Raw genomic sequence first — 57,671 nt, 5'->3', positions numbered from 1 at the left:
GCGGTAAAGCGTGCTTCTGCTGATGCCGAGGCGGCGCGCCGCGAGAGAAACGTTGCCGTTCGCCACGGAGATGGCGTCCCGCATGGCGTTGCGGGAGATCGCCTCCAGTGAATCAGGATCGCTCTTCTCTTCGGCAAGCGTGGAACAGCTGGCCACCGACCTGATGTCGGCGGGAAGGGCCTCGAGCCCCAGCGTCTCGCCCGGCTCTGCAAGAGCGATGAGAGCCCGAAGGCAACCGGCGAGCTGACGGAAGTTGCCGGGCCAGTCATGCTGCGCCAGACACTCCCGCGCCTGTGGTGAAAGAGAAACGCGCGCGGGGCCGCACAGTTGATCCCAAAGGCTGTCGATGAGCGCATGGCGGTTGGTTGAGGCGCGCAGGGGCTGAAGCTCGACGGTGTATTGCGCGATCCGAAAATAGAGGTCGGCGCGAAACGCGCCCTCTTTCACGAGCGCCGTGAGGTCGCGATTGGTTGCGCAGATGAGTGCGAAATCAACCGGGACAGGCTTTCCGTTTCCAAGCGGCAGAACCTCACGATCCTGCAGCACACGCAGGAGCCTCGCCTGGAGAGAGAGCGGCATGTCGCCGATTTCGTCGAGGAAGAGAACGCCGCCATCGGCCTCGCGCAACCGGCCCTTCGAGCCGCGGCTGCGCGCGCCGGTGAAGGCTCCTGGCTCATAACCGAAAAGCTCGGCCTCCATCAGCGTTTCAGGCAGCGCCGCGCAGTTGACGGCAATGAAAGGTTTCATGCTCCTGTTGCTGGCGGCGTGAACGGCACGTGAGAAGACTTCCTTACCGGAGCCCGTCTCGCCAAGCACGAGAACGGGAACATCGGCGTTCACGACGCGGATGGCGCGCGCCAATGCGGCCCGGGCGTTGTCCTCGAAAATGGGATCGAACCCCGCATGCCGCAGCGCGCCTGGCGCAATCGACTTGCGGGAATTGGGCTGTTCCAACTTTCCGCGCAACACGGTTCCCCGTGCATCGCGTAAGCTTCCCTTGTCCGCGAGGCTGGCGAGAGAATCCTGGAAAAGCTCCTGCCGCGTGACTGTTCCAAGCGCCTCCTTGGTGAGGCCGAGCATGCGCAAGCCGTGCCGGTTTGCGGCAACCAGGCGATCTTCTTCGAAGGCGAGGACGCCTTCGCGCGGGGTGCCGAGCATCACGGAATCCGTGTGAACGCGCATGACTTCACAATGTTCGAAACCCTGCTCGAACAGGCGATGCTCGATCTGCTCGGCGGCAAGCTTCACCAATCGCAAAGCGTAGGCCTGATGGATGGCCGCTGGCCCTGAAAGATCGAGAACGCCGAGGATCTCACCACGCGGGCCGATGATCGGCGCAGCCGAGCAACTGAGAATGCGGTTGCATTCGAGATAATGTTCTCCGCCGAGCACTTCGATGGCGCTCTGCTCGGTCAAGGCGGTGCCGATGGCGTTCGTGCCGGTCGTCTGCTCGCTCCACGGCACCCCGGGTCTCAAGGCGACGCGGGCGGCCCTGTCCGCGAAGCCGATGCTGCCGATCACGTCGAGCACGAGGCCTGCCGCATCGGTGAGAATGACGACGCTGTCGGTCGCCTCCGCATCCGCATGCAGGGACTCGATTTCGGGACGGCACAGGCGTCTGAACGCTTCGTTCCGCTCACTTGCGATGGCGAGTTCATAGCGTGTCAACGGTTCGATGCGTGGCAATGCCGCCCCTTCGAGCCCGAGAGCCGCGCATCTCGACCAGGATCGCAGGATGGGGGATGGAACGAGGCCGGGCGGAACGGTTCCGCCGGTAAAGAAATGCCGACGCGCAGTCAGAATCGCTTGGGATGACGCCACGGTGTTTCCTCCGGTGTCGCAATTTGCAACAGGGTGTCGCGGCTGTGTCTCATTGCTACGGATCTTTTGGCGGCACCCGCATTCAAGATAGTTCGTCCTGCCGTAAAATCATCCGATCCAATCGTCTCAGGCCTCGTTGCAAGACAGGCACTTACCGCGCTGCAGCGACGAATTTTGCTTTGCACACGTCTTTCCTGGCATGGGTGTTGCTCCTATGTGCGCGTGTTCAACACCCCGGGAGGAAAAGATGAACAAACCGGAATTCTTCAACGCCAACCTCACCTCACCCTTCAAGGCGCGCTACGGCAACTACATCGGCGGCGAATGGCGGGATCCGGTGAACGGCCGTTATTTCGAAAACACCTCGCCCATCACGGGCAAGGCGATTTGCGAGGTTCCCCGCTCCGACAAGGACGATATCGAGAAGGCTCTCGATGCAGCGCATGCCGCTAAGGACGCCTGGGGAAAGACCTCGGCAGCGGAGCGAGCGATCATCCTCAACGAGATCGCCAACCGCATGGAGCAGAATCTCGACAGGCTCGCCCTGGCGGAAACATGGGACAACGGCAAGCCGATCCGCGAGACGACGGCAGCCGATATCCCGCTCGCCATTGATCACTTCCGCTACTTCGCCGGATGCATCAGGTCGCAGGAAGGCGGGATTTCAGAGATCGATCACGACACCATCGCCTATCACTTCCACGAGCCGCTCGGCGTCGTCGGGCAGATCATTCCCTGGAACTTCCCGATCTTGATGGCGACCTGGAAGCTCGCGCCGGCTCTTGCCGCCGGCAATTGCGTCGTCATCAAGCCGGCCGAGCAAACTCCGGCCTCGCTTCTCGTGTGGGCGGAGCTGGTCGCCGATCTTCTGCCGCCGGGTGTCCTCAACATCGTCAACGGCTTTGGGCTCGAGGCAGGAAAGCCGCTCGCCTCGAGCACGCGTATTGCCAAGATCGCCTTTACCGGTGAGACGACGACGGGTCGCCTCATCATGCAATATGCCAGCCAGAACCTCATTCCGGTGACGTTGGAACTGGGCGGCAAATCGCCGAACATCTTCTTCTCCGATGTGACGGCCGAGGACGACGATTACCTCGACAAGGCCATCGAAGGCTTCGTGATGTTCGCCCTCAACCAGGGTGAGGTCTGCACTTGCCCCAGCCGCGCGCTGATCCAGGAATCGATCTACGACAAGTTCATGGATCGCGCGCTCAAGCGCGTTGCGGCGATCAAGCAGGGCAGCCCGTTGGACCCGGCGACGATGATCGGGGCTCAGGCCTCCAGCGAGCAGCTGGAAAAGATTCTGAGCTATATCGACATCGGCAAGCAGGAAGGCGCGGAGGTTCTGACAGGCGGCGAGCGTAATATCCTCTCCGGCGATCTCGAAGGAGGCTTCTATGTGAAGCCGACGGTCTTCCGCGGCCATAACCGGATGCGCATCTTCCAGGAGGAGATCTTCGGTCCGGTCGTTTCCGTGACGACGTTCAAGGACGAGGCCGAAGCTCTGTCTCTCGCCAACGATACCCTCTATGGCCTCGGCGCCGGTGTCTGGACGCGCAACGGCAATCGCGCCTACCGCTTTGGCCGTGCGATCCAGGCCGGACGCGTGTGGACCAACTGCTATCATGCCTACCCGGCACACGCGGCCTTCGGCGGGTACAAGCAATCGGGCATCGGGCGCGAAAACCACAGCATGATGCTCGATCACTACCAGCAGACCAAGAACCTCCTGGTAAGCTACAGCAACAAGCCGTTAGGCTTCTTCTGAGCTTGATCGATCTTCTGCCGGGGCGCTGCTCGCCCCGGCAGAAGTCAGCTAAGGGGAAGATTATGGCGGATGCCGATATCCTGCGCGTGACCGCGACGCCTGCTGCTCTGGAACTGATCGCGACCCTTCAGCGTGAGCATGGGCCCGTTCTCTTCCACCAGTCGGGCGGGTGCTGCGACGGCTCTTCCCCGATGTGTTATCCGCAAGGGGACTACCTGGTCGGAGAAAACGACGTCCTCCTCGGTGCGATCGGTGGCGCGCCATTCTACATGAGCGAATCCCAGTTCGAGTACTGGAAGCACACGCAGCTCATCATCGATCTCGTGCCGGGGCGTGGCGGCATGTTCTCTTTGGACAACGGGCGCGACGTTCGCTTCCTGACACGCTCGCGCCTGTTCTCGGACGAAGAATCGGAAATGTTGCAAAGACGGGAAAGCCAGCACTCCGAGAGCGCATCCTGATTCTTTAGCTCGCGCGGTTATGCGGCGCTCGATGCGTCGCTCTCCGATGCCGCATGGCTCGTGTTGCGTGCGGGCTCGGCACGCATGAGATGCGGCGTCGCGCGGCCCGCTGGGGATGAAGATTTCGCGGCGGTTGCCAGAAGATCGCTCTGGATGCTCGAAAGAAGATCGATCAGCCATTCTGAGCCGCTCTGGAGTCCATCGCGCACCGCCGATTTCGCGATGTCGATCTTCGCCGACACTTCGGTTGCATTGCGAGCCTGCAGGGCAATGAACCCCCGCTCGATGGATGAGAGTTCGTGAACGAGTTCCTCGCGCAAGGAACGTTGATCCTCCAGCATGATGAGGGGAGACGTCAGCATGCCGCGCAGGGCCGCCCATCGCAGGCCGAGAGCACTGACGGATTGCATTCCATCGGTGCCAGCGGGATTCTTGGTGTCAGCCACGGCGTTCTTCCTTTCGGTGGGCCTGATCGGCAGGCAAGGATTCGATGCTGCGATCACGCGAATTGCGGGGAGGGGCAGACGATGTTTCCACGCCATGCGGTCTGGCGCATGAGAATCAACATGCACAGCTAAGGTGATTGTTGTGGCGTGAATCGGGCAGCGCACCCCGCACGAGATGCCGTTCGCCAACAATCAGGGTTTTGGAGGGAGGGCCGAAGAGATCCCTCTTGAAGCTTCAGAGCGTCGGTGCTATCGCTGGGACAACATCAAGAGTTGAGCTGACGCTCAACGCCAACCTGCTGACCGAGCAAGGTGGCGCCCTCGAAAGAGGGGATGTGGCCGAACCGGCAACGAAACGGGAAATCGCCCACCGCGTCAGCTCTCCTCGGTTTGAAGGAAATGCATGATGCGAAGCGCTGGCCTGCCCGATCATCACCTCAACGCCGGACAGAACGATACCGTCATGTTCGTCGGGGTATTCATGTGGAGGAGCGGCTGCGCGAGGAGGACCCAAGCCTCATCGGTCTACGTGGTTGTGCACCGGTCAGCCGAAATCTGGACGCATGTTTATCGCGTTATCGACGACCCGCAACCCGGCCGCATCCTCGTGTTCCTGGAGCGCGCGCTTGCAGGTGACTGCGCGGCTGAGGCATGCGGGTGGGTTTTATCGAAGTTCGGAAACGCCGGAAAGAGCACTCCCGAACCCCGGATGGCAGCGTGAACGTTTCCCCGGAAGGGCGGCAAGGCCACTTCCGGGAAAGATTCGTTACTTCTTGCGAGCGGGGGCGCGCTTCTTGTTGACCGCTTCCTTGACCGACTTCGACGGCTTGAACTTCAGGCTCTTCGAAGCGGCGATCTTGACCGGCTCACCCGTGCGCGGGTTGCGGCCCTTGCGCGCCTTGCGCTCGACGAGCTTGAAGGAGCCGAAGCCGAAGATGGAGACTTCATGGCCCTTGCTGGCGGCTTCGGAGATCTTGGAGAACACGGTCTCGACGAGTTCCTTCGCAAAGGTCTTCGTCAGTTCGTATTCTTCGGACAGAAATTCAATGAGATCGTTCTTGTTCATGGGAAACCCGCAGTTAGCATTAGATCTCTAGCAAAAGATCTAATTTCGCAGTCAGGTCAAGCTCCCGGCGTGCGCTTCCACAGGGGATGCAACCGAGCGTGGCCTAAAGTCTGAGATTTCAAGGCCTAAAGAGGGATTCGGGGTTGCCTCCTGCCGCTGTCTCGGTCTTGCCGGGCGCTCAACCATGCGGTTCCGCACGGCGAGCCGCCTCTTCGAGATAGCCGATCACCTCGCTGTCCGAGAGCTGATGGAAGTCGAGATAAAACTGGCCGATTCCGAAAAAGCCCTCGGGTGTAAGCAGGCAGACGAAGTCGTCGACCAGGGCGCGGAGCATCGGGACTTTCTCCGGCGGAGCCACCGGGGTCGCGAGAACGAGGCGCTTGGGCTCCCGGCGTGCAAGGGCCTTCAAAGCGGCTTGCGCTGTCGTTCCCGTCGCGATTCCGTCATCGACCACGATGGCCGTTTTTCCTGTCACGGAGACGGGGGAGCGTTGCGAGAGATAAGTCTGCCGCCGCCGCTCGATCTCCTCCAATTCCCGCTGCGCGAGTTGCCCGATCGTCCTGCGGTCGAGACCGGCCAGCGCCATCACCTCGTCGTTGAACACGATGTCGGCACGCTCACCATCGACGACGGCGGCCGCCGCAAGTTCGGGTTGACTTGGAACGCCGATCTTGCGCACGAGCAACAAGTCGAGCGGCGCCTTCAACGCCTTCGCAATCTCGAAACCTACAGGTACGCCGCCGCGAGGAAGGGCGAGAACGACCGGGTCCGCCACATGCAACTGTGCGACCCTTTCCGCGAGAAGGCTGCCCGCGCTGGAACGATCATGGAATTCGTTCATGCCGAACACCTCTCTCACGTTTCTCTCCGTATCGATAAAGGACGCACCATGGCGTTATCCTTCAGCGGGCCGCCGTGGAAACAACGTGCGCACGAACCTCTTGTTCGTGCTTCCGAAGGCTTTCGCTGATCGTGATCGGATAAGGGTGAGCCGCCTCATCCAAAGCGAGAAACTCCGCACCGAGCGAGGATATGAATGTCGTGGCCTGCTTCCTCAGATCGGGGAGAGGGGAGGGTGGCGCCACGCGCCGCCCGTTCAGCATCACCGGATGAAGCAGAGGCGTTCCGGGTAACCGCTCGATATCCCTGGCGATGACGTCGCCATCCATAAGACCGTCGCGGAAGGTTCTGAAAACCTGCTTGCGGCCCGGCAGGGTGCGTTTTCCCGCAGAGAGCTTCATGCGGCCGGTGCCCGCATATTCGACCAGCTTGTAGGCAAGATCGAGAGCAGGCGCGTCCGAGGAAACGCTCATGTCGGTGCCGACGCCGAACGCGTCGATAGGCGCGCCTGCGGAGAGGATGTGCGCGATCTCTCTTTCATCCAAGCCGCCGCTTGCGAAAATCTGGATACGCTCCAACCCCGCCTCGTCGAGAATGCGGCGTGCTTCGATGGCAAGCTCTGCAAGATTTCCTGAGTCCAGCCGGACGCTACGGATTCTGCATTGCGGGCCAAGTGCCAGAGCCAGGGAAACGACGCGCCTGACCCCGTCGAGCGTGTCGTAAGTATCGACCAGGAGTGTCGTTTCAGGAAAGACGGAGGAAAATCCGCGAAAGGCTTCGCTCTCGTTCGAGCAGGCTTCGATGAAACTGTGCGCCATCGTCCCGACGACAGGAATGCCGTACTTCTTGCCTGCCGCAACATTCGATGTCGCCTCGACGCCGGCGATGTAGAACGCTCGTGCACCCTTGATGGCGGCATCGATCCCTTGCGCGCGTCGCCCTCCAAAATCGATTACGCGGCGACCGTTGGCCGCTTTGACGACACGCGCCGCCTTGGAGGCGAGAATTGTCTGAAGCCCGATCTGGTTGAGGACCAGCGTCTCGATCAGCTGTGCCTCTCCAATCGGCGCAATCACTTCGAGAAGAGGTTCGTTTGGAAAGATCGGCGTCCCCTCTGGAACGGCAAGGATGGTGCCGGTGAAGTGAAAGCTCTCCAGTCGATCCAAAAAGGCTTTTGGGAACAGGTTCAGCGTCGCAAGATAGGCGATGTCGTCCTTGCTGAAAGCGAGCGCTTCGATCTCGTCGAGGAGGCTGCCGATACCGCAGGCGAGCAGATAGTTGCGGCCCGGTGGAAGCTTGCGAAAGAACAGATCGAACGTTGCCGTTTCCGCCATGCCGAGCTCGACATAGGCGTGCAGCATCGTCAGTTCGTAGAGATCCGTGAAGAGGGCGTTGCTGGCATCCATGTTCAGTGAGCCCGCCCTCGTGTGAGACCTCTAAGGCGTGATCGCCACTTTCAGGACGCCGTCCCTCTGGTGCGAGAAAAGATCATAGGCCGCCTCGATGTCGTCGAGCTTGAAGCGGTGCGTTACCATCGGGCGCAGGTCGACACGGCCGGATTCGACGACACTGAGGAGACGCCTCATCCGCTCCTTTCCTCCTGGGCACAGGGACGTCACGATGGTGTGGTCGCCAAGGCCCGCGGCGAAGGCATCGAGCGGAATCTTGAGGTCACTTGAGTAGACGCCAAGGCTGGACAATGTGCCGCCCGGCCGCAGGACGCGCAGGGCCGCCTCGAATGTGTTCTGCGTGCCGAGCGCCTCGATGGCGACATCGACTCCGCGCCCGTCCGTCAAGCGCATGACCTCTTCGACGGGGTTGGCCTTCTTGAAATCGACCACATGGTCGGCCCCGAGTTTCTTTGAGATCGCAAGCCGTTCGGGCAGGCTGTCGACCGTGATGATCGTCGTTGCGCCACAAAGCTTGGCGCCAGCCGTCGCGCAAAGACCGATGGGACCCTGCGCGAAGATGGCAACCGTGTCGCCGATCCGGACTTTGCCCCGCTCGGCGGCGGAGAAGCCTGTCGACATGATGTCGGGGCACATCAGAACCTGTTCGTCGGTGAGCCCGTCCGGCACGGGAGCAAGGTTCACCATGGCGTCGGGAACGCGAACATATTCCGCCTGGCATCCGTCGATGGTGTTGCCGAACTTCCATCCGCCGATGGCTTTCCAGCCATGCTTGGTTCCCGCGCCGTCCTGTGACGAGCAGCCGCAAAGGCAGGCAGCGCTGTGACCGCTCGGCGTGATCGCACCCGCGATGACCCTTTGGCCCTCGCGAAAACCCTGTACGGAGGAGCCGAGCTTTTCGATGATGCCGACGGGCTCGTGCCCGATCGTGAGCCCGCGCGCGACGGGATATTCTCCCTTGAGGATGTGAATGTCCGTTCCGCAGATCGTAGTTGTGGTGATGCGCAGGAGAGCATCGAGGGGACCGATATCGGGGATCGGCTTCTCATCGAGAACGATGCGGCCCGGTTCGACGAAGATAGCGGCTTTCATTTTAGGCACGGGCATCTCCGATCTGATGGGGCATGGCGGCGTGCGCCTCGCGCGGTCCCGTCCCCGGAATGCCGATAGGCTCCCCTGGGGGAGCTTCGCCGGGCGATGACGGCGGGATGCCGAAAGGCTCTCCCGGAGCCGGCACGCCCGGTGGAGGGGCCTCCGGAGGGCTCACGGGCTCGGGCAGCGGCGTTGGGACCTCAGGGCGTGGTTCGGCAGGCGAGGGGGTATCGGCCATGGGCGTCTCTCGGGCTCTCGCATGATGCGCCAGCGGCGGCGTTGCTTCGCTGATCGCAGGGGAGAGTAGGGAGAACCTGCCGAATCGACATTGATTTCGCTCAATAGTTCATCTGCAGCCGCAAATTTGCGAAGTCCTGCGCACCTACCGAGCGGAGACCCAGCTCCGGGTTCGGCGGCCATTTGCAGGCGCTCTCGTGTGAGTGCGAAGTGGGCTGCGCACATGACAAATCGCTAGAAATGACTTGACGTGAAATTACAATTTCGAAAGAGAATAACCTTTATAAGTTGTTCTCGGCCGTCTCTTTCTGATTCAGGCTTGAGATACCTTCGTAATTCTTGAAAAAATACAGCGTGCCCGCAATGATTGCCCGTGTGGATGGAATATTTGAGTTTTGCGCAGTTCTTGTTGCCTTGATCCGTGTGGAGCAGCAGCGTAATACTCCTCTTCCCGAGCGGATAGACATCTCCCAAGACGGCTTGCTGTTTTCCATGCCGTCAGCCGATTGGATGGAAGTCGTGGCAACGCCCGCTCCCGCACCGGCGAAAGGCGCCAAGACAGCGGGCAAGAAGCAGGCGACCAAGCTGCGCGCCCGTGATGTCGAGAGTCCGCAGAAGACCTTGCGCACATATCTCGCCGTCTTCGCGAACTCTCCAGCGACGGCCCAGCTCAGCCGTAAGCAGCCCCTTCAGGTCCTGTTGCAGGGTCGCGGCGATGCCGCGTTTCAGGGAACCCTGCCCTTGACGCAAATCGACCTGCCGCAACTGGCCGCATCGAATGTCGCCGGACTCATATCGGCGGCTTGCCGGAAGGCGGGGCGTGAGGAGCTTGCCACGTTGCTCGGCGCGTCGATCCAGGTCAAGCCCGCAAGCGCTTTCGGCCCGTTCTACCTGGATCGTACGGTTATGTCCGGCAGTGCTGTTGTGCTTGAGGGTTGGATTGCGAACCTTTCGGAGCGCGCCATCCATCTCGTGTCGGGAGATCTGCGATCCTGTGTCTTTCGCTCATCGATTGCGATTAAGCCGCGCCGTGATGTGCACGAACATCTTCGCAAAGCTGACGCACTGACTGCGGCGTCGAACGAGCATGGTTTTTTTGCGGTGGCACCTGTTGCCGATGAAGAGAGCGCAAGGGAAATATACTTCCTCGAGATCTCAGGAAACGGGGCTACAGCCACGTTCTACGGGCCGGTTCAAACCAATTTCGAGCGGAATGAAACCGAAGCCCTGAATATGGTCCGCAACAATGCCGGCGATATTCAGGCTTTGCCCAAGGAGGATATCGACCGCTTTTATCGGCCTGTTCTTTCCGTGCCGAAGGCTGCGGCTCAGGCAAGGAAGTTCCATTTCGGTCCGGCTCTGCCGAGTGATGGGCGGCGTCTCGCATCCATCATCATCCCGTTCTACGGCGATGCATTCTTTCTCAATTGTGTCCATCACCTGCAGCGCGTTCTGGATGACAGTTTCGAGCTTGTGATCGTCGTAGACGATCCCCGGATCTGGCCCGAGATTTACACTGGACTGACGAGCCGCAGCACGTCCATCACGATCCCGACGACACTGCTGCAGAATGTCGAGAATTACGGCTATGGGCGAGCCAACAATCTTGGCTTCATGGCGGCTTCCGGCGATGTTCTTTTCCTGATGAACTCGGACATCATGGTCATGGATGCTGCGCCTCTAAAACGCGCGGCCGAAACCATTCGGGAGAGGGCATCGAATGGCGAGCCCGAGGTGGTTGTCGGGTTTTCACTTCTCTACGAGGACGACACCATCCAACACATGGGGATGTCGTTCCCGAAATCCTCTCTCGTCGGAAATCTGCACCTCGCCGACCACCCCATGAAAGGACTGCCGTTTTCTCTCTACGATGGGGATCTCGTGCGACAAGTTCCCGCCGTCACGGCGGCGTTGCTGGGAATTTCCTCGCCTCTTTTCGGAAAACTGGGCGGTTTTGATACCGTCTATGAGCGTGGCGACTTCGAAGATGCCGATCTCTGTTTGCGTGCGGCAGCCATGGGCGCCGATATCGAGCTTCATGTCAGCGCCGGCCTTTATCACCTTGAGCGGCAGTCCATTCCGAACATGGGAAGCCAGGACTTGCGCGGCATGGTGACATACATGAACTGCGTCGAGTTCAACGAGCGGTGGGCGAACCGTCTTGCCGAAACGGCGGGGAGCGGCAGGCAGCGGCGTGTTCATCGTATCGTGCCGGCACAGCAAAAAGCCCGCCGAGGGGCAGCTCTCGGCAGCAAGGTCAAGGCGAAGGGGTGATCCCCCTTTTCCTTCTGGCAGTTTTCTGAATTAGGAATTTTCAAATGCGAATGATTGTTCTCGCACACGGACATCCTGAGCTTGGAGCCGGCGGTGCGGAGCGCGCCGCTTATTCGCTCTTCCAAAGGATGAAGCAGGATCCCGCAATTGAGCAGGTGGTCTTCGTAGCGCGCGCGGAGCACAGCGCGATAGGGCACAGCGCCTATTTCGGAAGCTTCCGCGGACGGCGTGATGAGATCCTGATTTCTCCGCCGCCGGTGGATGGCTTTACGTTCCAGAGCTTGAGCTATGATGTGTTGAAGCAGCTTGTGACGGAGCTTATCGACACCATCAAGCCGGACGTCGTTCATATCCATCATTTCGTGTTTTGGGGCATCGAGATTTTCGAGCTGTTCAGGAAGGCGGGCGTGCGTGTCGTGTTCACCTTCCACGAATACGCTGCGATCTGCACGAATTTCGGCCAGATGATAAAAGTGGACGGGCGTCTGTGCTATGCCGCCTCGCCCGCCGAATGCGGCCTGTGTTTCCCGACGGTGTCGGCAGGAAAGTTCTTCGTTCGCAATACGATCCTTAAATCGTTTCTCGACAACGTCGATCGGTTCGTTTCACCGAGCGAATTCCTCAAGAGGCGTTATGTGGAATGGGGGATACCGGGGGAGCGCATTGACGTCATCGAGAACCTGCTGGACGAGCAGGTGATGCGCCGTGGCCATGACCGGATGGCGAGTGTCTCGCAAGGGCTGCTCGACGATATCGACGATTCCGAGAAGACTCTCGTTTTTGGATATTTCGGTCAGATCAATCCGTTCAAGGGAATCGACATCCTGCTTCAGGCCGCTTCGATGCTGCCCGAAGAGCTTCTCTCTCGGATCGAGATCCGCATTCACGGCGAAAACAAGCACTTCACAGAAACGGAATTTGGAAAGCGTGTCGACGAACTCCTGGTGGAGATGAAGGGCGTCGTCAGGCAGATGGGCAGCTATCGCAATGAGGATGTCAGCGATCTCATGTCCGCTTGCGATTGGATCGTCGTCCCCTCGATCTGGTGGGAAAATTCGCCCGTCGTCATCCAGGAGGCACGGATGGCGGGGCGCCCTCTGATTTGCTCCAACATCGGCGGCATGGCTGAGAAGATCGATAAGGAAGTCGATCTCCTCTTTCCCGCTCGGAGCCCGGGGGCTCTGGCTGAATTAATCCGCAAGCTTGTGAGCCGCAGTATCCGCCCCGCGCAGTCTCGCCTTGACGCTCTCGCGTTGGCTCGCGCAAAGGCTGACGAAGAGCATTTTTCGCATCACCGGACGATCTACGAAGATCGTTCCCACAAGATGTGAGCCAACACATTCACCGAGAGAACGATGAGGCAACTTACATGCTTGAGGAACGGCTTTGCTTTCCCGGAGTGAGCATGCTCGTTGACACAACAGATAGAAGCTCCACGTGAAAAAGACGATAGCAATCCTTGTCTTGGCGAATGCGCAGGTCGGTTCACTGCGTAAGTTCGCGCGTGAATTTGATCCTGAGCGGTACAGATTCTATGTGCACCTGGATGCGCGTCGCGACATGGCGGCGTATCTGGGTGATGAGCCTATGCCGGAGCACGTTCGCTTCGTGGAGAACAGGCTCCCGATTTTCTGGGGCGGTTTCAACATGATCCGGGCAACTGAGATCCTGGCGAACGAGGCTCTGAAGGATGAGGCTCACTTCGCCTTTTCACTCGTGTCCGACGACAGTTTCCCGCTACTTGCAGACCGTAAGCTCTACGAAGCGATTTCTACGCAGCCTCTTCGGATAGATACATGGGCTATCGGGCCCGAGCACGCGCATTACCCGCGGTATTCGCGGTTTTTCGATTTCGACTGCGCGCATGGTTCTCCGCGCTACCTTGCGGTGGAGGAGCGTTATATTCAATTATCGGACTTCGACCGGTATGAAAGGCTTCGGCGTCTCATGGAACGGGGAAAGAGCCAGCTTTCGATTTATGCCGGTAGCCAATGGTGGACTTTGCCGCGGGATATCCTGCAGGAATGTCTGGCATGCTTGCATGACGATGCGAATTTGCGAGAGTCGTTTGAGTTTTCGGCCATCCCGGACGAGATCGTTTTTCAAACGTTGACACGCCGGCTTGTTGAGGCGGACCGTGCGATCCCCGGGACGGGGATGGTTTACGATTTTGCCAGAGATCCAAAGCCATTTGTCTTTTCGCGGATCGACGAACTGAAGCCCGATCTTATCAATGGCAGGTTGTTCATCCGTAAAGTGGTGCCGGATGACGCTTTTCTCAGCGCAATTCTAGAGTTGAATCAATGAAGCATAATCCCATCGAGTTCCTGAGAGAGCGCTTTGGTACGGATCGCCGCTATCGCTATATGCCGAATGGCGGGAACCTCGGGGATAACCTGATCGCCGCCGGCACCGTTCAAAGCCTCGATCGAAGCGGCCTGAACTGGGAGTTCATGCACGGCGGCAGGGAGACGGTCTCTGAGAAGGACGTTCTCATCTACGGCGGAGGGGGCAGCTTCGTCGATCTCTATCAAGGAGGGATCGATTGCCTTCGGTTTCTGCTCAGCCTCGGTCAGCCGGTCGTGGTCCTGCCGCAAACGGTGCGTGGGCATGAAGAATTCTGGCGCTCCTGCCCAAATATCACTCTCTTCTGCCGCGATCAGAAGTCGTTTGATTATGCCTCGAGCTTCTCTCAGGTCGATGTGCTTGCTGCGGACGACATGGCGCTCTCCCTGGATCTCTCCGACCCGTTGCTTGCCGGCATTCTTGAATACCACGCGAAAATTCGCGCGCGGAATCCTGGCGCGAGGCGAGTACTCAACGCTTTTCGGGGCGATACGGAACGCTCTTCATCTGCTGCGAGTGCCTCGGATTCCATCGATCTGTCCGAACTCGTCCATCCAAGAATAAGCGAGAAAACCGATATTTATGCGAACGCGGTTTTGTTTCTCATGAGCGTTGCGGGGTTCGATCTGGTTCGCACCGATCGCCTTCATGTAAGTGTCGCAGCCAGTCTTGTTGGAATTGATGTCGAGTTGTTCGACAATAATTATGGAAAAAATAGCGATATTTTCAGATTTTCATTAAGAGAGAAATTCTCTAGTATGCAATTAATGGGTTTAGAAAAAGTGAATTTATAGGTTTTAGCTAGTAAGCGAAAATTATCTCTTCACTTTGGTTCTAGAATTATTCAATCATCATTGAGTGCTAAGGTTTTTTACTCTTAGAGTAACTTCTGAATGCAGTGTATTTGGCTTTTTGCTCCGCAAGCAGATTTCCTGGTTAGTCCGATAGGAAACATGGTCGCTATTTTGCGATCAATTAACACAAGCCTCCCTCGATCATGGTGCTTGAGGGGAGCGCTGTTCAAAAAAGTTTCCTTGGGTCAGCAGAATAGACTTGAAATAGAATTCTGTTGCGTGTTACCCGAGACGCACGTGTAATGTTAGTCTATTCACGCGAATGGGGCGGTAGGCCCCTTGGGGGTAAAATCTATGGCAACTGTTGCTGGTGCATTTTTTGAAAATAAGGCCTCTTCTGAGGCGCTTACACACATTTTGAAGAACATTCCCGGTGGTTCGAAGAACGCGAATCTCGTCGTAAATGATGCGAGCGCCAAGGCTTCCGCCCAGATCGTCAAGGGCACGAAGGCCTCCGACCTCGTGATCCTCGGCGCCAACGATAAGCTGGCGAAGATCACGGGCGCCGCTAAGGGCTACGACATCGTTCAGACCGCCAAGAGCATCGACATCGCGGGCACGGGTTTCCGTGGCGTCCTCGTGACCGGAAGCGCGAATGCGACCGTCAAGGGCAGCGCCCTTGCCGACAGCATCGTCGGCAATGCCGGCAAGAACACGATCAAGGCCGGCCTCGGCAACGACGTGGTTTCGGGCGGTGACGGCAACGATTCGCTGTTCGGCGATGCCGGCAACGACAAGCTGTTCGGCGATGCCGGCGACGACAAGATCTATGGCGGCGAAGGCAATGACTATGTCAGCGGCGGCGCAGGCAACGACTCGCTGTTCGGCGATGCTGGTAACGACCAGATCTACGGCGGCGAAGGCAACGACAAGCTCTACGGCGGCATCGGCAATGACAGCCTCTATGGCGATGCCGGCAACGATCAGCTCGACGGCATGGTCGGCAATGACAAGCTGTTCGGCGGCGCTGGCGACGACAAGCTCCTCGGCGGCGTTGGCAACGACACGCTGACCGGCGGCGTAGGCTCCGACTACCTCAAGGGTGGCGCTGGCCGCGACAAGTTCGTGATGGAAAAGGGCAATGCCGGCGATATCGACACCATCGCCGACTTCAGCGCCAAGGATAAGGACGTCATCGACCTTTCCGGTACTGCTGCTCACAACACGAAGTTCGCGGGTCTTGATCTCGCCAGCGACGGCAAGGGCAACACCATCGTGACGGTCAAGGAAGACGGCACGACCTTCAAGCTCCTCGGCTTCAACCCGAACGAGGTGAAAGCTTCGTTCTTCCACTTCTGAGGCCGATGTCCGGTAACGGATCAAAGAGGCTGCCTCCCCTGCCTAGCGGCGAGGAGGCAGCCTCTTCTCTTTTTCTCGTCCCGCATTCGGACGATTTGGCTTACCTTTGGTGGTCGGCCCCGAACATGCCGTCGGTCGCCAGCCTTTCCGTCGACGGACGATCCTTCGACGTCCTCGAGCGCAAGAAGCTTTTCCAGCCCGGCAATACGATCGAAGTCCTTCTTGTCGAGGGACGTGGATTGCGCGATGGGGCTGTGTGCGACGTCGCCTTCCACGCACCTGCGGATGAGACGGGGCTCGCTAACGTACCCGTGCGTCTTGCGGAATGGGATCATCCCAACACGCGCCGCGTTCTCAAATTCATCGCAGGCCGCTTTATCCGTGAGGACGACCCTCCGCGTGTCCTTGAACGTTACCTCTCCTTCATCAGCGCCTGGCAGGCTCCAAGCCGGATCATCGCGAATTTCCCCGAGGGACTGATCGTCGAGGTCGATACGCCTGACGGAGATGATGTGCGCGATGGCTATGTCGTCTCAATGCAGGGGCTGCTGAACGCCTCTCCGGTCTTTCTCTGTTCGCACTCTGGGCGCTGCCGTTTTTGGCTGCCCGAAATGCACCCGGCGCATATTTATCTCGACATCGGCGGGAACCTCGTCCGAACGGTTCTTTCCGCGCCGCAGGAGGTGCCAGCCACGGGCGCGCGCCTGCAATCTTCGGCCGATGATCCACTTTTCCTCGATGCGCTCGACCGGCTTGGAATGGGGGCGTCACCATCTTTTGCGGAATTGGCTGGTGGGCTTTGCAGAAAGACGGCTGAATTGGTCTCCGGCGACGACGTTCATCGCGTTCGCGGTTGCGTCCGCCTGCCAAATGACGGCATCGCGTTCTTCGTGGACCTGCCCGGTCCTGTTCTGAGCGATCCTCAATTCGAGATTCGGGCCTTCGGAAACGAGGGACATGCAGACATTGCGGTGACGGCCTGTGAGACCGAGTCGCTTGGCGATGGCGCAACGCGTACTCAGTTTATCATCGAAGCAACCGACCTTATCCTGAACGGCTGCTATCACCTGAGCTGGAACCACAGTGGTGAACGCTACTCCGCCTGGGTTCGGGAGACCGAAGCCACGGAACGCTCCGCTGAAAACCTTGCTCGCGAGTTTTATCCCGTCACTTTCGTCGATCAGGGACTCTTCACGCGCGTTCTGCATCCTATTGCCGCCGCACCTGTCGTTCCTGCAATTGCGAGCCTCGTTCACAAGGCAGAGTTCGGCGAGAGCATCGAGCCACAGGTGGAGATCCTCGTTTTCGCCCAGCGTGATATTGAGGCCCTTCACCGAACGATGATCGGGTTGTCGCTGACGCTCGGCAATGTGACCTGTGAAATCACGATTTGTTGCTTCGACAGAAGTCTCGTCGCGCCGCTGACGGAGCATGCGCGGTCCTGGGCGACACTCTTCGGCATTTCCCTTCGGCTCGCCTGTTTCGGCTCCGGCGTGTCGGAGGCGCTCGCGGCTCAATACTCGTTCGGCCGGCAGCTTCCGCGGGTGCTGTGCCGGGCGGGGACTGTCCCGCGTCAGAGCGGTTGGCTTTCATCGGCTCTCGTGCGCGCCAGAAAAGGGCGCACCGGCCTCCTTTTGGGGTGGAGCGCATCACAGGATGTGAACGAGGCGGAAACGGTCGAGCAGCTGTTCGAGAAATTTCATCCTCTCCAGATGGAGGGGATTGACCATTTCGCTCTCGGTGCAGCGCTTGTCACGACACGCCTGGACGCCGCTATCGCCGAGGCGATCAAGGTGTTCACCCTTGAAGCCTACATCCTCGCGCTGGCCCTTCGAGCCGACGGGCAGGGTGAGGTCGTCTTCTCAACGGAGATGGGCTTCGGGAACTGTGGCTCAGAAGACCAACATGACCGTTTCGAAGAGATCGTTGATTTATATGGCTTGCAAAAGCTGTATGAATCCGTTTCATCTTCAAAGCATAAGCTCATCAGGATGCGCCGGCGTGCCGGGGCCTGATCACGTACAAGTTTCCAAGATTTTTTTGCTGAATTGACCGATGAACAACAAAGATCATCAAGCTTATACAGACGGCGACGTTAGGGCAGCTCTGAGAGCGTGCCGTCAGCATTTCGTGTTGGCTGCCGTTTTTGACACGCTGGTCAACATGCTGCTCCTCGCCTATCCGGTCTTCCTCTATCAGATCTATGACCGCGTCATTCCAGGCAAGAGCTGGGAGACGCTCGTCGCCTTGTTCATCGGTCTTCTTCTGGCCGTTGGCACCAAGGCGGTCTTCCAATGGGTGCGCGGCATTCTTCTTGTCCGGGCCTCTGCAAGAATTGAGCGGCGCCTCTCCGATCGTCTCTTCCGAATCGCCGTTCGCCGCTCCGCGAGCGGGCATGGCGCCGCAAATGCGCAATTGCTGCGCGACCTCGATAGCTTCCGGCAGTTTGCAACGGGCAAGGGCGCTCTAGCTGCCTTGGACGTTCCGTGGGGCTTTCTCTTCCTCGGCATCATCATCGTGGTCGATCCCGCGATTGGCGTTGTGGCTACGATCTGCATGGTCATTTCCGCAATCGCAACCTTCGCCAATACGGCGATGACCAAGCGCGCGCTCGTCAACGCGAACGTCGTGGGCAATTCCTCGCAGTACTTCGGGGATTCGGTGACGCGCGCGGCAGAGGCCGTCGTCGGACTCGGTATGCTGAATGCGGTGATCGCGCGCTGGCGTCGCGAGCGCGACAAGGCCATTCACGAGCAGCTCATCGCGAGCGGGCGCGGCGTGGTCTTCTCATCGTTCCTCGGCTCTGCCCGCATTCTGATGCAGGGCGCGATCATGGCGACGGGCGCGGTGCAGGTCATCAACGGGCATATCCCGGCGGGCCTCGTCTTCGCGGCAATCCTGATCTTCCAGTTCGCCATGAAGCCGGTCGACCAGTTCGTCGCGGCCTGGGACGACTACCCGCCGATCCGCGAGTCGATGCGCCGCATCGATGCCGTGCTCAGCAAGGTGCAGGAGCCCGAGATCAATCTGCACCTGCCCAAACCCCTCGGAATGATCACTGTGCGTGATCTCGTCTATGTTCCGCCGGGAGCGGACAAGCCCGTTTTGCGCCGCATCGGGTTTAATCTCGAACCGGGCCATACCCTTGGGCTCATCGGCTTGAACGGTTCGGGCAAAACGACGCTTGCCCGTGTTCTTACGGGTAGCCTGCGTCCGAGCAGCGGCGCGGTTCGTGTCGATGGTGCCGAACTGCAGCAATGGGGCGATGATCGGCTCGGTGAATTCATCGGGTATCTTCCCCAGAACGTCAGTCTGCTTCCTGGAACCGTCGCCGATAACATCGGCCGTTTCGGGCGCTTCTCCGATGAAGAAATCGTTGAGGCCGCGAAAAAGGCTCGGGTGCACGATCTCGTCCTTCGTCTCCCGAAGGGCTACGAGACCGTGCTCGATGAAAACATGACCTTCTCGGGCGGACAACGTCAGTTGATTGCGCTGGCACGGGCCATCATTGGAAAACCGAGCTTCGTCGTTCTCGACGAGCCGAATTCCAATCTCGATGGTCCCGGCGAGGAAGCGCTGGTCTCTTGCGTGCAGGCTCTGAAGGAAGATGGATGCACGGTCATTCTCATCACGCACCGTCCAAACCTGGTGCACCATCTCGACCATGCTGCCGTATTGCGCGAAGGCGAACTCGTCAGCTTCGGAAGCACGACGGAAGTGTTTCAACAACTCGGTCGACCTACCGTCGTCAAGCAAGTGAGCCAGGCCAATGGCTAAGTCCACATCCCTGCTCAGCGAAGCCATGAGCTCCTATTCTGATTCAGCCATCGGCCCCGCTGTCGTCGGCGGCGCGGCGGCTCTTGCTCTTCTGCTTGCGGTGGCCGGATGGTCGTCCGTCATGTCGGTCGCGAGCGCTGCAATTACTTCGGGCCGGGTGACCGTCGAGGGCAATCGAAAGGCCATCCAGCATCGCGAGGGCGGCTCCATCGGAACGGTCTTCGTGCGCGAAGGGCAGCTTGTCGAAAAGGGCCAGAAGCTTTTGCAGCTCGACCTGGCCGACGCCAAGGCTGAGGCTGACGTTCTGTCCTCCGGCCGTGATGCCGCGCTGTTTCGCACAGCACGCTTGCAGGCCGAACGCGCGGAGGCGACCCAGATCGCCATTCCCCAGCAGCTGCTGGAACGCCGGAACGAGCCGCAGATTCAGATGATGCAGCAGCAGGAGACGGCGCTCCTGAACGCGCGTTTGTCCGCCTATCTCGGGCAGATCAGTCTTCTCAAACAGCAGATCGAGGGGAGCCGCCGCCAGATTGCGGGAATTCATGGCCGTGTGAAGGCTGCGCAGATTCAACTCGATAGCGTCGACGACGAACTCGCATCATTGCGTCCTTTGCAGGAAAGAGGCCTGATCGCTCGGCCGCGGACCCTCGCGCTTGAGCGGACCGCTGCGGCGCTTCATGGCGATATCGAAGCCCTCAATGGTCTTATCTCAGCCGAGAACGACAAGATCAGTGCCGCTGAGATTCAGATTACGCAATTGACCAAGGAGCGCCTCGAAGGCATCGCCAAGGAAGGTGCGGAGAACGACGCGCGCCTTGCCGAGATCGAGCCGCGTCTGGTCTGGGCCTTGAGGCGGATCGAGCAGAGCATTATCGTCGCTCCCGAGGCGGGCTATGTCTACGGCCTGGCGGTGTTCGGCCCCGGTGCTGCGCTCACCCCTGGCCAGACGGCGCTCGAAATCGTACCTGCGAACGACCAGATGGTCGTTTCAGTCGACATCGAGCCAACGGACATCAAGCGCGTTCAACCAGGCCAGAGCGCAAGCATCCACTTTCTGCCTTATCGCCAGCGTTATCAAAAGGCGATTACCGGAAAGCTTGAGAAGGTCTCTGCCGATCTGTTCGAAGAGAAGGGCACCAACAAGACCTTCTACAAAGGTGTGATCCGCGTCCAGCAGAAGGACCTGGATGCCAATGGCGTTACCTTGACGCCGGGCATGCCGGCTCAGGTGACGATCGAAACCGGCAAGCGCACGATCCTGGCTTATTTCCTCGATCCCGTTTTCAAGATTTACGATTTCGCTCTTAAGGAACAATAGGAGACACCATGTCCAACGGACGCACAGGACAGAACGCGGACAGCGCAAGCGGCCGCGCGATCAATCTGGAAGGGGACAGCCCCGAGCTCGTTGCCTTCGCTCTTCTGCGCAACCTCGCTCAGATCGAGCAGGGAACGGGCGTCGTGTTCGACCGCGCCTGGCTTTTGAACGCCTATGCCGATTGCCTGAAGGTTGTGAAGGGTGAGAAGGTGGAAGTGTCTTCCCCCGCAAAGGCCGACAAGGCGCGCGCTACAAAGCGGTGATGGATCACGATGGTTCGGGAGCGCGCAATTTGCGCTCCTGATGCAATCCGCTCAAAGGGACGCTCGTGCGTCCCTTTTTATTTCAGGCCAGAAGATCCGCTATGAGTTTCTCATAAGCTGGCAGGGCGACGGTCTTGAAATCGAACTGTGAGACGGCTGTCTGGCGAGCGTTCTTCGAGAGGCGTTGACGCAAATTTTGGTCATCAACGACAAGCGCGAGTTTTTCCGCGAGGGCTTGATGGTCGAAGAAATCCGCCAGTAAGCCGTTCTCCCCGTCGCGGATGACCTCCTCCACCGGCTCGGTGGCGGACGCGACGATGGCGCAGCCGCAGGCCATCGCGTCGATGAGCGACCAGGACAATACGAACGGGTAAGTCAGGTAGACGTGAGCGGATGAGCGCCGGAAAAGATTGATGAGCTCCGGATAAGGCAAGGTCCCGAAGAAGTGGACGCGCTCAGTGTCGATGTCGTCGCCGACTTCCTTCAGCATTCTCTGCTTCCAGGTTCCACCCTCCGGCGGATTCCTGCCGTAGCTCGGCGGCTCCTTGCCGACGATGGCGACATGCGCATCGGGTAGAATTTCGAGCAGCCTTGGAAGCGCGCGCATGAATGTGTGAAAGCCCCGATAAGGCTCCAGCGATCGTGCGACATAAGTGATGAGCGGTTGGCCCTCCCGAAGCGTCGCGCCGGAAGGAAGCACGACTGGAGAAGGTGCTGCAGGCGCCGCCACTGACGTATCGATCCCTTCGTGGATCACCGTGATCCGGCCTGCGAGGGCAGGGGGAAAGGTTCCGGCTTGCCAGCGAGTAGGCGAGACAAGCGCGTCCGAGACGGCCGCCGCCTGCCACGAGGGCAGATTGCGCAGGGAGACGTAATTCAGATCCGACGGTGGGGCCGGAAACTCCGGGTCGAACTCAAGCTCGCTCCCGCTGTTGCGGTAGCCGTATTCGAGATAGGAGACGAGCTTCGATTCCGGAAACACATCCCGCAAGAACAGGGCCTCTCCCCAGCCGGGATGCACGAAGCAGAGATCCGGCGTGAAGCCCCTTTCCTTCAGCTCCATCAACTGCCATCGCACCGCGTCGCCACGCCTGACCTGCTCGGAGAAGAACGTCAGGGGCGGAAACAGGTCGGCGTTCGGGTCGGGGCGCGAGCTGTAGCCGACATACTCGACATTGCCGAGTTCGAAGCCGAACGGGGTTCCCTGCCCGAGGGCGACGACCTTGAAATTGTCCCGCAGGCTCAGCTCCTCCGCGAGCAGCTTGTATTGTCCCGGGAAATTCTGGTGCAGGAAAAGAACGTTCGGCATCACCACGTCTCAAGAAAACGACTGCAAAGCCCGCCAAACCAGAAGCGCATGCGGCTTGCGGGGGAGAAATTCACGTTTTGATCTAACAGTGCAAAGCGGTCTTGTTCAATGGCGGTGATGCACTGATCGTTTTTGACCGGGATCAAGGCGCCCTTGCTAAAGAAATCCTAGTGAAATGCGAGCCATGCGGTGGCGGCAGGAGAGGATTGAGCGGCTCGACGAGGCAGCGTTCCGAAAAATGCGTAACCAGTGGGTGCAGGTCAGATCCCTGTCCGGTCGGTCCGAACGAGGCGCCGTTGCCTATAAATGATAGGACGCTTGGAGAAAATCGATGCACAGTGACCGTATCCGCCGCACATCGTTGCGTGACAAGGTGGTTTCACCCGAGGAAGCGGCGCGTCTCATCAAGGATGGCATGATCATCGGCATGAGCGGGTTCACCCGTGCCGGCGATGCGAAGGCCGTTCCGCTGGCTCTCGCGGAGCGGGCGGCAAACGAGCCCCTGAAGATTACGCTGATGACCGGGGCCTCCCTCGGGAGCGATGTCGACAAGACGCTGACGCAGGCCGGCGTTCTGGCCCGGCGTCTTCCCTTCCAGGGCGACCCGACCCTTCGCGCTGCCATCAACCGCGGCGAGGTGATGTTCATCGATCAGCACCTTTCCGAAACGGTCGAACTGCTCCGCTCCGGGCAGATGGGGCCCATCGACTTCGCTATCGTTGAGGCGGCGGCGATCACGGAGGATGGCGGTCTCGTCCCGACGACCTCCATCGGAAACTCGGCGACGTTCGCAATCCTCGCCGAGAAGGTCATCGTCGAAATCAATCTCGCGCAGCCTCTCGAACTCGAAGGGCTGCACGATATCTATATTCCCACGCGGCGTCCGTATCGCCAGCCCATTCCCGTCATTGCGCCCGAGAGCCGCGCCGGATTGCCCTTCATCCCGCTGGACCCGGCGAAGATCGCGGCCATCGTCGTCACGCAAAAAGCCGACAGCGTCTCCCTGATCGAGCCGCCGGATGCGGAGACCTCCGCCATCGCCGGGCATCTCATCGAATTCTTTCAACATGAGGTGCGCAAAGGGCGGCTCGACACGACGCTCGCTCCCTTGCAGGCCGGCATCGGCACCATTGCGAACGCGGTTCTGCACGGCCTCATCGACAGCCCGTTTCATGACCTGAAGATGTATAGCGAGGTGCTGCAGGACAGCACGTTCGAGCTGTTCGATTCAGGAAAGCTGGTCTTTGCCTCCGGTTCCTCAATCACGCTGGGGCCGAACTACCACGACCGCGTCATTCAGCATATCGGGCGCTACAAGGACCGGATGATCCTGCGTCCGCAGGAGATCAGCAACCATCCGGAGGTCATCCGCCGGCTCGGCGTGATCGGCATCAACACCGCGCTGGAATGCGACATCTATGGCAACGTGAACTCCACGCACGCACATGATGAACGGCATCGGCGGTTCCGGCGATTTCGCGCGCAACGCCTATCTCGGTATCTTCGTCACGAAGTCGCTCGCCAAGGATGGAGCGTTGTCCCGCATCGTGCCGATGGTCACGCATGTGGATCACAACGAGCACGATGTCGATGTGATCGTCACCGAGAACGGGCTTGCCGATCTTCGAGGCCTTGCGCCGCGCGAACGAGCGCCGTTGATCATTCGCAATTGTGTACACCCGGCCTATCGGGAGCTGGCGGCGGATTACTTCAAGCGCGCGGCGCAGCGCGGTGGGCACACGCCCCATATTCTGGAAGAGGCGTTCTCCTGGCACACCCGCGCGCAGCAGGGCGGAACGATGCTTCCTGCGAAGTGAGGTTACGAGCGTTCGCCGCCGCCGTAGCGTGCTTCGGAATTGGTCGTTATCTAATTGCTCCTCAAGCGATCAGGGTGCTCTCTTTCCGGAGAGGTAAATGCGTTGCGGCTTCATCAGCGCGAGGTGGCCTTCGCTGTCACGCAACATAGTGTGGATGTAGAAATAGGTTTCTTCATCATCGGTTGCCTCCATGACGGGGGACGGTGCTGAGACGATAAGGAGATCGCCGCATTTTCCAATCCAGTCGACATGGCGATGGCCATGCATGACGAGCGCCTTTCCCGAAAAGCGCCGTAAGTGGCGAACGAACCAGCTGCCGTTGATGAGGGCCGTTCCGATGCGCTCGGAGAGCGCTTTCACGGGTCTTGGATATTCGACCAGATGGTGATGAAGAGCGATGATCCATGCCGCGTGGGGGTATCGCGACATCGCAGCTTCCATCGCGTGGATCTGTTCTATCGAGACGAGGCCAAGAGCATTTGTGAAGGAGAAATGGGTCTCTGCGTTCGAGTTCAGAACGATGACGCCAAGACCGTCTTCCGTTTCCGGTGGCTGGACCATCGGAAAGACGGACGCCCACAGTTCCGAAAGAGGCCATGACAAGCGAAAGGACCCCTGATCGGCAAAGGTCTTCATGTCATTGCGATATGACGAGAGAGCTTTGTTCAAGGTGCCGCCGAAGTCGCCCGTTTCTTTGTCGGCAATCTGCACGCGCGCACCTTGCAGTGCACCCAAGGCTGAGATCGTACGCAATTGTCGCAGCCGCTTGTTGGGGCTCGTCGGCAGGTCGAGCCGCGCCGGGTTTGCTCGGTCGACGACGTTGACGTCGTGGTTTCCGGGGAGAGCCAGCACACGCTCCGCCAGATGCGGATAAGGCGTGAGCGCGTCGAAGAACTCGCTCCATTCCGCCGAGCGGCCGGCATCGGTCAAGTCTCCCGTGATGAGAATGATGTCGAGTGGGCTTTGCGCGTGGATTCGATCCAGTGTCGCGAAGACCTGTTTGAGTCTGTGATTGCCGCTGGGACCGGACCGCCCGCTCTCGATCCGGAATCCGAAGCGCTCGCCGACGGTGTGAATGTCCGACAGGTGAACGACGCGCCATGTCCGGCCGGTTGCGGGCTCAGGATGAAACGCATCGAGATCATGCGGCTGATCCATCAAGGCATCGGCGAGGCCCCAAATCAGGGCCGCCGCGGCAAGATAACCTGCGATGAGAACGATGCTATTCGCCAGTGCGGCAAGGATAAGGTCGGTCGGGGCGCCCAAATCCGCAAGACGCCCTGTCCAGCGCGATGCGGGCCAGATCAGCAAGGCGACCCATAGCGCGAGGCTCGAGACGATGAGGCCCGCAAGAGCGGCGGTCAGCGCCTGTATGACGGAGCGTCGCCGTTTCACGGTTCCGGATGGCAGCAGATTCTCGACGAGTTGTCGAAGGCCCTCACGGCAGAGCACATAAGCGGGCTGCACCGCGAGCGAATTCAGGGACCAGAAATTGCTTTCCGCCATCCGCCACAGAGGCCGCCCGCCGAACCATCCGAGGGCGGCGAACGTCGCGAGGAGCAGGGCGGGCCAGATGCCGGTGAACAGGGCCGAGGCCTTGCTTGAGATCGTGCCGAGCCAGATCGAAGCGAGCAGCGGCGCGACCCCGAGCAGAAGGCAAGGCAGGCCAATGAGGAGAAACCAGGCGAGGGCGAGCTTGGGCAGGCTGATTTCCGCCAGCAGGCTGCCCGCGAGGGAGAGCATGGAGCGGCGCTTCGTGCTCGACGCGTCGTCTTCGACGTCGCCTTTGCGAGGGTCCAAGATAGGGTCCGAGACTGGTTCCGAAACAGGTTCCATGAGCGGCCTCCGGGGAAGATACCCGCATGGCCGCTCGAAGGCGTCAATCCTGTTTCGTCAACCGATCGTCATCAGGCTCGCGTTGCCGCCCGCTGCCGCCGTGTTGGTGCTGATGGACGTTTCCTCGATCAGCCAGTCGAGGCAATAATCTTCGGCGCCTGACGCCAGCCCTTCGCTTGAGGCCCCTTGCACGAGGGCGATGGGGCCTTCGAGCCCGGCAATGCGCCCGTTGATTTCTCTCACACGGGCAGCATCTCCCTCCACCAGGGCGGCGACAACGGTTCCGCCTCGGGCTGTCGAGATGCGGGCCTTGAGGGACGCCGGCAAGCTGTTCACGATGCCTGTGAGGCTGGGAGGTGCGTCGACCTCGATCTCGTTGCCGGTAGCAAGCGCCGCCGCGATCTGGATCAACAGGCCGGTCTCGGTCTCAGGATAAAGCAGGACACGGCCGCGCTTGCTTGTCGTATAGACGTTGCGCTCACCGACCGGGCCGGGCAGCTCCGTGGAGATGCCGAGCGGCGAGCGGGCGAGATAGCTCTCCGCGCGCTTTGCCTCCGATGCATGGCCGTTGGCGGCCAGCCAGTCGCGATAGGCGCGCGCGGGCGCAAGCAATGTCTCCGAAGGGCTCTGGGCAAGGCCGACCTTCGGGCGCTTGCTCAGAAGGCGCAGCATGTAGAGCGGCCCGCCTGCCTTCGGGCCTGTGCCCGACAGGCCTCGCCCACCGAACGGCTGAACGCCGACGATCGCGCCGATGATGTTGCGGTTGATGTAGAGATTACCCGCTTCGATGCGGCTCGTGACACGCTCGACGGTCTCGTCAATGCGCGTGTGGAGGCCGAACGTCAGGCCGTATCCCTTCCCGTTGATCTCATCGATGAGGGCGTCGAGATTCTCACGGCGATAACGCATGACGTGAAGAACGGGGCCGAAGACCTCCCGCTTCACGTCGTTCAGGTTTTCGACTTCGATGAAGGTGGGTGCAAGGAAGGTGCCGTGCTGCGCCTCTTCAGGAAGAGACGCGGCTTCGACCTGATGGCCCAGAGCGGCCATTGTCTGCACATGCTTGGCGATGTTTTGCTGCGCCTCCTTCGTGATGACGGGGCCGATATCCGTCGAGAGCCGGTCTGGATTGCCGATGCGCAATTCATGCACGGCGCCCTTCAGCATGGTGAGCGTGCGGTCCGCGATCTCCTCTTGCAAGCACAGAATGCGCAGAGCCGAGCAACGCTGTCCCGCGCTGTCGAAGGCAGAGGATATGACATCGCCGACAACCTGCTCTGCGAGCGCCGATGAATCGACGATCATCGCATTCTGGCCGCCGGTTTCGGCGATGAGAGGAATGGGGTGGCCGGAGGGAGAAAGGCGATCCGCGAGCTGGCGCTGAATCAATCGCGCAACTTCGGTCGAACCGGTGAACATGACGGCGCGCGTTTCAGCGTTCGCGACGAGCGCCGCGCCGACATCTCCGGCACCGGGCAGGAGCTGGATCACATCCGCGGGAATTCCAGCTTCTCGCAGGATGCGCACGGCCTGTGCGGCAATGAGCGGCGTTTCCTCGGCGGGCTTGGCGAGAACTGGATTGCCGGCGGCAAGGGCCGCCGCGATCTGGCCGGTGAAGATCGCCAGAGGAAAATTCCACGGGCTGATGCACACGACAGGACCAACGGGCTGGTGCGTTTCCGGCTTGAAGGAATCGCGGGCTTGAGCCGCGTAGTAGCGGAGGAAGTCGATGGCCTCGCGCACTTCGGCAATCGAATTTGGAATCGACTTTCCGGCCTCGCGGACAATCAGCCCCATGAGCGTGAGCATACGCCCCTGCATGATGTCCGCCGCGCGGTTGAGGTGATCGACGCGTTCGGCGGCGGGCGTCTCGGCCCAGCGTTTCGCCGCCGCTGCAGCGTGCCGGAAGGCGCTTGCGATCACATCGGGAGATGCTTCGATGACGGTGCCGGCCTGATCGCGCTGATCGGCGGGGTTGAGAACCGGCTGCGCGGGGCCGCCGCCTTCACCATCAGCCGTGAGCGGGCGTGCGGACCAGGCGACGTCGGCGCTTGCGACCAGTGCACGCGACAATGCCGCCAGTTCATTTTCGTTGGAGAGATCGATGCCGGATGAATTTTTCCGTGCGCTGCCATAGAGATCCTTTGGCAGGGCGATCTTGAGATGGGGCGCACCAAGCGGAACGATGCTTCTCGCGACATCGACGGGGTTCGCGACAAGATCGCTGACGGGAACGTTCTTGTCCGCGATGCGATTGACGAACGAGCTGTTGGCGCCGTTCTCGAGAAGACGCCGCACAAGATAGGCGAGCAATGTCTCATGCGTGCCAACAGGAGCATAGATGCGGCACGGTCGGCCGAGTTTCTTCTCGCCGACAACTTCTTCATAGAGCGGTTCGCCCATTCCGTGCAGGCACTGGAACTCGTATTGCTCAAGATGATAATCGTCCCCCGCCATCTTCAGAATGGTGGCGAGGGTCAGTGCATTGTGCGTGGCGAATTGCGGGAAGATCGCATCCGGCGCACCAAGAAGCTTGCGTGCGCAGGCGACATAGGAAACGTCCGTATAGACCTTGCGCGTGTAGACGGGGAAGTCTTCGAGGCCATCGACCTGCGCGCGCTTGATTTCCGCATCCCAATAAGCGCCCTTCACCAGCCGCACCATCAGGCGGTGACGGCTGCGCCGCGCCAGATCGATCAGGAAGTCGATGACGGCGGGGCAGCGCTTGCCGTAGGCCTGCACCACGAAGCCGATGCCGTTCCAGCCGGCGAGATCGGGATCGAAGCAGAGCTCTTCCATGAGGTCGAGAGAGATCTCCAGTCGGTCGGCTTCCTCTGCATCGATGTTGAGGCCGATATCATAGCGCCGCGAGAGCAGCGCCAGCGCCTTCACCTTCGGCAGCAATCCGCCCATGACCCTGTCGGCTTGCGCGCGGGAGTAGCGCGGATGCAGGGCCGAAAGCTTGATGGAGATTCCGGGGCCCTTGTAAATGCCGCGCCCTGCCGAAGCTTTGCCGATGGCGTGGATCGCGGTCTCGTAATCCTTGTAGTAGCGCGCGGCGTCTTCAGCGGTGGTGGCCGCTTCGCCGAGCATGTCATAGGAATAGCGAAAACCTTCCGCCTCGAATTTCCGGCTCTTCTCGATGGCTTCGTCGATGGTTTGCCCTTTGACGAACTCTTCGCCCATCAGGCGCATGGCGATGTCCACGCCCTTGCGGATGACGGGCTCGCCGCAGCGCGCTACAAGGCGCGTGAGGGCGGAGGCAAGATCCTGCTCACTTGCAGCCGATGTCAGCTTGCCGGTGACCATCAGCCCCCAGGTCGCGGCATTGACGAACAGGGACGGGCTGTTGCCGAGATGCGAGCGCCAGTCGCCCGGCGCGATCTTGTCGCGAATGAGAGCATCGCGCGTGGCGGCGTCGGGAATGCGCAGGAGCGCTTCGGCCAGACACATGAGCGCGACGCCCTCCTGGCTGGAAAGCGCATACTCGCGAACGAGTCCCTGAACGGCGCCGCCTTGGCTCTTCGAGCGCAGCGTTTCGACAAGCTTCGATGCAACGGCGGCCGCCGCCTCCACCGTCTCCGCAGGCAGCGTTGCCGCTTCGATGAGACCGGGGAGGCATTCCGGCTCGGGGCGGCGATACGCATCCGTGATGCGCTTGCGCAATTCGCTCTGCGGGCGAATGGGAGGGGCGAAGGACACGAAGGGGCTGTGCGGCTCGGCTGAGGAGAGAGACTGAATCTTGGCGGTCGTGCTCATGGTTCGCTCTGAAAAGTCGATTGCGATGTTGTTATGGGCCCGGCGCAGACGCCCGACTCATGATGTGGGCAATCTGCTGCTTGCAGGCGAGGTCACTTGGGTTTTTGGGGTCTTGGCTGTTCCCGGCTCGTCAGCAAACCAAATACGACGAACAGTCTTTGTTCCTGGCTGCTCAGTTTGCGTGAGGCGAGGCTGCTCGCCGGAAGATCGGCGGCGATCTCATGGGAATAGAACACCCCGTCCATATGCTCTCCATCGAAGGGAAGCGTCGCCGGTTTGTCCGGGGCAGGACTTGATCCATCCCGGCCTTCCGGTCCGGCCTGCAGACTAAGAGGGGTGTTTCCGGATTTCGACAGTTGATTTTGTGTTTCCACCGGATAAAATACGGAAAAATTCAGATTTACCGAGTAAATGACAGAGATCGATAAAATTGACCGGCGGATCCTCGGCATCCTTCAGGTGGAGGGGCGTATCGCCAATAACGAACTCGCTGAGAGGATCGGGCTCTCGCCGACGGCAACGAGCGACCGCCTGAAGCGCCTGCAGAAGGACGGCTATATCGTCGGCTTCGGAGCGAGGCTCGACCCGCATCGTCTCGGGTTCGGCCTTTTGGTGTTCATCGAGGTTCTGTTGGACAAGACGACCCCCGATGTCTTCGACGATTTCGCGAAAGCGGTGCAGCGCGCCCCGGAGGTGCTGGAATGCCACATGGTAGCAGGCGGGTTCGATTACCTCATCAAGACGCGCCTTGCCGACATGACCACCTATCGCCGCTTCCTGGGCGATGTTCTTCTCTCCCTCCCCGGCGTCAAGGAAACGCGTACCTATGCGGTGATGGAGGAGGTCAAGAACGACGGACCTCTGCCTCTCTAGGTGCGCTTAAGGCTTCGCCTCGATCGTCTCCGTCCTGCCGCCGGCATTCTTCCACGCGGTGAATCCTCCCTGGATATGGGCGACGGGAGAGAGCCCCATGTCCTGCGCGGTCTTGGTGGAGAGAGCTGAGCGCCAGCCGGAGGCGCAGTAGAACACGAAGGTCTTGTCCTCTTGAAAGATCGGCTTCGCATACGGGCTTTCGGGATCGATCCAGAATTCGAGCATGCCGCGCGGACAATGGAATGCTCCGGGGATCTTGCCCTCGCGCGCCAGTTCGCGCGGATCGCGCAGGTCCACGAAGACGACATCGGGATCGTTCGCAAGCGCAATCGCTTCATCGACCGGCAAGGTCCGGACGGCCGCGTTCGCTGCTTCAACCATCTGCTTACTGCTCAAGGTGATTTTGGAGGGCATCCGGTTTGTCCTTCTTCTTGCATGCCGCGCGGCGATCATTCCATGAACCGATAGAAAACCTCAACCCTCAAGGGCCTTGGCGAAAACGTCGGAGACGTCGAGAATCGTCAGCCGGTCACTCATTGCGGAAACGAAATCCGGCGGCTGATGGACCGTATTCGTCAGAATGACTTTGTCGATGGTTGGTTGCATGAGGTTCGCGAGCGAGGAAACCCCGCCGACGCCGTGCGTCGCCATCACGAAGACTTGGCTCGCGCCATGCTGGCGGCATTGGCGCGCGACACGCTCCATCGTGGAGCCGGTGCTGATGAGATCGTCCAGGATCACCGCGATGCGGCCCGACACGTCCCCGACAAAAAGATCCCCCGAAATGCGCCCGAGGCTGCGCTGTTTGTCCGCAAGAGCTTTTGAGACGGGGCGCTGAAGATCGTTCTCAAGCGCCTGCCGGAAGAGTTCCGCACGCTTTGCGCCACCGATATCGGGAGAGACGACCGCGAGCGGCGCATCGCCGGCAAGGGACTTCAGGTGCTGGCTGAACACAGCATAAGGATCGAGGTGAACCGTGCTGCAGCGGAAGGCGTTTTGAAACGCTGCGAGATTGTGAACCTCCATCGTTATCAGTCCGTCCGTTCCAACAGCCTCGAAGAGCTGGCCGATATAGCGCGTCGTGACAGGGTCATGCGGCTGCGTCCGCCTGTCCTTGCGGGCATAGCAGAGATAGGGAGCGACAACCGTTACGCGGGCAGCTCCTGCATCCTTCATCGCGCCCACGAAAAACAGAAGGCGGCACAGCCGGTCATTGACGCTCTGGCCATCCCCGCCGTGAAGCCCTGCGATCACCTGAACGTTTCCGCCACGCACATCGATAAGGGGGCGGGTCTTGTGTTCACCATCCTCGAAGTCGCGTTCCTCGTGGCTTTGCAGTGTTTGACCGAGATGACGCGCGATGCGCTCACCGAAATCGGCCGCCGACTTCAAGGCGAAGAGAAGCGGCGGCTGCTTCTGTGCCGAACCGGTCGTCATCATCGTCAGCCTCATCGGGTGCCATTTCGTGCACTAGGCAACCGTTGCAATAACGGCAAGCTTGAGCGTTTCATGAACATGACTGCTCGGCCCGTATCCGAAAATTGCATCCGGCATATTGACGATAATCAAGGTCAGCCGATCCGGAAGCGTTTCTCCTGTCGACATGATGCTTCGCTCAGCCGGCGACACCGCGCCGGAATATGGCCTGGTCGACGGCAGCGCCACCGCGCTCGAAGAGAAGGTTCGCTTCCTGAGTGCGGCCTCGTCCTATCCGCATGGCTCGGGCAAGGTGGTCACCAAAGAAACCCATATGTCCTGGATCTTCCTTGGCGAAGACAAGGTCTTCAAGCTGAAGAAGCCCGTTCGTTATCCCTACCTTGACTTTGCGACGCTAGAGGCGCGCGAGTTTTTTTGCCGGGAGGAGGTGCGCCTCAACCGGTGGCTCGCCTCAGGAATCTATCAAGGCGTTATCCCTCTCCGGCGCTCCAGGCAGGGAGCTCTGACATTGGAGGGGGAGGGTGAGATCGTCGATTGGCTTGTGGTGATGAAACGCCTTCCGGCCGCTTGCATGCTCGATCTACGGCTGCAGGAAGGAACGGTGGACGAGCACGATGCCGAGCGTCTCGCGGAGGTTCTGGCGAATTTCTATCGAAAGGCCGAGCATCCTCAGATCGATCCTCAAGCGCCTTTCCGGCGCTTCACGCACGAGATGGCCGAGAACCGCGCCGTCCTGACGCATCCGGGACTTCTGGACGAGCAAGGTTGGATCGTAGACCTGCTCAACCGCGTTGACGCTGCTCTTTTGTCGGCACGCAACCGTCTGGAGGAAAGGGCATCCTCCGGTCACATCGTTGATGGGCATGGCGATCTTCGGCCAGAGCACATCTGCCTGGCGACACCGGTCGTCATTTTCGACTGTCTCGAATTCAGCTGGGAATTGCGGTTGGTCGATCCCTTCGATGAGCTGATGTCTCTCGCGGTCGAATGCGCGCGCTTCGACGCACCGTGGTTTGGTCTCGTTCTCATCGAGAGGGTTGCAAGGCGCATGGGAGAGAATATTCCTGAAGATCTCATGGCAGTCTATTGCGCGTTACATGCCGTGCTGCGGGCGCGCCTGTCGCTCGCTCACCTTTTCGATCCCGTGCCAAGGGAGCCTGCCAAATGGCGTCCTCAGGCACGGCGTTATCTTGAGTTGGCCGAGAAGGCTTTCGATCGATGAAAAACCGGCGTGTTTAAAGAGCGGAACTGATTTGGATCAACGCGGATACTTCGATGGTTACCTAAGAATAATCCAAGCAAGGAGTGGTAAGCATGAAACTGAAAATTCCTCATGAATGCCTGGTGCTTGTCTGCGATGGACGAAAAGCGTTGTTCCTGAGAAATCAGGGTGACGATGTTTATCCCAATCTGCGTGTTCAGCGCGTTTTTCAGGCTCCCGAGAATCCGAAAACGAGCGAGATAGGCTCGGACAAACCGGGGCGAGCCTTCATGCTTCGGCAACGCAGCGCCGTGGAACAGTTCAATTGGCACGATGCGGCCGAGTTGGCATTCGCCGATGAGGTGGCGAAAACGGTCAATGCTGCATACCTCAATGCCACTCTCGAGGCTGTTGTCGTGGCCGCTCCGCCGCGGACACTGGCCGAGCTTCGCGAGCGGTTTTCGGACGGTGTGAAGAAAGTGATCCTTGCCGAGATCAACAAGGATCTGACCAAGCACCCTGTCTACGAAATCGAACAGCACCTGACAGCGGCCTGAAAATACAGGCGGGACGCGGGAGACGGTTCAGGTGCCCGAGATCGTAACGCTGACGATGAATCCGGCGCTCGACATCGCCACGAGCGCGGACACTGTTGTGCCGACAGATAAGGTGCGGTGTGCTCCGCCACGTTACGATCCCGGCGGTGGCGGGATCAATGTGGCGAGAGTAGTTCGCGTTCTCGGTGGAGACGCCTTTGCGATTTTCCCTGCGGGCGGGCCGGCCGGAGGCACTCTGGAAAATCTCCTCGACAGGGATGGCGTTCCTCATAGTCGAATCCCGATTGATGGACCGACGAGGGAAAATTTCACGGTCGATGAGCGGCGCAGCAGCTTGCAATATAGGTTCGTTTTACCCGGTCCCGCGCTCACGCAGGCGGAGTGTGAGGCATGTCTTGCCCGTCTTGCGGAGGTTGCCGAAGGTACTCGCTTCATTGTTGCGAGCGGCAGTCTGCCGCCTGGAGTTCCTGTCGGATTTTTTCAGACGGTGGCCGATCTGGCGAAAGAACGCGGCATCCCTTTCGTGCTCGATACGTCGGGGGATGCCCTGCGCGCGATGCGTTCCGGCGTGTATCTTCTCAAGCCGAGCATTCGTGAGTTGCGCGAATGGGTTGGCCGGGAGCTTCGCGAGGAAGCTCAACAGGTCGAGGCCGCGCGTGAACTGATCGGGCGTGGCATTAGCCAAATCGTCGTGGTGTCGCTCGGCGCAAAAGGTGCGCTTTTGGTGACGGCTGAAAGATATGAGAGCTTGCCGCCAATCGCCGTTCCTGTGCGAAGCACGGTCGGCGCGGGGGACAGCATGGTTGGAGCGATCACCGTTGGCCTGGTGAAAGGTCTGGATTTGCGCCACGCAGTGCGCCTGGGCATGGCGGCAGGAGCGGCGACCCTGATGTCGCCTGGCACTGAGCTCTGCCACCGCGCCGATGTAGAGCGTCTGTATGCGGCTTGTATCGCGCCTGAAGCAGAGGCGGCGCGCTAGATTTTTTGTGGTTCGCAACAGACAGCGCGCTTTTGTGGAGGCCCTATCGAAACTTCTTTCCCGATGCAGGCAAGAGCTGCATCGGGAATTTGCGGGTTCTCGCCCTTAGCGTCCGACGGCGTAAGCCTGCATGAGGCGCGGCGTGGCGGCGCCGTGGAGGAGGCCGTCGGCATCGCGGCTTGCCGCGACAAGGCGTCCGACGGTCCAGGCCGGCACAGTCTCGACATCGTGGCCGCGCTCGCGCAACTCGTCCAGAACCTCCTTGCCGAACGTCTCCTCGGCGGCCAGATGGCCCGGTTTCTGCTCGCGTGGATAGAAGGAGGAAGGAAAGTGCGCCGTATGGGCCATCGGCAAATCGATGGCCTCCTGCAGATTCAGGCCGTGATGTGCGTGACGCAGGAACAGCAGCAGTTGCCATTGCTCCTGCTGGTCGCCACCGGGAGAGCCGAACACCATGTAAGGCTTGCCGTCCTTTTCCGCGAGGGTGGGGGTCAGCGTCGTGCGCGGGCGCTTGCCGGGCTCGAGGCTCGCGGGCAGGCCGGGCTCCAGCCAGAACATCTGCGCCCGCGAATTCAACATGAAGCCAAGTTCCGGAATGACGGGCGAGGATTGCAGCCAGCCGCCTGACGGCATGGCGGCGATCATGTTGCCGAAGCGGTCGACCACGTCGATATGAACCGTGTCGCCGCGGCGCGCCGAGCGCATGGAGGCGAGGGTGGGTTCGCCGCCTGTCACCTTGCGGTCCGTCGTCGAGAGATCGCGCAGGGCCTTCATCGTCCGTTCGACCTGCAGTTCGTAGCCGTCAACGTGGCCCGGACGCAGATCGAGTGAGGCCTTATCGCCGATGAGCTTTCGTCTCGCATCGTTGTAGGTGTCGGAGAGAAGCGTCTCCATCGGCACCTGCACGAAGTTCGGGTCGCCGTAATACGCCTCGCGATCCGCGAAGGCGAGCTTCATGGCCTCGACAACCGTATGGAGGAACGGCGCGCTCACCGGCCCCATCTCCGCAAGGTCGAAGCCCTTCAGCAAGGCGAGTGTTTGAAGGAAGACAGGCCCCTGACCCCAAGGGCGGATCTTGTTGACCCGGTAATTGTGATACTCGTAGGTGAGAGGCGCGTCGTAGCTCGCGGACCACGAGGCCATGTCGTCGGCACTGAGAACACCGCGATGGCGGGAGCCGCTCTGGTCCATCACCTCCGTCGAGCGGACGAAGCTGTCGATGGCCTCGGCCACGAAGCCTTTGTAGAAGACTTCGCGTGCGGCTTCGATTTCACCCTCGCGGCCACGCCCCTTGGCTTCGGCCTCGCGCAGCACGCGCTTCCATGTTTCGGCGAGCGGCGCATTGCGGAAAATCTGGCGCGGGGCGGGCGCATTGCCGCCAGGCAGGAAGAGCGCGGCGGAGGTCGGCCACTCCGTTTCGAAAAAGGTCTTGAGGCCCTTGATCGTATCGGCAACACGGGGAAGCAGAGGGTGTCCCTGCTCGGCGTAATAGATCGCAGGTTCGAGTACATCGCGCAGCCGCAAGCTGCCGTGATCGCGCAGCAGGATCATCCACGCATCGAACGCACCGGGAATGACCGTCGCCAGCATGCCGTTGCCGGGGATAAGCTTGAGACCCTCGTTGCGGTAATGATCGAGCGTAGCGCCCTTCGGAGCGGTGCCCTGACCGCACAGAACTTCGACCTTACCGGTCTTTGCCGAATAGAAAACGGCGGGAACTTCGCCTGCCGGACCTACAAGATGCGGCTCGACAACCTGCAGGACGAAACCGGAGGCGACGCAGGCATCGAAGGCGTTACCGCCCTTTTCCAGCATCGCCATGCCGGAGGCCGAAGCAAGCCAGTGGGTCGAGGTGACAATGCCGAATGTGCCGAGAATTTCAGGGCGTGTTGTGAACATGAAACCGATCCGAGATGTTAGTTTTCGCGAGGGTCGAGGGCGTCACGCAGCCCGTCGCCAAAAAGATTGAAGCCGAGCACGACGAGGAAGATAGCGGAACCGGGAAAAATCGACATCCAGGGCGCCTGGCTCATGAAGTTCTTGGCGGTGTTCAGCATCGAGCCCCATGAGGGGTTCGGCGGTTGCTGTCCAAGGCCAAGGAAGGACAGGCTCGCCTCCGCGATGATGGCGCTGGCAATCGTCAGTGTTGCCTGCACGAGGATGGGCGGCAGCGCATTCGGCAGAACGTAACGAAGCATGATCCAGAAGTCGGGCAGGCCGATGGCGCGCGCGCCTTCGACATAGTCCTCCGCCTTGACGGAGAGCACCTGCCCGCGCGTGAGACGAATGAAGATCGGCATGGCGGAAAGGCCGATTGCGATCATGGCATTCGTCAGGCTGGGCCCCAGGAAAGCGGCAAGAGCAATCGCGAGGATCAGGAAGGGGATGGACAGCAGCGCCTCCGTCGCACGGGAGATCGAAGCATCGAGCCATCCGCCGAAATAGCCGGCGACAAGGCCGAACGGCACGCCCAGAATAATAGCGATCCCTACCGAGATGACGCCCGCGCTCAATGACGCGCGCGTGCCGAGGAGCATGCGTGAGAACACATCCCGGCCCAGCTCGTCCGTGCCGAACCAGTAGAGCAGGGAGGGGGCCTTGCGGATCGTCGAGAAGCTCGGTTTGATCGGATCGAACGGCGCGACGAGCGGCGCGACTATGGCGACCAGAACAAAGAACAGGACGATTCCCGCGCCGAAGACGGCGGCGCGATTCTTCATGAACTTCGCCAGAACGCGGTTGCGTTTCTTGGGAAGAGCGATTTCGTCAGTAACGGCGAGTGTCATCGGGCGTGCCTCAGGCGAGGATTGACCAGGACATAAAGAATGTCGGCGAGAAGGTTCATGAAGATGAATCCGACGGCGGTGCAGAGAACGACGCCCTGGACGACCGCGTAATCGCGGTTGAACACCGCATCCACGACGAGCTTTCCGAAGCCTGGGATCGTGAAGATCTGCTCGGTCAGAACGGCGCCGGCGAGCAGCTCGCCGAACAGCAAAGTGGATAGGGTGATGATCGGCATCAGCGCGTTTCGCAGCGCATGCTTCAGGATAACGGCAGGAGCAAGAAGGCCCTTGGCGCGGGCGGTGCGGATATAGTCGGAGCGCAGCACGCCGAGCATGGCGCTGCGTGTGTGGCGCATCAGGCTTGCCGCAAGGCCGGTGCCGAGAACGATGGCCGGCATCAGCATGGTCTTGATGTTCATCCACAAATCTTCCGCCGGCGGAACGAAGCCGGAGGCGGGGAGAAGCTGCCAGCGCACCGAAACGAGCATGATGAGGAGAATGCCGAGCCAGAAATTCGGAATTGAGAGGCCGGACAGCGCGGTCACATTGGCCACGTAGTCGATGGACGTTCCCTTTTTCACGGCGGAGATGATGCCGGCGGGAATACCGATTGCGAGCGCCACGATCATCGCGAAGATCGCGAGCTCAATCGTCACGGGCAGCTTGGTCAGAATAAGCTTGAGGACCGGAATGTCCGTGCGCAGGGAAATGCCGAGATTGCCCTGCAGAACCTGGCCGAACCAGGCGAAGTATTGCACGATGAGGGGATCGTCGAGGCGATATTTCTCACGCAGGAAAGCCAGAACCTCCGGGTCGCGTTCTTCGCCGGCCATCGTGAGAACGGGGTCGCCCGGCAAGAGTTTCTGCAGGGCAAACACCAGCACCGACACGAGAAGGATCGTCGGAATCGCGATCAGCAAGCGTCTGGCAATATAACGGAGCATGAGGTGCTCTTATCCACTTTGAAAGATGAGTGGTGCGTGCCCAGCTTGTCGCCGGGCACGCGGTTCAAAAGGGCTCAGGAGGCGAACTTCACGCCCTTGAGACGGATCAGGCCGTCCGGATAGGGCTTGAAGCCATCAAGCTTCTTCGACAGCGCGAAGGGCCAGGGCTGATAGTAGGTGTAGATGATCGGCAGCTCGTCGAGCAGAACGGCTTGCGCGGTGTCGTACAAAGCCTTGCGCTTTCCCTCATCCGTGATCGAGCGCGCCTCGTTCAGAATGCGGTCGATTTCCGGGTTGCAATACCGGCCGTCGTTGAGGGCTCCCTTGCAGGTCACGAAGGCATGGATGTTGCCGTCCGGATCGACTCGGCCGGACCAGCCGATGACGTTGACGTCGAAGTTGCCGGCTGTGGCTTCCTTCTGCATGGCGGCAAACTCGGTCGGGCGAAGCGAAATTTCAAAACCCGCTTCCGCCGCCATCGCCTGGATCATTTCCGCGATCTGCTGGGTGGTTGTGTTGTTGCCGAAAGTCAGCTCGAACTTGACCTTCTCAACCCCGGCTTCCTTCAGGAGTGCTTTCGCCTTGGCGACATCGCGCTTGCGCTTATCGTACTTCGGGTCGTGATAGGGGCTCGCGAGCGGGAAGGGCTGGGTCGCGGGCGGGAAGATGCCCTGTCCAACGACCTCGTTGACGACATCCATGTCGATGGACAATTGCAGGGCCTGACGAATCCGCTTGTCCTGGCCGAGCGGGGTCTTGGCGCGGTCGCCGTTGTTGGTGTTGATCGTGAGCCCCTGATAGCCGATGCCGCTGATGGGAGCGAAGATGAGCTTCGAATCGCTCTTGACGCTCGGCACATCGCTCGGCGCGAGGCGCTCCAGCAGGTCGAGATTGCCGGCCTTCAGGTTTGCGAGGCGAACTGTCGTATCCGGAATCGGCGTGAACACGACGCGGTCGAAATTGTAAGCCTTGGCGTTCCAGTGCTCCTTGAAGCGCTCGAGAACGATGCGGTCGTTCTGCACGCGCTCAACGAACTTGAAGGGGCCGGAACAAACGGGCTTCTGTGCGAAATCGGCGGCAGCGAAAGCTTTGGGCGAAAGCATCATGCCGGCGCGGTCGGACAGCTGGGACAGCAGCGTTCCGTCCGGACGGGCCAGCTTGACCGCGACGGTCAGGTCGTCGACCACTTCGACGCTCTCGACGGAGTTCAGCTCGCTCTTGCGCAGGCTGTCGGGCAATGTGCGGGCGCGGTCGAGATTGGCCTTCACGGCCGCCGCATCCATCTTTTCGCCGTCATGAAAAGTGACGCCCGGACGCAGCTTGAACGTCAGCGTCTTGCCGTCACCGCTCCAGGCCCACTCTGTCGCGAGTTCGGGCGTGAACTTTAGGTCCGGCGTGATGTCGACAAGCTTGTCGCACAGGGAGGCAAAGACGATGCGGCCGGTAAACGTGCGCGCACGGTGCGGATCGAGCACGTCGGGATCGTCGTTCAGGCCAATCTTCAGGGTTTGGGCCGAGGCGGCGGTGCTCATCAAGAGACCGGCCGCAAGAGCCATCATGAAACTACGCTTCATACTGTTCTCTCCTCTGGGTTACTGACTTGATGCGCCGGTCTTGTCCTGCCGGTCGCGCCAGGTTCTGTAGAGTGCAAGGCGTTTGGCGAGCGCCTCGCTCGGAGCAGGCGCTGCCAAGGCGCCTGCTCCAGCGTTCTGAATTTCGCGCCAGAAATGGCACGCAACCTTCCGTCCATCGGGAGCGGATTCGAGTTTGGGGTGTTCTTCCCGGCAGAGCGCTTTCGCATGCGGGCACCGTGTGTGGAAACGGCAGCCCGGAGGCGGAGCGGTGGGGCTCGGAACATCACCCTGCAAGAGAGGCTTCGCCTTGCGGTTGATCGGGCTTGGAACCGGAATCGCGGTGAGAAGCGCCTGCGTATAGGGATGAAGTGGGTTATCGAAGAGAGCGTCCGTCTCGCTCAATTCGACAATCTCACCGAGATACATGACGGCGACGCGGTCGCTCATGTGCCGGATGACGGCAAGATCGTGCGCGACGATTACCAGTGTGAGGCCGAACCGCTCCTTCAGATCCTCGAGAAGATTGATGATCTGCGCTTGAATCGAGACATCCAGCGCGGAGACGGGTTCATCGCCGATAATCAGCTTGGGCTCTCCGGCAAGCGCACGGGCGATGCCGATGCGCTGGCGTTGGCCGCCGGAAAATTCATGCGGATAGCGGTCGGCATGGGTTGGTGCGATTCCGACGGTCTGAAGGAGTTCGCTCACCCGTTCGCGGCGCGCACCGCCACGGGCGAGACCGTGCAACGCAATCGGTTCCCCAATGATGTCGCCGACGTTCATGCGTGGATTGAGCGATGCGAACGGATCCTGAAAGATGATCTGCAAGTCCCGGCGCAAGCGGCGCATCTCGCGCGAGCCGAGCGCGCGGATGGATTGCCCCTCGTAGAGCACGTCTCCCTTTGTTGCCTCGATGAGGCGAAGGAGCAGGCGACCGAGCGTGGACTTGCCGCAGCCGGATTCGCCCACGATGGCGAAAGTTTCACCGCGCTTGACCTGCAGCGAAACACCATCGACGGCGCGAACCACCGTCGGTGACGAAAGAACGCCGCCGCCGCCGAAGTGTTTGACGAGGTCGATGCCTTCCAGAATGATTTCACTCTTGATGCTCATGCCGCCGCTCCCCGGTGTTGTTCAAGCGGTGCGTACCAGCACCGTGCGCTGTGCGCGGGGGTGATTTCGGTCAATGGCGGCGGTTCGCTTGCGCAGCGGCTTTCCGCAAACGGGCAGCGCGGCGAGAAACGGCATCCCTTCGGCATCAGTTCCGCCGGCGGAACCGATCCCCGGATCGTCGCGAGGCGGCCTTGCCTGCGGCCAAGTGAAGGAACGGAGCCCATGAGGCCGATCGTGTAGGGATGCTGCGGATCTTCGAAGATTGCGTCGACGGAGCCTGACTCGACGATGCGGCCCGCATACATGACCGCGACTTCATCGGCGACTTCAGCAACGACGCCGAGATCGTGCGTAATCAGGATCATCGACATGCCGCTTTCCTCCTGAAGGCGGCGGACGAGGGAGAGGATCTGCGCCTGAATCGTCACATCAAGAGCGGTGGTCGGCTCGTCGGCGATGAGGATCTGCGGTTCGTTGGCAAGCGCCATTGCAATCATCACGCGTTGGCGCATGCCGCCGGACAGTTCATGCGGATAGGCGCGAAGGCGCTTTTCCGGAGCCGGGATGCGGACGCGGCGCAACATCTCCAGCGCGCGCTCCCAGGCTTGCGCTTTCGAAACATTTTTATGCCGTAGAATGCCTTCCGCGATCTGATCACCGATGGTGAAGGCGGGATTGAGCGATGTCATCGGCTCCTGAAAAATCATCGCCGTCCGGTTGCCACGAAAATCGGCCCGCTCGCGTTCCGACAGACTGAAGAGGTTCTGATCACCGACATATGCCGCACCCTGAACAATGCGCGCGGGAGGCGTCGGCAGAAGGCCCATGAGTGCAAGCGCCGTGACGCTTTTTCCGCAGCCGGATTCACCGACGATGCAGAGGGTTTTGCCCTTGGCGAGCGTGAAGGACACATCGTCGACCACGTTGATGCCGGGGGGCGCTCCATCGAACCTGACCGACAGGTTCTCAACCCGCAGAAGCGGTTGCGACGCGGCGGGGGCGACCGTCACGTTCGCCCCGCTGGGCCGGAGGGCACTCTCATTCGTCATGAAACAGGTCTTCCTTGGTCATTCATTGCCGGCATGCTCGGGTTGAGGTGGCCGCGCCATGCTTTTGATGAGGCTCGCGCGAACCGTTTCCAGATGTTCGCGCATCGCCTTTTCAGCCGCATCGCCATCGCGGGCGGCGATCGCCGTTACGATCCGGTGGTGATAGTGAACGTAAGTCTGTTCGCCTTGTGGGGACCGCGCTTGCTCCCGCAGGCGGCGCCAGGTCGAGTCCTGTCTGATCTGGTTGATCGTGTCGAGGAAGGCGAAGAGAAGGCTGTTCCCTGCCGCCTCGGCGATGGCGCGGTGAAAAGCGCCGTCCCAGAGTTCACGGTTGTCGGTATCGGTTGCGGCGGATGTCGCCGTCTTTCGTGCCAGATGCTCCATGCGTTCGATATCGCCGTTGGAGGCTCGCAACGCGGCGAGGCGCGCGAGCGCGGGTTCGATTTCGAGCCGCGCTTCCATGACATCGAGAGGAGTCGTCCGACTGGAAAGCGCCTCGAAACCGCTCTCGGCGCTCAAGGGGCGGGGGCCGAGAAAGGTGCCCTTGCCCTGATGCCGCCAGATCCGGCCTTCGGCCTCGAGGACATCGAGCGCCCGTCTCAGGGAGCGCCGGCCCACGCCGATTTGCTGCGCAAGCCCCCGCTCCGGCGGCAGCTGCCGGTCCTCGCTGCCCGACAGGTCGTCCAGCAAAGCGCGGAGCTGCGTGAGCGCGAAATCCGAACTGTCCGGGCTGGTTTCAGGACGTGTCATTTGCCCCTCGCGCGAACCAATATTACAAATGGTCGCGGGAAAATTTGCTTATTCGTGCCGAAAACAAGGCGTTTGTGAAATGAAGCTAAGCCGACTTTGAACCAATTTGCAATTGGTTTGTGTGGTGAAAAGAGGGGCAGATTTCAGGAAGAAAGAGGCAGCCGGGCATGGCACAGCTCATTTTGTGCTCAAGAGCGGCTTGGCGATGATGCAGGGGGACGCTCCGCAATTCCGGGGGGCGGATGCGTGAGTGTGGGCACTCCGCGGCACAAGGTTCAGTCGCAGTTGCACTCAGCTCGCAGAGATGCTTTCAGCCTAACGCAATCCATGTTTGCCAAGCAGTTTGACCGTGCTTGCCTGAGGCCCCTTCTCGCCCTCTTCTTCAGCGAACGAGACTCGCGTGCCTGCGGCAAGTTGCGCAAAGGCGTCGTTCAACACGCTGTTTTTGTGGAAGTAGATTTCCTTCCCTTCCGCAGTTTCGATGAAGCCATATCCCTCCTCGGGATGAATGAGCCTCACGGTTCCGATGGGCTGCTCTTCATGTGTCTTGATCTCGCTGCGCAGGTCCCGCACCTCATCCTGAAGGCGACGGCGGGCGCGGTTGAACGCATCACGGATGGCGAAGAACGGATCCGCGAAGCGCTCATCCTCTGGCGGCGTTTTCTCGATGGCCACCTCATGACCATAGGGAAGAACAATATGAATGTTGACCTCATAAAGCCCGCCGGTTTTATGCCGCTCTCCAGGTGATTTCATCACGACCCGGCAGGCGGTGATCCGCTCATAAAACTCCTCGAGCCGACCAACATTGTCATCAATCAGGGTCCGGATCTGATCCGAAGGTTTGAAGCCCTGAAAATCAACCTGAGCCTTGACCTGCATGATGATCCTTCTCCACTCATCAGCGCCGCCGTTGGCCGCTCGCTTCTGGCGCGTGAGGCCAATCGCTGTGAAAACAGGACAACGCTCATCCGCGACACAATGATCCCGATGCGTTTCCCCACATTGATGAAAGTCAAGGCGGTTTGGGGGCGAGGCGATACGCTCGGGGAATGCTCCAGGCTCATCGCTCGAGAGAAGTTATGATCGGCGCGGAACGCCTGGCCGGAACGCTGACACTTCCGCAAAATCGCTATGGGCTGGTCATCTTTGCGCATGGCAGCGGATCGAGCCGCCTCAGCCCCCGCAACACTCTTGTCGCGAGGCAGTTGAATGATTCCGGTTTGGCCACGCTCCTCTTCGATTTGCTGACAGATGAAGAGGCGCAGGACAGACGAAACGTGTTCGACATCCCCCTTCTTGGAAGTCGCGTTATCAACGCCATCAATTGGGTTTCAGAACAGGAGGATTTGGCGAGGACGCCGATTGGTGTGTTCGGTGCAAGCACTGGCGCGGCGGCTGCCCTTGTCGCCGCCGCGCAGGCGCCTGGCCTCGTCAAAGCTGTGGTCTCCCGTGGTGGGCGCCCCGATCTTGCCGGGCAAGCGCTGGGGGAGGTGCGCGCCCCCACTCTCCTGATCGTCGGTGGAAACGACTATGACGTTCTGGAACTTAACCGCGCAGCAAGGAAGATGATGCGCTGTGAAACAGAGCTGTCGATCATCCCCGGGGCAACGCATCTTTTCGAGGAAGAGGGAGCGATGGATCAGGTCGTTTCCAAAGCATCCGCATGGTTCATGACGCACCTCTCGGGAGCCTGGCCAAGAACGATTCCGACGGATGAAGCGCCGCGGTGACGACTTGCTTTCACCGCTCCCGATCCTGCTGCGCGTCTTCGGCGAGCAGAATATCGTAAACGGCGGCCGCCCGCACCGAGAGCGGCTTTCCCGATTTTCCCATAACATCGTCCTCGCTCGACAACCATTGCAGAGCGGTCTCGATCTCCTCGGCTGTCGCCGCTGTCTTCATGATGTCCACAATGGTCTCATCGGAGACGTCGCCAACCAACTGCGCGATCTCATTCTTGGAAAGGTTTGCGCCTTGCATATGCCCGCCTCGTAACTTTCGGCCAAGCCAGCCGATCCGCGCATGGAAAAACGGTGAGGTCGGGGCAGTGTTCCCCGTCTATGATGGCGCAGCATCAGAAGGATGCATGGCTGATGCGAGGCAGACAGTCTGTAAAGCTGGGAAGCTTGGCTTATATTGAGGGAAGGTCTTGACTGCGTAATTGGCGATGCCCGGAACGGGAACTCTACCTCTTGGAGGGATGAACCTTGAAGTCAGCCGCCTTGGAAGAACAGGTTGGGACCGTCAGTTTTCTTGAACGGCTGTTCGGCACGCGCTCCTCCGTTCAAACCATCTCAACCCATGCCTCAAGAATCTTTCTGACGGGTGAGAAGGCTTACAAGCTGAAACTCGCCGTTCATTTCCCTTATCTCGATTATTCGACGCCGCACAAAAGGCATGAGGCCTGCCTCAAGGAGTTCGAACTCAATTCCCGCACTGCTCCGGCGCTTTATGTCGGCGTCCGCACCATTACGCGTAAGGCGGATGGAGGGCTCGAGATCGATGGGGACGGATCGTTGGTTGATGCTCTTCTTGAAATGCGTCGCTTCGATCAGGATTGCCTCTTTGACAGGATGGCACAGAACGGCTCCCTGACGGGCGCCATCGTCTCTGATCTTGCTCATCAGATCGCGGCCTTCCATCGTGAGGCGCCTATCAATCGGGAGATGGGTGGCGTCAAAGGAATCGCACAGGTTCTCGACATCAACGACCGCTCCCTTCGGGCGACAGGTTTGGTTGCCGACGATGTCGCGGCAACGGTCGCAGCGCGGTTCCAAGAAACCCTTCTCGAGCACTCGCAAGTTCTCGAGAAGCGCCGCCTTTCAGGAAGAGTGCGGCGCTGCCACGGGGATCTTACCCTTCGCAACATCTGCCTCTGGCAGGGCGTGCCGACTCTGTTCGACTGCATCGAGTTCGATGAAAGCATCGCCACGATAGACGTGCTCTACGACTTGGCTTTTCTGCTGATGGACTTGTGGCATCGGGAGCAGCGGGATTTGGCCAGCATCCTGCTCAACCGCTATCTTGACGAGACGGATGAAGCGGATGGCCTTGGTCTTGTGCCTTTCTTCATGGCCATTCGCGCGGCAGTTCGTGCGCATGTCACGGCTATTCAAGCCAAGAACGCACTTGCAAGCGATAGCGCGCACCTTCGTGCGGAAGCCATGCAATATTTCGATCTGGCGCAATCTCTCCTGCAGCCGTCGCCTCCCGCTCTCGTTGCGATTGGCGGGTTGAGCGGCTCAGGAAAATCGACCGTCGCATCGTTGAGCGCGCCTTATCTCGGATCCACTCCCGGGGCTCGCATCCTGAGCAGTGATCGTATCAGAAAGCGGCTCTTCGGCGTTTCTGCCCAGACGCGCCTGCCTGAAGCCGCTTATCAGCCCGAGATTTCAGCCAAGGTCTACGAGACCCAAAGACGTGAGGCCACCATTGCTCTGGCTTGTGGGGCCGCCGTTGTCGTCGATGCTGTCTTCGACCGCCCGGACGAACGCAAGAAAATTGAGAAGATCGCGGCGGAGGGCGGCGTCTCTTTCTCGGGGTACTGGCTGGATGCTTCCGAAAAGGTTCTCGTCTCCCGCGTCATGTCACGCTTGAACGACCCATCCGATGCAACTGTGGACGTTGTGGTGAAGCAAGTTTCTCGGGATTGCGGCGAGATCGACTGGGTGCGTCTCGATGCGTCACGGGATCCTGCCACCATCAGCGACGATATCCTCCGGCGTTGTGGCATCGGCACGGTCCCGTCATGAGCGCCTATATCGGGGTTGCCGATGTCACAGCCAAGACGGCACAGGGTTATGCAAGCCTTTCTGGCTTTCCTCGATCATCTCGATCTTTTGTTCTGCAAGATCGATCAAGAAGCTTTCGGGAGCTTTGGTCCGTAACTCACGCACAGCATCCTTGATTTCGCTCAGGGCGAGGCGGACGGTTGGAGTCCTCGTGTCTTCGACGGATTTTTGCTCAGTCAAAAGTCGTTCTCCGTTCGTCGGTATGAAAAAAGCCCCTGAAGGCGACTACGGTATGCGATGGAGAATAATCGTTCAGGTGCAGCTTGAGAGTTGCCGCGACATTACGATTCCGTAATGCATTTCAAGAAAAGCTCCGCTTATGCAGAGCCGAAAATTCCATGCATTGATCTGAGAAGGATGGCCATGTTGCCTTAAAATTGATCCAGTCCTGATTACGATCCGCCATGATATTGGAGGGAGAGGGCAGGAGCATATGCGGATCACCCGGCGCGGAGCCATGGCGGGTATCGCCTCGTTCAGCATCGCTCGCAGGGCGTTGGCGACAGATGTCGACGTTCTGATCGTCGGTGCTGGTGCGGCGGGGCTTGCTGCAGCTAAATCGTTGCGGGCTGCCGGGCGCACTGTCACCATTCTCGAGGCGCGCCCCCGGATCGGCGGACGCGCCTATACAGACCGGTCCCTGGGCGCGCCCTTCGATGCGGGTGCTCACTATGTTCATTGGAGAGATCGCAACCCTTGGCGAAAGATAGCAACAGACCTCGGCGTCCCTCTTAATGAAGAGGAAGAGGGGGGCGGATTTCGCGTCTATCGCAATGGAATTCCCCTGTCGGACGATGAACGAAGGAGCCGGCGGCGTGCCAATGGCCAAGTCGAGCGTCTGGTTGAGGCCACCGGATCGATCGATTTTTCGTTCGCGGATGCGGTCCGTGGCAAACCGCCCGAAATTGCGGATGCCGCTGGCGGCATCACGTTGTTTGCGCTGGGGGAGGACCCTGATCGCGTTTCGCTCCAGGACTACGATCAATTGTGGAGCGGGGACGATTATATCCCGGCCGGCGGATATGGCGCGTTGGTCGAACACTATGGCGCGGACATTCCCGTGCGCCTCTCGACGGAGGTCACCCATCTGCGCTGGGGTGATGGGCGTGTCGAGGCCGAGACGCTGCGTGGAGTTATCAGAGCGCAGACCGCTATCGTAACGGTTCCGCTCGGCGTCCTGCAGGCTGGTGCGCTACGCTTTTCGCCTGAGTTGCCTTCCGAGATTCAGCAGGCGATCGATGGGCTCCACATGGGCGCGTTGACCAAGATAGCCTTACGTATCGACCGTGAACGGTTCGGAACTCTGGATGCGACCGACCTCGTCGACATCGCACCGGGCGGCGTGGCGATGAGCTTCGAGTTCTGGCCCGGTGGCGAGCCTCTTGTGGTTTCTCACATCGGTGGAGATCACGCGAGAGACCTGTGCCGTGCGGGTGAGGCCGCAGCCCTCGACTTCGCTCTCGAGCGCCTGACCGCACTGGTCGGCGGCCGTGTTCGCGAAACGGTGGTGGGCGGGCGTCTTGCCGCATGGTGGAGCGATCCGCATTCTTTCGGCTCGTACTCCATCGCAAAGCCTGGGCATCTCTCCGCACGTGAGGCATTGCGAATGCCGATTGGCGAAAGGATCTGGCTCGCCGGCGAAGCAAGTGCTGGCGGAGGTGCGATGACGGTTGGTGGTGCAACGCTTGAAGGTGAGCGTGCAGCCCGCGAAGTTGTTGCGCGATTGCGCTAGCTAACGCGAACGCCTCAAATCGCTGCTTGAAAGCGGGGAAGCTTTTCTCCAGCCTCTATGCGAATGGTCAATCTGTTTTCCGACGGCGGCAGGGGGCACGTTGCAAAATCGGTGAACGCGCAGGGCGGGTTAATAGCTTTGTTGAAGTCCAGGACGATTTCGGAGCTGGCGACCTCGCCGACGAGAAAGCGGCTTGCCCCATAGGTTTCCGTGCCGGACGTTCCATCTCGCAGAACGAACATGGGTGCGTCCGGTGTGCCATGCGTCGGCCAAAGCTCATAACTGCTGCCGTTATGGCTGAAGACCGCTTTGTGCGTGACAAGGACCGTGCTTGTCGTGCCGATCACACTATCGACTTCGAAAGGTCGCGGGCTTTCAAGGGCAACCCAGTCGGCGACAATGCGCCAGGAAGGATCGACCGGGAAACGGGGAATGTCGGAAAAGGTTTGTCTGTTACGGCTGTCACTGTCGAGAATGCGCAAAGCCCTGCGGCCACCGCGTTCGATCAGATGGAAGGACGTTGTGCCGAAAGCCACCAGCGTCGGCGCCCCCGTGGCGGACAGTTTCGCCTCCGCGAGAGACTGCCCATCAATGGTGCCGTTTGCGGATGAATCAAGCCTGACACTCACAATCCCATGATCGTCGTGAGCGATTGCTCCGGCATGTGCCGGAATGTGGGGAATCACGATGTCGTTGTCGGCAGCCGAGCCGAACCGCCAGGTTCCGGGCTTCAACCACTCAAGCCCCGCGACGCTCAACCATCCATCAGGCTTTGTCAGAGTCGCAACTCGTTGGACATGCCACTCTTCAAGCGCTGAGAGGTATTGAGTCTTTGCCATCGCGGGGCTCATTGGTTTGCGGGTTATGGTCCGAAGAAGGGATGCGCGGCAGGGCGGCGAGAAGCTCTTTCGCATAGGCGCTTCGGGGATGCAGGAAGACATCTTCCACGGATCCCTCCTCGACGATCTTTCCAGCATGCATCACCATCACGCGGTCGCTGACATGGTGAACGACGCCAAGATCGTGCGAGATGAACAGAACCGTGAGGCCGAACTGGTTCTTCAGGTCATCCAGAAGATCCAGCACCTGAGCCTGCGTCGAGACGTCGAGGGCGGAAACGGGCTCGTCGCAAATGAGGATGTCCGGCTTCATGGCCAACGCGCGGGCAATGGCGACGCGCTGCCGCTGTCCACCTGACAATTGCCGGGGGCGGCGGGACAAGTGCGCTTCGCTCAATCCCACGGACGACATGAGTTCCGCCGCACGCGCCGCCCAGTCGCGCTTGGGTAGGCCGACGATTTCCAGCGCTTCGGAAAGAATATCAATCACCCGATAGCGTGGATCGAAAGAACCCAACGGATCCTGCGACACGAGTTGGACGCGTGGGCGCACGGAGCGCCTTTGCTTTTCGGTGAACCGTGACCAGGGAGCCTCCTTGATGAGCACTTCACCCGAATCCGGTTGCTGCAGCGCAAGGAGAAGGCGGGCCAGCGTTGTCTTCCCGCTACCGGAGGCTCCGACAAGACCGAGCGTTTCGCCGATCTGAAGATTGACGCTGACGTCATCGACGACAAGCCGACTCCCGAGCCTTTTGACAAGACGGCGTGCTTGAAGCGCAGGCCCTTCCTTTCGGTTCGTCGGTTCGGTCTGTCGCTGCAAGGAATCGGCATTGAGACCCAGTCTCTTCCCTCTCGTTGCCGCAGAGGGAATTGCCGCGAGCAAGGCGCGGGTATAGGGCGCTTGCGGATTTGAAAAAATCTGCTCAGGAGATCCGGATTCCACGACGGAACCGTCCTTGAGAACGATAATGTGGTCGGCGAGTGAGGAGACGACGGCGAGGTCATGCGAGATGAGGATGAGGCCTGTTCCTTTTTCCTTCATCTCGCGAAGCAGAGTCAGGATCTGCGCCTGCACGATGACATCGAGCGCTGTTGTCGGTTCGTCGGCAATCAGAAGCGCAGGGTTGGCGGCAATGGCCGATGCGATCAGCGCGCGCTGACGCAAGCCGCCTGACAGCTGGTGAGCGAACTGGCCGATGCGCTCCTCCGGATCGGGGATGCCGACCGAAGATAGGAGGTCGAGAACTCTCTGCCGCACCTGAGTACGAGGCAAATCCACATGCTGGGTCAAAGCCTCGGCGATTTCCGCCCCGATGGTCTTGAGCGGATCGAGGGAAACCAGGGCGTCCTGCAGGACGAAACCGATGTGGCGTCCACGGACATTGCGCCACTGCGAAGATGAAAGGCGTAAAAGGTCCTTGTCGCCGAGCTGAAGGCTCTTGGCGGCGACGGACGCATTGTCCCCGGCAAGCCCGACAAGCGCCCGTGCCGTGACTGATTTGCCCGAACCGGATTCCCCGACAATCGCGACGCATTGACCGGCATCGACCGAAAGGCTCAAGCCGCGCACGGCTGGCGATCCGGAAAACGAAACGTTCAGGTCTTCGACTGTCAGAAGACGCATGGCTCAAACCCTACCGTCCGAGAGCGCCTTGAGATAGCGGCCGAGAATGGTGGTCGAGACGACGGTGAGCGTTGCGAAGACGCCGGGAAAAACGCCGATCCACCAGGCCTTGCGCAGATAGCCCTGACCCTCGGCCAGCATCAGGCCCCATTCCGGCGTCGGAGGCCTGGGCCCGAGGCCGAGATAACTGAGCGCTGCCGAGGACAGGATGGCGCTGCCGATGCCGAGGGTCGAGAGAATGATCAGCGGGCCGATGGTGTTGGGAAGAACGTGCTTCAGCAACGTGATCCAGCGGCGCTGACCAAGAATGAGAGCGGCTTCGACATAGCCTGACTGGCGCACGATCAGAACCTGAGACCGGACGATGCGGGCATAGCGAGGAATTTCGGCAATCGCGATGGCGAGGAGAACGTTGACGCTACCTTTGCCGATGAGCGCGACAACGGCCATGGACATGAAAAGGGCAGGGAAGGCGAGCAGCACATCGATAATCCGCATGAAGGCGAGATCGACGGCACCGCCTGCGTTGCCGGCAATGAGCCCCACGGCGAGGCCCACCGTCACGGCGATCAAAGTGGCGCCCAGCCCAATCGAAAGCGAGTAGCTCGCGCCATGCACCACGCGGGAAAAGATATCGCGTCCAAGCTGGTCGGTGCCGAAAGGAAACTCGAAAGACGGCGGGCGCAACGAATGCAACAGGCCGATCTTATAAGGGTCCTTCGACGTGACGAGACCGGGGAAAAGCGCACACAGGACGAGGAAGGCCACGACAGCTGCCGCGATAACGACACTGAGAGGAATGCGGCGCAACCCCGCGATGGCCTTTGACGTAAGGCGAGAGGGTGACGAACCGGCGAATTCTGGCGTGAGGTCTGTCATCAGTTTGAAACGCGCAGCCGTGGATCGACCAGACGATAGAGCAGGTCGGCGAGAATGTTGAGGGTGACGAAAACGAAGGCGACGAAAAGGACGATCCCCATCACCACGGGAATGTCATGGTTCGTGATCGCTTCCAGCGTGATGCGGCCAAGTCCAGGACGTCCGAAGACCTGCTCCGTGACGATGGATCCTGCAAGCAGACCGCCGAACGTTTCCGTGCTGATCGTGATGGCCGGAATGAGCGCATGCCCAAGGGCGTGCCTCCAGCGGATCGCCCATTCAGAGAGGCCACGGGTGCGTGCCGTCAGAATGAAGGGCTGCTCGAGCGCACGATCCATCTCCTCCCGCATCACCTGACTCAAGCTGCCGAAAACGGCGATTGCCAGTGTCGCGACAGGCAGAACGAGGGAGCGCCAGCCGCTATCGGCGACGACGGGGAAAAGCTGCCATTGAAAGGAGAAGAAGGTCAGAAGAAGAATGCCGACCCACAGAACCGGGGTCGAGACGCTCAGGAGCTCGAAGGACGAGAGCGTGCGGCGCAGCCAGGTCTTGCGGCCTGCAGTGAGCAGAGAGGCCAGGAAAGCCATGATGACGGCGGCGAGGACGGCAAGGGATGCAAGCGTCAGCGTGGAGCCGAGTTCGCTCCCGATGATCGATGTCACCGTGCGGCGCTGCTGATAGGAAATGCCGAGATCGCCTTGCGCGATCCTTGTGACGAAGCGCTGATATTGCACCCAGACCGGCTGGTCGAGGCCGAAATCGGCGCGAATGGCGTTGCGCAGTTCCGGCGTTACGGACGAATCCGCGCCGTAGATCACCTGCACCGGATCGCTGGGAAAAAGCTGGAGGATGGCAAAAGCCAAAGAAGCAGCGGCCCAGAGGACCGCTGCTCCCGCAAGAATACGGATGAAAAGTTCTCTTGCGATGTGCAAGACGTTTTCCTTACTTCGTGAGCCACACGTCGTAATAGGAGCCGATCTGGCCGGACGTTCCGAAGGTCACGCCCTGGACCTTCTTGTTGGCGGCGAGAAGAACGGTGGGGTTCGCGATGGGGATCAGATAGACCTTCTGTGCGATGATCTTCTGCGCGGCCTTGTAGGCGGCGATACGCTTCTCGCGATCCGTCGTGGCAAGCCCGTCAGCCAGGGCGCTGTCGAGATCCTTGTCCTTCACGAAGCCCCAGTTGGTGTTACCCTTGTCCCAGGTCTCGGTGGAGTAGAACGCTCCGTAGAGAAGGTTCGGTTCGCTCGCGGCCTGGGATGTATCGACGATGTCGTAATCGTTGGCCTTGAAGCGCGCATCGGCCGTGCCGAAATCGATGACGTCGCGGACGTAGTCGATGCCGATGGCGGCGAGCGCGGCCTTTAGTCCCTGCGCATAAAGATCACGCTGCTGGTTGGTCCACGGAGTTGCGGAGATGCCGCGCAATGTCAGGCGCTTGCCGTCCTTGACGCGAATGCCGTCGCTGCCAACCTTCCAGCCGGCCTCGTCGAGAAGGGCCTGAGCCTTCTTGGCGTCGAACGACCAGGACTTATCGAGGGACGCGTCGTAGCCTGTCGCAACGGCGGGCGTGAGAGCTGCATAAGCGGGCGTCGCCGTGCCGAGGAACACGGCATCAATGAGGCCGGCATAGTCGGCGCCGACGCGAAGGGCTTCGCGAACCTTGATGTCGTCGAGCGGCGCTTTCGACTGATTGAGCCAGAACGACCACGGAATGCCGGGCTGCTGCGTCTGCAGGAGTTTCAGATGCGGTTTCGCTTTGATGTCCTCGACGGAAATTGCAGGAACCCCCGTCGCGATATCGGCCTGATTGGATTCCACCGCGCCGACACGCACGGAATCTTCCTTGAGGAAGCGTTGCTCGATCTTGTCGAGGTAAGCCTTGCCCTCATGCGCGGCGTCCTTCGGGCCCCAGTTATAATCATCGTTACGTTCGAAGACGAGGTCGCGGCCCGGCGTGCGGGACAGAACCTTGAACGGTCCGGAACCGACAGTGATGCCGGGGCCTCCGGCGCAGCGCTCTTCCTTGCTGTATTTCTGAATGGAGGCGGGCGAGATGAAGCCCTGCGCAGGCTCGCTCAGGTCATGGAGCAGGGGGCTATAGGCCTTGCGCAACTTCACGGTGACGGTGTCGCCACTGGCGGAAATCGCTTCGATGGGCGCGCCGCCGGCTTTCTTGACCTCAAGCCAGCGCTGCAGATTGAAGCGCACGGCCTCCGCATTCAGCGGCGTGCCGTCATGAAACTTCACGCCGTCGCGGATCGTGAACGTATAGGTGAGCTGGTCGTCCGAGATCGTCCAGTTGCTAGCGATCCACGGATGGAACTTGCCGTCCAGGCTCTCCGAAACCAGGCGGTCGTAAATGCTCTGCAGGGCAGTCTGCGTGTTGCGCGACGTGCCTTCGATCTGGTCGAGGCAAAGCGGCTCATAAGTGACGACGCGCAGGGTTCCGCCCGATTGCGGCTTGTCCTGAGCGAAGCCAGCGCCTGGCAAGAAGGTCAGGGCAGCCGACAAGCATGCTGCGATGCCTGTGTTTCGTGCCAATCCCGTGACGGAACCGAACTCCACCATCTCGATCTCCAATGATTTCAAATCTGCCGGCGGGCAGCGTCTCTATAATACTGAAGTAGAAAAATATTCCCCCGCAATAGGGCGAATGTCAACGAATGGTAGAAGTATATTTTTGTTTTTATGGCGGGAGTTAGAAATGTATTTTCTCTCATGAGCGGTATCCATGGATATTCCTTCTTTTGACGAGTCAAAGCGGCCGATCTCAAGAATGCCTGAAAAGAGCTTTGGACATGCGGGGCACTGGTTGGGGCTTGTCGGTCCGGGCTTCGGATGGTCGCTCTCAGCGACGCAGATTTGTCTGCGCCAGTTCGTTTGTTGGCTTTTGCTGGCCGCCAGAGACCGACCATGGTCATGGCGTCGAAGCGGATTTCGCAAGTCCTCAAGCGTCGAGTTAAGCACCGTTGCACGCAACGGTGCCTGATTTTTGTGCGCGCTGCGACCTAGCGATAGACGATGCCGCCGTCGGTCAGGATGGCCTGGCCGGTGATGTAGTCGGAATCGTCGCTGGCGAGGAATGCAACGAGGGCTGCCACATCATCGGGGGTCTGGGCGCGGCCGAGAGCGATGCCTTCTACATATTTCTTGTAGGTTTCACCTTTTGGCGTTCCGGTGATCTCCGCAAAGCGTTCGTCGATCTCGACCCACATGTCGGTGCCGACGATACCGGGGCAATAGGCGTTCACGGTGATGCCGGCGGAGGCATATTCCTTGGCCGCAGCCTGGGTCAGTGCCCGCACGGCGAATTTTGTTGCGGAGTAGACGCCGAGCATCGCGAAGCCGTCATGGCCGGCGATCGAGGAGGCGTTGATGATCTTGCCCTTTTTCCCACGCGCCTTGAACTTGGCCGCCGCGGCCTGAATACCCCAGAGAACCCCGTCGACATTGATCCGGAAGATGCGATTCAGGTCCTCCGGTAGAACGTCGGACAACGGCTTGACCTGCGCGATGCCGGCATTGTTGACGATGACATCGAAGCTGCCGAGTTCCTTCTCGGCATGTTCGATCGCCGCATAGACATCGTCGCGCTTGCTGACGTCGGCGACGAAGGTCGTCGCCTTTCTGCCGAGCGCCTCGATCTCCTTTTGAACTGCCGTGATCTTATCCGCCTTGACGTCGACGAGCGCGATATCGGCGCCATCCTTGGCAAGCCTAAGCGCGATGCCCCTGCCGATACCTTGGGCCGCGCCGGTCACGAGTGCCACTTTTCCGCTGCTTGCCATGCTATATCTCCGCTGATCTTTAATGGCGTTGTACGTTGGATAACCTATCGCAGAATGATGACTGTCATTCTTCAAAAATGCGTCATGTAGGGATTGATCGTCGCATAAGTCATGTTTCGATATCCTTCTGTCTACGGTCAATTCAGGATGCAGGTGGCGGTCGATTGATCTCTTCGAAGTTGCGCAGGACATCGCCGACAGCCTGCAGATGAATGACGGTGTCGTACCAGCTTGCCGGGACTGCCGTGCCTGCGTCATTGAGAGGCTGGACCGCTTTTGAAGCTGGCTGTGCGCCTGCCAGACGAAAACAGCGGTTCGCTGTCTCCGAGATGATCCCGGACAATCCGTCTGGTGCGGGTGCGGCCCCTTTGCGAAGCGCGTTGGCGAGAGCCTCGCCGAACAGAAGAGCGGAGGCGTACAGGCGGATGGCGCGCCGGTCGTAGCGGGCAGCGGTTTCCGCCACCGTGCGGGCAGTCAGCCGCCCCCTGAGCGACCAGCGCGCGGCATTGCGCGCACCATCGATGCCGGCAGCGAGTGCGATCAGGCTGTCATGCGAACTCGAAAACGATCTGAGTGCCGCCTCGGCCTTTACGACATCATCCGCTTTCAGGGCATCGGCGGATTGCTGGAACGCTTTCGCGAGCCGCACGAGCAGGTCGTCGGCGGCGGCATCGATCTCACGGACAGGGTCGGGTGTCAGAAGAATCTGGCTAAAGACGAGGCCAACGACGACGCCGACGGCCACATCCTCCATGCGGATCAGCCCGGCGCTCTCCAGGCCGAGCGCAAGGACGAGAACCGCCGACACGCCAGCCTGAATCGGCACAACGGCGGCCTGCCCAAACGAGGCCGCGATAAGCATCGTTACGGAGTTTTGGCGCTTCCAGGGTCCGCTTTATTGGTCTGCAAAATTCATTCCGATTGAGACTGGCGGTGCCATCGTGTTCGGCATCGGCGTCTGGTTGGGCAGGATCGGCGCGAGTTGATTCATGACGACGTGATGAAGAGACAGTGCTCTCCCTCCTTCATGCGTCGTCAGAACGTGGCTGCAGAGTGAAGTTCGACGACTGAGAGAACCGCGTATGCACAGAAGTCCAAATAGAGGATCGAGTTATGCCACATATCGACGTTCTCAGTGTCATACCGAACGACAACACGACCTTGCCCAAGATCGGCTTCGGTACTTACAGGCTGAACGGTTCGACCGGCGCGAGTGGCAATCGCGAACGCCATTCTCAACGGCTATCGCCTGCTTGACTCGGCCTTCAACTATGAGAGCGAAGGCGCGCTCGGCGAAGCCATCCAGCAGGCCGGTGCGCCGCGCACGGAGCTGCGCGTCTTTCCGCTGGCATCAATGCAGGTGGAAGGACGGAACGCCAAGCGAAGGAGCTACGCTCTCGTAGTGGTGGACGCTGCTGCGGTAGCAGAGGCCGTACGGGAACTTTTAGGGAGTAACACTGAAACTTCCTTCGTTCCTGAACGGCACAATGCCCTTGCCGGGATGTGGACACTCGGATCAGACCACGAAGAAGTCCTTGTAAGTCATCTTGAGGTTCTTGGAGAGGGTTGCGATCTGGATCTGGGCCTGTGATCCGGTGCCGTCGGCATCGTAGTACAGCGCCCCCGTCTTCTTGTCGTAGATGATCCGGTCGTCGTGATCGTGCGCCTTCGTGCCCTGATAGAACTCACCGGACTTGAGCACGCCCTTCTTCGCCAGCTTGGTGAACGCGCTCCTGGCGAGATGGATCGTGTCGTCC

The 57,671-nt window shown here is 60.1% G+C and carries 50 protein-coding genes, 2 pseudogenes and 1 riboswitch (1 of these 53 running past the window's edge); of the genes and pseudogenes, 20 read left to right on the top strand and 32 right to left on the bottom strand.

The window, feature by feature from the left end; genetic code table 11:
• Positions 1-1,821, bottom strand: the 5' portion of a protein-coding gene (locus DQW91_RS00250; RefSeq protein WP_112661594.1) for a sigma-54-dependent Fis family transcriptional regulator. Its footprint begins 42 nt before the window's first position; 1,821 of the gene's 1,863 nt are visible here — the first part of the coding sequence; the start codon lies at positions 1,819-1,821; the stop codon falls past the left edge of the window.
• Positions 1,822-2,068: 247 nt separating this feature from the next.
• On the opposite strand from DQW91_RS00250, the gene adh reads away from it, so the two are divergent.
• Together adh and DQW91_RS00240 are read left to right on the top strand one after the other, a co-directional pair.
• A complete protein-coding gene (gene adh, locus DQW91_RS00245; RefSeq protein ID WP_112661593.1) occupies positions 2,069-3,589 on the top strand; it encodes an aldehyde dehydrogenase in 1,521 nt (506 codons plus the stop codon).
• A 62-nt stretch (positions 3,590-3,651) separates the two neighbouring features.
• On the top strand, positions 3,652-4,050 hold the full coding sequence (locus DQW91_RS00240) for a DUF779 domain-containing protein (protein WP_112662367.1): 399 nt from the start codon (positions 3,652-3,654) through the stop codon (positions 4,048-4,050).
• 17 nt (positions 4,051-4,067) lie between these two features.
• Here the strand turns inward: DQW91_RS00240 and DQW91_RS00235 are convergent, their stop codons facing one another.
• From DQW91_RS00235 to DQW91_RS16790, 6 genes are all read right to left on the bottom strand, one after another.
• Positions 4,068-4,496, bottom strand: a complete 429-nt coding sequence (locus DQW91_RS00235) for a hypothetical protein (RefSeq protein WP_157961283.1) — start codon at positions 4,494-4,496, stop codon at positions 4,068-4,070.
• 258 nt (positions 4,497-4,754) lie between these two features.
• Positions 4,755-4,861: riboswitch (SAM-I-IV-variant riboswitch) on the top strand.
• A 401-nt stretch (positions 4,862-5,262) separates the two neighbouring features.
• Positions 5,263-5,562 (bottom strand): HU family DNA-binding protein, encoded by a 300-nt coding sequence (locus DQW91_RS00225; RefSeq protein ID WP_112661590.1) that lies wholly within the window; start codon positions 5,560-5,562, stop codon positions 5,263-5,265.
• 178 nt (positions 5,563-5,740) lie between these two features.
• Positions 5,741-6,421 (bottom strand): phosphoribosyltransferase, encoded by a 681-nt coding sequence (locus DQW91_RS00220; protein WP_342633201.1) that lies wholly within the window; start codon positions 6,419-6,421, stop codon positions 5,741-5,743.
• A gap of 43 nt (positions 6,422-6,464) precedes the next feature.
• On the bottom strand, positions 6,465-7,808 hold the full coding sequence (locus DQW91_RS00215) for a nicotinate phosphoribosyltransferase (protein ID WP_112661589.1): 1,344 nt from the start codon (positions 7,806-7,808) through the stop codon (positions 6,465-6,467).
• A gap of 30 nt (positions 7,809-7,838) precedes the next feature.
• The gene (locus DQW91_RS00210; RefSeq protein ID WP_112662365.1) at positions 7,839-8,912 is read right to left on the bottom strand and encodes an NAD(P)-dependent alcohol dehydrogenase; all 1,074 of its coding nucleotides are present in this window, start codon (positions 8,910-8,912) and stop codon (positions 7,839-7,841) included.
• On the bottom strand, positions 8,905-9,141 hold the full coding sequence (locus DQW91_RS16790) for a hypothetical protein (protein WP_112661588.1): 237 nt from the start codon (positions 9,139-9,141) through the stop codon (positions 8,905-8,907). The genes DQW91_RS00210 and DQW91_RS16790 overlap by 8 nt, the downstream gene beginning before the upstream one ends.
• A 491-nt stretch (positions 9,142-9,632) precedes the next feature.
• Here DQW91_RS16790 and DQW91_RS00200 point away from each other — a divergent pair, with 491 nt between their 5' ends.
• From DQW91_RS00200 to DQW91_RS00160, 9 genes are all read left to right on the top strand, one after another.
• A complete protein-coding gene (locus tag DQW91_RS00200) occupies positions 9,633-11,414 on the top strand; it encodes a glycosyltransferase family 2 protein (protein WP_157961282.1) in 1,782 nt (593 codons plus the stop codon).
• Between the two features lie 50 nt (positions 11,415-11,464).
• Positions 11,465-12,745 (top strand): glycosyltransferase family 4 protein, encoded by a 1,281-nt coding sequence (locus tag DQW91_RS00195; RefSeq protein WP_198411733.1) that lies wholly within the window; start codon positions 11,465-11,467, stop codon positions 12,743-12,745.
• A gap of 106 nt (positions 12,746-12,851) precedes the next feature.
• Entirely contained in the window at positions 12,852-13,721 is an 870-nt protein-coding gene (locus DQW91_RS00190) for a beta-1,6-N-acetylglucosaminyltransferase (protein ID WP_112661585.1), read from the top strand.
• Positions 13,718-14,554, top strand: a complete 837-nt coding sequence (locus tag DQW91_RS00185; protein ID WP_112661584.1) for a polysaccharide pyruvyl transferase family protein — start codon at positions 13,718-13,720, stop codon at positions 14,552-14,554. Before DQW91_RS00190 ends, DQW91_RS00185 begins: the two co-directional genes overlap by 4 nt.
• A 417-nt stretch (positions 14,555-14,971) precedes the next feature.
• Entirely contained in the window at positions 14,972-15,913 is a 942-nt protein-coding gene (locus DQW91_RS00180; RefSeq protein WP_198411732.1) for a calcium-binding protein, read from the top strand.
• A gap of 125 nt (positions 15,914-16,038) precedes the next feature.
• Positions 16,039-17,928, top strand: a complete 1,890-nt coding sequence (locus DQW91_RS00175) for a hypothetical protein (RefSeq protein WP_157961281.1) — start codon at positions 16,039-16,041, stop codon at positions 17,926-17,928.
• 40 nt (positions 17,929-17,968) lie between these two features.
• Complete coding sequence (locus DQW91_RS00170) at positions 17,969-19,690, top strand: type I secretion system permease/ATPase (protein ID WP_112661581.1); 1,722 nt, start codon at positions 17,969-17,971, stop codon at positions 19,688-19,690.
• Positions 19,683-21,008, top strand: coding sequence for an HlyD family type I secretion periplasmic adaptor subunit (locus DQW91_RS00165; RefSeq protein WP_112661580.1), 1,326 nt, complete (start codon positions 19,683-19,685; stop codon positions 21,006-21,008). Before DQW91_RS00170 ends, DQW91_RS00165 begins: the two co-directional genes overlap by 8 nt.
• Before the next feature lie 8 nt (positions 21,009-21,016).
• The gene (locus DQW91_RS00160; RefSeq protein ID WP_112661579.1) at positions 21,017-21,271 is read left to right on the top strand and encodes a hypothetical protein; all 255 of its coding nucleotides are present in this window, start codon (positions 21,017-21,019) and stop codon (positions 21,269-21,271) included.
• Between the two features lie 82 nt (positions 21,272-21,353).
• Here DQW91_RS00160 and DQW91_RS00155 read toward each other — a convergent pair whose 3' ends face one another.
• On the bottom strand, positions 21,354-22,580 hold the full coding sequence (locus DQW91_RS00155; protein ID WP_112661578.1) for a glycosyltransferase: 1,227 nt from the start codon (positions 22,578-22,580) through the stop codon (positions 21,354-21,356).
• A 331-nt stretch (positions 22,581-22,911) separates the two neighbouring features.
• Between DQW91_RS00155 and scpC the strand changes: the two are divergent.
• Positions 22,912-24,397 (top strand): annotated as a pseudogene (gene scpC / locus DQW91_RS00150) (succinyl-CoA:acetate CoA-transferase ScpC).
• A 69-nt stretch (positions 24,398-24,466) separates the two neighbouring features.
• On the opposite strand, the gene DQW91_RS00145 reads toward scpC, so the two are convergent.
• The 3 genes from DQW91_RS00145 to DQW91_RS16455 form a co-directional block, all read right to left on the bottom strand.
• On the bottom strand, positions 24,467-26,197 hold the full coding sequence (locus DQW91_RS00145) for a metallophosphoesterase family protein (protein WP_342633200.1): 1,731 nt from the start codon (positions 26,195-26,197) through the stop codon (positions 24,467-24,469).
• A gap of 93 nt (positions 26,198-26,290) precedes the next feature.
• Entirely contained in the window at positions 26,291-29,992 is a 3,702-nt protein-coding gene (gene putA / locus DQW91_RS00140) for a trifunctional transcriptional regulator/proline dehydrogenase/L-glutamate gamma-semialdehyde dehydrogenase (protein ID WP_112661576.1), read from the bottom strand.
• A gap of 92 nt (positions 29,993-30,084) precedes the next feature.
• Entirely contained in the window at positions 30,085-30,237 is a 153-nt protein-coding gene (locus DQW91_RS16455) for a hypothetical protein (RefSeq protein WP_157961279.1), read from the bottom strand.
• Positions 30,238-30,403: 166 nt separating this feature from the next.
• On the opposite strand from DQW91_RS16455, the gene DQW91_RS00135 reads away from it, so the two are divergent.
• Positions 30,404-30,865: an Lrp/AsnC ligand binding domain-containing protein gene (locus tag DQW91_RS00135; RefSeq protein WP_112661575.1), complete on the top strand. Its 462-nt coding sequence runs from the start codon at positions 30,404-30,406 to the stop codon at positions 30,863-30,865.
• A gap of 6 nt (positions 30,866-30,871) precedes the next feature.
• Here DQW91_RS00135 and DQW91_RS00130 read toward each other — a convergent pair whose 3' ends face one another.
• Genes DQW91_RS00130 through DQW91_RS17160 form a run of 3 tightly spaced genes read right to left on the bottom strand, consistent with a single transcriptional unit; the run spans position 30,872 to position 32,470 of the window.
• Entirely contained in the window at positions 30,872-31,279 is a 408-nt protein-coding gene (locus tag DQW91_RS00130) for a rhodanese-like domain-containing protein (RefSeq protein WP_112661574.1), read from the bottom strand.
• 60 nt (positions 31,280-31,339) lie between these two features.
• On the bottom strand, positions 31,340-32,305 hold the full coding sequence (locus DQW91_RS00125) for a ribose-phosphate diphosphokinase (RefSeq protein WP_245410848.1): 966 nt from the start codon (positions 32,303-32,305) through the stop codon (positions 31,340-31,342).
• Positions 32,306-32,335: 30 nt separating this feature from the next.
• A complete protein-coding gene (locus DQW91_RS17160) occupies positions 32,336-32,470 on the bottom strand; it encodes a hypothetical protein (protein ID WP_281023993.1) in 135 nt (44 codons plus the stop codon).
• Between DQW91_RS17160 and DQW91_RS00120 the strand changes: the two genes are divergently transcribed.
• The 3 genes from DQW91_RS00120 to DQW91_RS00110 all read left to right on the top strand — a co-directional run bounded on the left by DQW91_RS00120 (position 32,469) and on the right by DQW91_RS00110 (position 35,039).
• Positions 32,469-33,524, top strand: a complete 1,056-nt coding sequence (locus DQW91_RS00120; protein WP_245410847.1) for a hypothetical protein — start codon at positions 32,469-32,471, stop codon at positions 33,522-33,524. The genes DQW91_RS17160 and DQW91_RS00120 overlap by 2 nt on opposite strands.
• Before the next feature lie 92 nt (positions 33,525-33,616).
• Positions 33,617-34,060, top strand: a complete 444-nt coding sequence (locus DQW91_RS00115) for a host attachment protein (RefSeq protein ID WP_112661573.1) — start codon at positions 33,617-33,619, stop codon at positions 34,058-34,060.
• 31 nt (positions 34,061-34,091) lie between these two features.
• On the top strand, positions 34,092-35,039 hold the full coding sequence (locus tag DQW91_RS00110) for a 1-phosphofructokinase family hexose kinase (protein WP_198411731.1): 948 nt from the start codon (positions 34,092-34,094) through the stop codon (positions 35,037-35,039).
• A gap of 105 nt (positions 35,040-35,144) precedes the next feature.
• On the opposite strand, the gene DQW91_RS00105 is transcribed toward DQW91_RS00110, so the two are convergent.
• The 8 genes from DQW91_RS00105 to DQW91_RS00070 all read right to left on the bottom strand — a co-directional run bounded on the left by DQW91_RS00105 (position 35,145) and on the right by DQW91_RS00070 (position 44,137).
• A complete protein-coding gene (locus DQW91_RS00105) occupies positions 35,145-36,938 on the bottom strand; it encodes a gamma-glutamyltransferase family protein (RefSeq protein ID WP_112661572.1) in 1,794 nt (597 codons plus the stop codon).
• A 17-nt stretch (positions 36,939-36,955) separates the two neighbouring features.
• Complete coding sequence (locus DQW91_RS00100) at positions 36,956-37,759, bottom strand: ABC transporter permease (protein ID WP_245410892.1); 804 nt, start codon at positions 37,757-37,759, stop codon at positions 36,956-36,958.
• A 62-nt stretch (positions 37,760-37,821) separates the two neighbouring features.
• The gene (locus tag DQW91_RS00095; protein WP_112661570.1) at positions 37,822-38,769 is read right to left on the bottom strand and encodes an ABC transporter permease; all 948 of its coding nucleotides are present in this window, start codon (positions 38,767-38,769) and stop codon (positions 37,822-37,824) included.
• A 74-nt stretch (positions 38,770-38,843) separates the two neighbouring features.
• Positions 38,844-40,343: an ABC transporter substrate-binding protein gene (locus DQW91_RS00090; protein ID WP_112661569.1), complete on the bottom strand. Its 1,500-nt coding sequence runs from the start codon at positions 40,341-40,343 to the stop codon at positions 38,844-38,846.
• Positions 40,344-40,361: 18 nt separating this feature from the next.
• The gene (locus DQW91_RS00085; RefSeq protein ID WP_112661568.1) at positions 40,362-41,456 is read right to left on the bottom strand and encodes an ABC transporter ATP-binding protein; all 1,095 of its coding nucleotides are present in this window, start codon (positions 41,454-41,456) and stop codon (positions 40,362-40,364) included.
• A complete protein-coding gene (locus DQW91_RS00080; RefSeq protein WP_112661567.1) occupies positions 41,453-42,505 on the bottom strand; it encodes an ABC transporter ATP-binding protein in 1,053 nt (350 codons plus the stop codon). The genes DQW91_RS00085 and DQW91_RS00080 overlap by 4 nt, the downstream gene beginning before the upstream one ends.
• 18 nt (positions 42,506-42,523) lie before the next feature.
• Positions 42,524-43,255, bottom strand: a complete 732-nt coding sequence (locus tag DQW91_RS00075; RefSeq protein WP_112661566.1) for a FadR/GntR family transcriptional regulator — start codon at positions 43,253-43,255, stop codon at positions 42,524-42,526.
• Positions 43,256-43,570: 315 nt separating this feature from the next.
• Complete coding sequence (locus DQW91_RS00070) at positions 43,571-44,137, bottom strand: HPF/RaiA family ribosome-associated protein (RefSeq protein WP_112661565.1); 567 nt, start codon at positions 44,135-44,137, stop codon at positions 43,571-43,573.
• Between the two features lie 200 nt (positions 44,138-44,337).
• Between DQW91_RS00070 and DQW91_RS00065 the strand changes: the two genes are divergently transcribed.
• Complete coding sequence (locus DQW91_RS00065) at positions 44,338-44,988, top strand: dienelactone hydrolase family protein (protein ID WP_245410846.1); 651 nt, start codon at positions 44,338-44,340, stop codon at positions 44,986-44,988.
• Positions 44,989-44,998: 10 nt separating this feature from the next.
• On the opposite strand, the gene DQW91_RS00060 is transcribed toward DQW91_RS00065, so the two are convergent.
• The gene (locus DQW91_RS00060) at positions 44,999-45,238 is read right to left on the bottom strand and encodes a hypothetical protein (protein ID WP_112661563.1); all 240 of its coding nucleotides are present in this window, start codon (positions 45,236-45,238) and stop codon (positions 44,999-45,001) included.
• A 227-nt stretch (positions 45,239-45,465) separates the two neighbouring features.
• On the opposite strand from DQW91_RS00060, the gene DQW91_RS00055 reads away from it, so the two are divergent.
• Positions 45,466-47,010 (top strand): bifunctional aminoglycoside phosphotransferase/ATP-binding protein, encoded by a 1,545-nt coding sequence (locus tag DQW91_RS00055; RefSeq protein ID WP_112661562.1) that lies wholly within the window; start codon positions 45,466-45,468, stop codon positions 47,008-47,010.
• 24 nt (positions 47,011-47,034) lie between these two features.
• Here the strand turns inward: DQW91_RS00055 and DQW91_RS16450 are convergent, their stop codons facing one another.
• Positions 47,035-47,229, bottom strand: a complete 195-nt coding sequence (locus DQW91_RS16450; RefSeq protein ID WP_157961278.1) for a hypothetical protein — start codon at positions 47,227-47,229, stop codon at positions 47,035-47,037.
• Between the two features lie 277 nt (positions 47,230-47,506).
• Between DQW91_RS16450 and DQW91_RS00050 the strand changes: the two genes are divergently transcribed.
• On the top strand, positions 47,507-48,781 hold the full coding sequence (locus DQW91_RS00050) for a flavin monoamine oxidase family protein (RefSeq protein WP_245410845.1): 1,275 nt from the start codon (positions 47,507-47,509) through the stop codon (positions 48,779-48,781).
• 14 nt (positions 48,782-48,795) lie between these two features.
• Here the strand turns inward: DQW91_RS00050 and DQW91_RS00045 are convergent, their stop codons facing one another.
• The 7 genes from DQW91_RS00045 to DQW91_RS00015 all read right to left on the bottom strand — a co-directional run bounded on the left by DQW91_RS00045 (position 48,796) and on the right by DQW91_RS00015 (position 56,740).
• On the bottom strand, positions 48,796-49,620 hold the full coding sequence (locus tag DQW91_RS00045; RefSeq protein ID WP_112661560.1) for a DUF1684 domain-containing protein: 825 nt from the start codon (positions 49,618-49,620) through the stop codon (positions 48,796-48,798).
• A complete protein-coding gene (locus tag DQW91_RS00040; protein WP_112661559.1) occupies positions 49,589-51,244 on the bottom strand; it encodes a dipeptide ABC transporter ATP-binding protein in 1,656 nt (551 codons plus the stop codon). The genes DQW91_RS00045 and DQW91_RS00040 overlap by 32 nt, the downstream gene beginning before the upstream one ends.
• Positions 51,245-51,247: 3 nt before the next feature.
• Entirely contained in the window at positions 51,248-52,123 is an 876-nt protein-coding gene (locus DQW91_RS00035; RefSeq protein WP_112661558.1) for an ABC transporter permease, read from the bottom strand.
• Positions 52,123-53,055: an ABC transporter permease gene (locus DQW91_RS00030; protein ID WP_198411730.1), complete on the bottom strand. Its 933-nt coding sequence runs from the start codon at positions 53,053-53,055 to the stop codon at positions 52,123-52,125. The genes DQW91_RS00035 and DQW91_RS00030 overlap by 1 nt, the downstream gene beginning before the upstream one ends.
• A 10-nt stretch (positions 53,056-53,065) precedes the next feature.
• Positions 53,066-54,694 carry an ABC transporter substrate-binding protein gene (locus DQW91_RS00025; RefSeq protein WP_112662360.1) on the bottom strand — a complete coding sequence of 543 codons (1,629 nt, stop codon included), beginning with the start codon at positions 54,692-54,694 and terminating at the stop codon, positions 53,066-53,068.
• Positions 54,695-55,134: 440 nt separating this feature from the next.
• Positions 55,135-55,914: an acetoin reductase gene (locus tag DQW91_RS00020; RefSeq protein WP_112661557.1), complete on the bottom strand. Its 780-nt coding sequence runs from the start codon at positions 55,912-55,914 to the stop codon at positions 55,135-55,137.
• Between the two features lie 142 nt (positions 55,915-56,056).
• Positions 56,057-56,740, bottom strand: coding sequence for a hypothetical protein (locus tag DQW91_RS00015; RefSeq protein ID WP_198411729.1), 684 nt, complete (start codon positions 56,738-56,740; stop codon positions 56,057-56,059).
• A 287-nt stretch (positions 56,741-57,027) separates the two neighbouring features.
• Here DQW91_RS00015 and DQW91_RS16785 point away from each other — a divergent pair, with 287 nt between their 5' ends.
• The gene (locus DQW91_RS16785; protein WP_198411728.1) at positions 57,028-57,171 is read left to right on the top strand and encodes a hypothetical protein; all 144 of its coding nucleotides are present in this window, start codon (positions 57,028-57,030) and stop codon (positions 57,169-57,171) included.
• Positions 57,172-57,430: 259 nt separating this feature from the next.
• Here DQW91_RS16785 and DQW91_RS00005 read toward each other — a convergent pair.
• Positions 57,431-57,671: pseudogene (locus DQW91_RS00005) on the bottom strand (calcium-binding protein); the annotation flags it as partial.

It is taken from the genome of Microvirga flavescens (assembly GCF_003290125.1).
GTDB lineage: Bacteria > Pseudomonadota > Alphaproteobacteria > Rhizobiales > Beijerinckiaceae > Microvirga > Microvirga flavescens.
Note: the sequence above shows the minus strand (reverse complement) of the source record. Positions and strands in the feature narration are given on the sequence as shown.

Excerpts from the sequence above, each read along its gene's own strand:
- adh (WP_112661593.1), top strand. The coding sequence starts at position 2,069 with ATGAACAAACCGGAATTCTTCAACGCCAACCTCACCTCACCCTTCAAG.
- DQW91_RS00240 (WP_112662367.1), top strand. The coding sequence starts at position 3,652 with ATGGCGGATGCCGATATCCTGCGCGTGACCGCGACGCCTGCTGCTCTG.
- DQW91_RS00225 (WP_112661590.1), bottom strand. The coding sequence starts at position 5,562 with ATGAACAAGAACGATCTCATTGAATTTCTGTCCGAAGAATACGAACTG.
- DQW91_RS00215 (WP_112661589.1), bottom strand. The coding sequence starts at position 7,808 with ATGGATGCCAGCAACGCCCTCTTCACGGATCTCTACGAACTGACGATG.
- DQW91_RS16790 (WP_112661588.1), bottom strand. The coding sequence starts at position 9,141 with ATGGCCGATACCCCCTCGCCTGCCGAACCACGCCCTGAGGTCCCAACG.
- DQW91_RS00200 (WP_157961282.1), top strand. The coding sequence starts at position 9,633 with ATGCCGTCAGCCGATTGGATGGAAGTCGTGGCAACGCCCGCTCCCGCA.
- DQW91_RS00195 (WP_198411733.1), top strand. The coding sequence starts at position 11,465 with ATGATTGTTCTCGCACACGGACATCCTGAGCTTGGAGCCGGCGGTGCG.
- DQW91_RS00185 (WP_112661584.1), top strand. The coding sequence starts at position 13,718 with ATGAAGCATAATCCCATCGAGTTCCTGAGAGAGCGCTTTGGTACGGAT.
- DQW91_RS00175 (WP_157961281.1), top strand. The coding sequence starts at position 16,039 with ATGCCGTCGGTCGCCAGCCTTTCCGTCGACGGACGATCCTTCGACGTC.
- DQW91_RS00170 (WP_112661581.1), top strand. The coding sequence starts at position 17,969 with ATGAACAACAAAGATCATCAAGCTTATACAGACGGCGACGTTAGGGCA.
- DQW91_RS00165 (WP_112661580.1), top strand. The coding sequence starts at position 19,683 with ATGGCTAAGTCCACATCCCTGCTCAGCGAAGCCATGAGCTCCTATTCT.
- DQW91_RS00160 (WP_112661579.1), top strand. The coding sequence starts at position 21,017 with ATGTCCAACGGACGCACAGGACAGAACGCGGACAGCGCAAGCGGCCGC.
- DQW91_RS00155 (WP_112661578.1), bottom strand. The coding sequence starts at position 22,580 with ATGCCGAACGTTCTTTTCCTGCACCAGAATTTCCCGGGACAATACAAG.
- putA (WP_112661576.1), bottom strand. The coding sequence starts at position 29,992 with ATGAGCACGACCGCCAAGATTCAGTCTCTCTCCTCAGCCGAGCCGCAC.
- DQW91_RS16455 (WP_157961279.1), bottom strand. The coding sequence starts at position 30,237 with ATGGACGGGGTGTTCTATTCCCATGAGATCGCCGCCGATCTTCCGGCG.
- DQW91_RS00135 (WP_112661575.1), top strand. The coding sequence starts at position 30,404 with ATGACAGAGATCGATAAAATTGACCGGCGGATCCTCGGCATCCTTCAG.
- DQW91_RS00130 (WP_112661574.1), bottom strand. The coding sequence starts at position 31,279 with ATGCCCTCCAAAATCACCTTGAGCAGTAAGCAGATGGTTGAAGCAGCG.
- DQW91_RS00125 (WP_245410848.1), bottom strand. The coding sequence starts at position 32,305 with ATGATGACGACCGGTTCGGCACAGAAGCAGCCGCCGCTTCTCTTCGCC.
- DQW91_RS00120 (WP_245410847.1), top strand. The coding sequence starts at position 32,469 with ATGATGCTTCGCTCAGCCGGCGACACCGCGCCGGAATATGGCCTGGTC.
- DQW91_RS17160 (WP_281023993.1), bottom strand. The coding sequence starts at position 32,470 with ATGTCGACAGGAGAAACGCTTCCGGATCGGCTGACCTTGATTATCGTC.
- DQW91_RS00115 (WP_112661573.1), top strand. The coding sequence starts at position 33,617 with ATGAAACTGAAAATTCCTCATGAATGCCTGGTGCTTGTCTGCGATGGA.
- DQW91_RS00105 (WP_112661572.1), bottom strand. The coding sequence starts at position 36,938 with ATGTTCACAACACGCCCTGAAATTCTCGGCACATTCGGCATTGTCACC.
- DQW91_RS00100 (WP_245410892.1), bottom strand. The coding sequence starts at position 37,759 with ATGAAGAATCGCGCCGCCGTCTTCGGCGCGGGAATCGTCCTGTTCTTT.
- DQW91_RS00095 (WP_112661570.1), bottom strand. The coding sequence starts at position 38,769 with ATGCTCCGTTATATTGCCAGACGCTTGCTGATCGCGATTCCGACGATC.
- DQW91_RS00090 (WP_112661569.1), bottom strand. The coding sequence starts at position 40,343 with ATGAAGCGTAGTTTCATGATGGCTCTTGCGGCCGGTCTCTTGATGAGC.
- DQW91_RS00085 (WP_112661568.1), bottom strand. The coding sequence starts at position 41,456 with ATGAGCATCAAGAGTGAAATCATTCTGGAAGGCATCGACCTCGTCAAA.
- DQW91_RS00080 (WP_112661567.1), bottom strand. The coding sequence starts at position 42,505 with ATGACGAATGAGAGTGCCCTCCGGCCCAGCGGGGCGAACGTGACGGTC.
- DQW91_RS00075 (WP_112661566.1), bottom strand. The coding sequence starts at position 43,255 with ATGACACGTCCTGAAACCAGCCCGGACAGTTCGGATTTCGCGCTCACG.
- DQW91_RS00070 (WP_112661565.1), bottom strand. The coding sequence starts at position 44,137 with ATGCAGGTCAAGGCTCAGGTTGATTTTCAGGGCTTCAAACCTTCGGAT.
- DQW91_RS00065 (WP_245410846.1), top strand. The coding sequence starts at position 44,338 with ATGATCGGCGCGGAACGCCTGGCCGGAACGCTGACACTTCCGCAAAAT.
- DQW91_RS00060 (WP_112661563.1), bottom strand. The coding sequence starts at position 45,238 with ATGCAAGGCGCAAACCTTTCCAAGAATGAGATCGCGCAGTTGGTTGGC.
- DQW91_RS00050 (WP_245410845.1), top strand. The coding sequence starts at position 47,507 with ATGGCGGGTATCGCCTCGTTCAGCATCGCTCGCAGGGCGTTGGCGACA.
- DQW91_RS00045 (WP_112661560.1), bottom strand. The coding sequence starts at position 49,620 with ATGGCAAAGACTCAATACCTCTCAGCGCTTGAAGAGTGGCATGTCCAA.
- DQW91_RS00040 (WP_112661559.1), bottom strand. The coding sequence starts at position 51,244 with ATGCGTCTTCTGACAGTCGAAGACCTGAACGTTTCGTTTTCCGGATCG.
- DQW91_RS00035 (WP_112661558.1), bottom strand. The coding sequence starts at position 52,123 with ATGACAGACCTCACGCCAGAATTCGCCGGTTCGTCACCCTCTCGCCTT.
- DQW91_RS00025 (WP_112662360.1), bottom strand. The coding sequence starts at position 54,694 with ATGGTGGAGTTCGGTTCCGTCACGGGATTGGCACGAAACACAGGCATC.
- DQW91_RS00020 (WP_112661557.1), bottom strand. The coding sequence starts at position 55,914 with ATGGCAAGCAGCGGAAAAGTGGCACTCGTGACCGGCGCGGCCCAAGGT.
- DQW91_RS16785 (WP_198411728.1), top strand. The coding sequence starts at position 57,028 with ATGCCACATATCGACGTTCTCAGTGTCATACCGAACGACAACACGACC.